The following is a 57,671-nucleotide window of genomic DNA, read 5'->3' as shown; positions in this document are numbered from 1 at the left end:
TCAATATAGGTACACCACCATATCTTTTCACCATTGCAAAATAGCAGTAAGCCCGGATAAAATGAGCCTCTCCCATCCATGCATCAGCAAGAACCGTATTCTGGAAATTGGATTTATAGGCCGGGAAATTTTTCAAAAAGTAATTCACCCGACGAATTTTTCCATAATCCCAACAGCCCCACCAAGTTCCATCACCGATGGTCGAAATATCATCGCTGGAACTACACATAGCCTCACCCGATACATTCGGTAAACGACCTTGCCCTTTACCCGATACATTGAATCCTTGTTGTGTATAGCGAAAGTCCTCTATGGGTAAGTCATAGTAAAGAGTCGTCATATAAGACGTTATACCCGATTCTGAATTAAAAATCGCATCATCTTGTATAATATTAATGGGCGGCACATCTAAGTAATCACACGAATAAAACGATAGGGCCATCACCAATGCCGATACTAATATCTTATTTATTCTCATCGTATTTCAAATTAGAATGATAAATTCAATCCAAAGTTAAAGTTTCTCATAATCGGATACAGGTATCCATAATTCCCTTCCGGATGCTCGGGATCGACGAAATCCAAATTAGATAGCGTAAATAAATTATAGCCATTTGCAAATATCCTCAAACGATCCACTTTGAATTTACGAGTGATATGCTGGGGTATTGTATAGCCAATTTCCACGCTTTTCAACCGTAAATAAGAAGCATCGTATGTCGTCTGTTTACATCTTGCATAATTCACGCTATAAGATCCGGCATCACGGGTCGTAGGCCATTTTCCGGGAATCCAGTTCCCATTTTCGTCCTGACGATATCTGTCATAAAAATGAGCCAAACCGTTTCCACCGAAACACAACGGGTATTGCAATTGCTCGAAATAGATCACATTGAATCCACCACCGCCTTGGAACAACAGGTTCACATCAAACCCTTTCCACTCGGCAGCGATAGTAGCACCGAATGTCATTTTGGGATTTCCGTTATCATTGGTGTGCTCGTACACGTTCGGATAAACATCATTGTCATCGATGATTCCGTCGCCATTCCAGTCTTCATATTTCCAGTCACCCGGCAACTGGGTAGCACCACCCTGACCGTCTTGAATAGGCGACCGCCAAATATCCTCCATCGAAGTAAATTGTCCGTTTGAGCCATAAGCCCACCCCATATCGGAATATCGGTTTGAATATTTATTTCTCCATCTATCATAGGAATTCACTGCATCCCCTTCCTCCAAATGTCTGTTCTGACGACGAGTCAATGCAAAATTCAAACTTACCGAATAGTTGAAATCATTAATCTTATTGCGATGTCCCAATACGATTTCAAAACCTTTATACAAATCTTGATTCAAATTTTCTTCCGGCAATTCAGCACCTATAGTACCGGGAACTTCACCACTTCTCTTTCCTAACAGACCATCTCTGTATCTCCAAAAGAAATCTACCTGTGCAGACAGCATACCATTCCAAAGATCAAGATCGGTTCCCACGTTCAAGGTCTTCGACTTATACCAAGTTATCAGTTCATTCGGTAGACCTCTGAAACCCAATCCTTTATAGACAACATCGCCGAATACATAACTGGCGCCCGGATAATCATATCCCGACAAATATTGATAGGACGAGGAACCATCGTCACCCATAGCTCCATAAGATGCTCTTAACTTCCAATTCGTAATAAAGGACAGCGGAGCAAATTCTTTGATAAAGCTCTCTTCCGAAATTCTATATCCGACAGAGGCCGATGGGAAAAATCCCCAACGATGTCCTTTGGCAAACTTGGAAGAACCGTCATAACGGAAGCTAACTTCTGCCAAATATTTGGATTGATAATCGTAATTGACACGTCCGACTAGACCCATATTCGTTACACGATAAATCTGGCCAGCATCGGCATTACCGATTTGCTCTTCTTCGGAGCCTGCAAAAATCTCGTCTACGGCATCCATCTCGAAGTTTCTTTTTGCCCACAAGTTATCCTCTTCCTTTGCACTTTGTTCGTACAAAAACAAGACTTTCAAGTTATGTTTCTCTGCAAAAAGACGCTCATAGTTCAAAGAAGCCTGTAATTGATTCTGTGCTCCCTCCCATGATTTTCTGTAAATAGAAGAAGGCGATGAATATATCTGAGAATTATAAACATCTTTCTCCCTATCGTATTTATATAATGTATATTGTTTTTGAAATTCTTTCTGTTGATAGTTCTTATAATCATAAGCATACAAAAACTTAGCACTTAATCCTTTCAAAAAAGGAGCTTTATAAGTCAATGTAAATGTAGTATTCAAGGTTCGGTTTATCCTACGCTTATAACCGGATTGATCGGCATCGGTAATCATAAGCGGATTCAAACCATACATCACGTCATTAGGAAAACTCTCATTATTATTGGCATACGGAGTTTCCGTAGGTTTAAGCATCCAAATAGCTTTGAACTGTTCCCAAGTATCTTTATAAGGTTGATTCTTTTCATCGGACATCGCACCGATCAACAATTCGGCTTTCAAATCTTTTGTAACATCGAAACTCAAATTGGAACGGATATTATAACGATGGTAATTTAAATCGCCGGTTTTCCAAATACCGTCTTCGCCATAGTAACCAAAAGAAAGGAAATATTGTGTACGCTTCCCGCTTCCGCTGGCCGTTACATTGTGATGGGTTTGAGGGACCAAATTTTTCATAGCCAAATCATACCAGTCGGTTCCTCCCTCCCGGCGGAAACGAGCTACATCTTCTTCCGTGAAAGTGGTATTAATACCTCTACCCATATTTTTATCAGCTTCACGAACAAGCTCGGCATATTGAGCAGCATCCAAAACATCAGGCAAGCCCGACGGATTCTGGAAACCGAAACTTCCGGTATAATCAATTCGGGTCTTACCGCTCTCACCCTTACGAGTCGTCACCAATAACACGCCATTCGATGCACGCATACCATAAATAGCGGCAGATGCGTCTTTCAATACAGACACGCTCTCGATATCGTTAGCTTCCAACCGCTGGAAATCTGACACCTCTCTTACGACACCATCAATAACGACCAAAGGAGTACCCAATCCACGGATATCCATCTTGGCATCATAACTACCCGGCTCTCCCGTACGTTGTTGAATACGCACACCCGGCAATTTACCGGCCAACATATTTTGGACATTCGAAGTGGGTGTAACGGTCAGTTCATCTGTTCCTATCGTACTGACTGCTCCTGTTAAAGTAGCTTTTTTCTGTGTGCCGTAACCTACGACCACTACTTCATCTAATATCTGATCATCTTCACTTAAAGTCACATTCACTACGGTTTTTCCCTTCAAGGCAACATTTTTCGAAGCAAAGCCGATCAATGAGAATTTCAATTCCGCTTTGTCCAATTTGTCACCGGATACATTCAAATTGAAAATACCGTCTATATTCGACATCGTACCGGTATTAGTTCCCACCACTACGACATTAACCCCGGGTAAAGGTTCCCCGGACTGATCCCTCACTACCCCTGAAATTTTCTGCTGTTGATCATTTTCTGCTAAAACCGTAGCGCAGCCTACCACAACAAAAAATAAAAATAGGAATGAATGAGAATAATGGGAAAGCATTGAAACCGCCTTTTCCATATAAAAGAAATTGTTTTTTTTCATGCGTCCTGTTAGATTATTGTTATTCAACCATTTCCTTAACAAGCAATTGCAATTTTAGAATTTAAAAAAGATAGGAAAGGAGAGGACCGACTAAGCGAATCCTCTCCTATTTGATTTTTTATTTTACAACCTTAAATGCTTGGGAAGCTCCGGTTGAAACGATATTGACTACATAGATACCTTTTCCGGTCAAAGAAATATTCTCTATTGTATTTTCAGCTATTTGTTTAGCCACCAACACACCATTCGTCGTATAGACATAGATCATTTCATTTCCATTCAAACCTTCTGCTCGGATACCGTCGGTAGTCACATAAACGTTATAAGCGGCTTTTTCGACATTTGTAACTCCACTTGTGCTTGTTTGCCATTTAAATACCGGATAAGGAGAGATAGTGGGATCTATTGTCCATATTTCATCAAAATCCCAACCCATATCGTCTGCATAAAACGATTCGGTCAGTTCCTCTACCGTTTCTCCATTATCGGTATCGATTCCCGTTCCCTCTGTTACGGCTTGACCATTCAATAAAACCGAAGAGTGCGCATAATTATCAGAAACATCTCCACCGTTTCTCTTTCCTACAACACGATGTGTCACTTCGACTTCGCCTATAATATCCTTGTTCAAAGACAAACAGGAAATAACCGCGCCACCATCATTAGCACCGACAATACCACCGACATTGGTTTTACCTTCGATAGTAGAAGTCGAATAACAATACATCACTGTGGCATTTCCAGAACTAACGATTCCACCTACGGCATCCCCGGTCTCACCATCAGTAGACTTAGCCATTACATTACAATCGGCCGTATAACAGTCTGTGATTACAGTAGTACCGGCACAAGGCCCAACGAGGCCGCTGGAATTAGAACCTGTTCCAATGTTCGAACAAGAACTGTTGATAACTCCCACTTGCTCAATCGTAGCATTACGAGTTAATCCCGTCAAGATACCTAAACGCCCGCCACCAATGACAGTCACATTATCAAGCAATAAATTTCTAATCGTACCACCGTCAACAACGCCGAAAACACTCATATCATGCGCACCGGTATCATCTCCATGCTTAGCCATCAAATTGGAAATCTTATGCCCATTACCATCAAACGTACCGCTAAAACGTTGGTCCGAACCATCTCCGCTTCCCCATTCTCCTAACGGCCACCAACCGCCTTCTTTTTCATAAGAAGCAAAATCCAAATCGGCCATCAATTTAAAATAGGAGCCCCGATTCTCGCGTACAGCATCGAACTGAGCTTCCGTCTCAATCAAATAGGGATCTGACTTTGACCCAGTACCCCCGGCATACAAATCACTTTCCTGTGCCCAAACACTCGAAACCAGCATCATGCTGCAAAAACAAGATGCTACAATCTTTTTGTAATCATTCTTTTCCATGACATTAAAACTTTAAATTATTAATAACACTTTATTTAATAGCGGATTTCGGACGACAATCCATATTCGCCCCAAAATCCTTATTCGGTTTATTTCCCATTGTAATAACCAATGTTCCCCCATTCACTATATCGGCATGAGAGATGTAAGACTTATCATACGGTCGACCGTTCAACTGAACCGACTGAATATATTTGTTCTCTCTTGAATTATTGACCGTCCTTATTTCAAACACCTTATTTTCTGGCAATTTCAAAGCGACCTTATCAAAAATCGGTCTTCCGAAAACATAGATTCCATTAGAAGGATTGACCGGATAAAAACCTAAGGACGAAAACACATACCACGAAGACATCTGCCCGCAATCCTCGTTACCCTGTAACCCGTCGGGTGAATCATGATACATTTGTGACAATATATAATCGACTTTCTCCGCCGTTTTCCACTGCAACCCAGCATACGAATAAAGATATACGGTATGATGTCCGGGTTCATTGCCATGTGCATATTGCCCTATCAGACCGGAAATATCAGGAGATGCCGCATCGCCCAAATCGGCATTAACCGAAAACAAACTATCTAATTTCGAAACAAAAGCGTCATCACCACCCAACAAAGAAATGAGACCTTCCACATCATGAGGGACTAACCATGTATATTGCCAACCATTTCCTTCGCAATAAGCATCGTTCCGATGAGTTGAATGAACAGGATTAAACGGAGTAAGCCAAGAACCATCTTGATTTTTTCCTCTGAAAAAGCGGGTGTCCTTGTCCCAATATTTTTGATATGCCAAAGCTCTCTTCGAAAAATATTCATAGTCATCTACCTTACCCAGCTTTCGAGCCACTTGTGCCACTCCCCAATCTGCAATGGCATATTCCAATCCCTTAGCTACCGATTCCTTCTCTTTATCTGCCGGAATATATTCAAGTTTTGTCACATACGATAATCCCTTATAATCAGACATCATTGAAGCCTTCATTGCTTGATAAGCCCGTTCGTAATTAAAACCTTTCATATTTTTCAATATAGCATCCGCTATAACAGGAACCGACTGAATACCTATCATTTCATTCGTGTCCGAGCCATACAAATGCCAAACCGGCAAACGTCCTTGTTGCTCATAAATAGCCAACATCGAATTAATAAAATCGGGAACACGCTCCGGCTGCACCAACGTATATAATGGGTGAGCCGCACGATACGTGTCCCACAATGAGAATACGGTATAATTGGTGAAACCCGGATCTCCATACACATTTTTGTCTGTACCTCTATATTCCTTGTTACAATCATTGAACATAGCCGGTTGTATAAACGCATGATATAAAGCTGTATAAAAAATACGTTTGGCTACTGTATCCGTAGTCGATACTTGCAGTTTGGACAATTCGGCATTCCATTTGGCAGTCGTCTCATCTACAACCCGTTCAAAATTCCAATCGGCGATTTCTTGTCGAATATTAGCCGCCGCATTTTCCATACTCACCGGCGATATTCCCACTTTCACATCAAGTTTCTCGACATCAGATGCGACAATTACATTTCCCTTCACGTCGATGCCTTGTAAAACATTTCCTTGTACCGGTATCGAATCGTGAAACAAAGCTAAACGTATCGGTTCGGAGAAAACAGCCGTAAAATAGATTTGCTGTTGCTTCGACCAACCAGAGGAACAACGATAACCACTGACAGTAGTATCGTTCACTTGTTCCAGATATGTATCGGTAGGACGATCGTCACCATTGGCATCCTTTAAATTAATCATCACATACTTTTCGACATTCTTCGGGAAAGTGTATCTGTGAAAGGCAACTCGGTCCGACGCCGTCAATTCTACTTTTGTACGATGAGTTTTCAATACTACTCCATAATATCCGGGTAAAGCCGTTTCATCGCTCTTAGAATAATAAGAAGCATAACCCGATAAGGGATTATCTTGGGTTCCCGGCTGCGTACGCATTTTCCCCGTATATGGCATAAATAACAAATCGCCCGTGTCGCTACAACCGGTTCCATTGAGATGCAAATGTGAAAATCCTATTACAATCGAATCGGAGTAATGATAACCCGAACACCAATCCCACCCTTTATTTATATTGTTAGGACCGATCTGCACGGCTCCGAATGGAGCAGCGACTCCTAAAAACGTATGACCATGTCCGCCGGTTCCTATATACGGGTCCACATAATTTACCGGAGCAAATATCGCCGATTCGATATTTTCGTCTTTTACTCTACACGATACAAGTAAAAATAAAATAGAAATGAATACAATTAAAGGTTCTTTTTTCATTACAGCATTTTATGTGTGTGAGACAAAAGTAAGATTATAATATTAACAAAAACATTAATAATACATTAAGAATCCACGATTCAAGCATACATAAAGTAGATTTTTTACTACCGAAACATTAACAAAACATTAATATTCGAGAGGCATCATTTTTCAATTCACTTTTCCCGTTATTCCTCCGACATTCGTAATTCCTTCTATCCGACAAGTCGAGTAACAATCGATGATTTCGCTATCTTCACTCATGGAACTGGATATACCACCCGCACAATCCTTCGCATAAACATTTCCACCCTTCACAGAACAGTTTTTTACCACCGACCGGTAAAGTGGACCTGTCAAACCTCCGGCATTCGACCCATGATCCGATAATCGGTTTTCGCATTGGCTATCGAGTATATCGACCTGTTCTATCTTTGTAGAAAAGGTAGCGCCTGTCAGAACGCCTAAACGCCCCTCTCCAATGATGCTGCAATTTTCAACTTTCAAGTTGATAATCTCTGCACCTTCTGTCACACCAAAAATACTCAGGTCATGAGCTTTTCGTTCCACCGACAAATTCCTAATCGAATATCCACCTCCATCAAAAAAGCCACGAAAACGCTCCATAGCATTATCTCCACTTCCCCATTCGCCCAAAGGCCACCAACTTTGGCCATCTTCTCTGACATAATCAGAAAAATCGAGGTCGTTAATCAATCGAAAGCATTGGCCTCTATACTCCCTTATATGGTCGAACTGTTGCGGAGTAGAAATAAGAAACGGATCTTCCCTACTCCCCGTACCACCGGCAAAAGGAGCAGTTTCCTTCAAATAAATCCGCAAAAGCTCAAAAAAAGACGGGGCATCCAACAAACAGATACTATCATCTATTTTTTTCAGTTCCTCGACTACCTCTACATACCACGTGGGAGATTTTATTATATTTCTAAACCAATGAAAAGGCAACCCCTCTCTCTCCCTTATTCTATTGACGATAGCCACCGCAGCATCTTTGGGCTCGACATCATTGATATCGTAATCGGCCCTCAACACAGGCATATTTCCAAAAAGCATACTCCACGAAGATAGTTTCTGAGGAACGATTCCATTGGGACTAAACGATCGATAACATTCCATTCCTTCCCAATTCAAACCGGGAGCATAACCGTCGACAATAAAGCCGGTAATGCTCAATCCCCATTTCTCATAATAGGGCTTGCAGTGCTCCGCCCACGATTGTAATCCAGAAGGTAATCCCGAAATAGGTCTGGGTTCTTGTAACATTCCGGGGCTCAAATATCCGGCTCCATTATCCGATGCGACAAAATAATCATTCTTAGTAGCCGTTTTTCTAAAATTATGTAACACATGAGGCACGCGCTCCTGTAATACCGGACTTATGGCCCACATCATCGGGACTTTTCCTCTATTGGGGTCGTCCCAAGTAAGTGAGGTAAATTGGCTCACCCACGATGACGCATCATAATCCCCCACATAAAATATCAGAAAGTTCCTTCCTTTCACGTCGACTTTACCGTCTTCGGTCAACAATCCTCTTTGCTTCAACTCTTCATGAGTAACCCACGGTTGCGAATACCGTTCCTCCAAAGGGAAATGCTGCCAAAAAGAGGCATTTGCCAACGCTCCGATTGCAATTGCATCGGCATCTTTAAAAGCGTTGTAAGCGCTGATAAGACGTAAAAACTCCCACTCCGTAGGAACATCGTCGTGGATACCACCGGCATGCTTCGTGTATTTAAATGCCCATGAGGGGAACCCTCCTATATAGCAGTACTTTTCACCTTTATTCTGTTGGTATGCCAACAATAGCATTTCTTTAAGGGTAGCCAAATCAGTCCCTACCTTTTGAGTCGGTTCGTCTGTTGCCGGTTCGTCTCCCCACGGTGATAAATCGAAAAAGAAAGCTCGCTTGCTAATGAAAAAATCATGATTAGAAAGCGTATGATGATTCCGTACCGTAGCACCGGGATTTTGTTTCCAATATTGATCCAGATAATAAGCGGCATATTCCGTGTTACACTTGCCAGTTTTCATATAATTCTCTATATACCAAATGTACGGATCGTTTTTTATAGAGCCTGTGCTGTTTCGATTCGTCCCCGGAATCACCCCCGATCCCGTAAACATAACACTTCCATCTTCATTGATCAATCTACGCTTTACTTTCAATCGGGGACCACCCAAAACTAAGCGGCTATACAAACTCTCGGAATCAAGATCATAACGGATCGGCAAAAGGTCTTCCGCACCCGCAACGGCAGAAGCGACATTGCTTGTGGACGGAACTCTCTCATCATAAAGTACCACCCCCTTTATGTATCCGGCGTAAGCCGACACCAAGTCTTCAATGGTATTATACGTCACCGTTTCCTTTTGATACAACCACTGACCTTTCCTACGATACTTATTCAACCAATATTTATCAATATCCAATTGATCCCTATCCACAAAAAAGACATATAGTTGCGGAGCATCCCGATTGACGATTCCTTGCAAAGCCGAAACGACATGTACATCGTCCCAAGCGACATTGCGTCCCTTTGGTGTCGACAAGTCGGTTTCCAAAGTATAATGCAGGTCATAAAGCCCTATCGCCTCTTGACTGGCTGCCTTATAGCAACCCAATACCCAAAACAGCACTCCATAGATAAGAACTCTCTTCATCATGCGACTCACCTCTTAAATTTTCAGACTTTTTATACCACGTCATCAAGATCACCTCCACCGATTTTACTTTTCATCAAGCAGTAAAAAGTAGTTTTCATGAGGTCAAAACATGGTCACCTCCGGTTTATTCGAACCGGAACACCTCGAATGTACATGGGATTTATTTGATTCTTACTTATCCTCGTTAGTCAAAGAATACGGGAAATCTTCATCGTTTATTCCGCGCTCTGTATTAGGCGTATGACTCATATCGAAATCAAGAACAGCGCCGTCCATCAATTCCTCGTGTTTCAACCAATTGTGGTTATACTCTTTCCCGTTCATTTTCAGAGAACGTATATATCTATTTTCGTTCGTGTTGTCGGGAGCATTCAAAACGATCTGCTTTCCATTTTCCAACGTAAGAATCGCCTTTTTAAAGAGCGGAGCTCCCATCACATACTCCCCTGAGCCCGGACATACCGGATAAAAGCCCAACGCAGAAAATATATACCATGCAGAAGTCTGACCATTATCTTCATCTCCACAATAGCCATCAGGATAAGGAGTATACAGCTTATCCATCACTTCCCTTAACCAATATTGCGCTTTCCAAGGCTGCCCGGCGTAATTATAAAGATAAATCATATGTTGGATAGGCTGGTTGCCATGTGCATAATTGCCCATATTCATAATCTGCATTTCCTTTATTTCATGAATGCACTGCCCGTAATAACTATCGTCATAAATAGGAGGAACCACAAAAACAGAATCCAACATGGAGACAAAGTTCTCCTTCCCTCCCATCAGATCGATAAGTCCCTGCACATCATGAAACACGCTCCATGTATAATGCCAACTGTTGCCTTCGGTAAAAGCATCGCCCCATTTATACGGACTGAAAGGAGACTGGAATGTACCATCTTCGTTTTTCCCACGCATCAGATTGTTCTCTTTATCGAAAACGAACCGATAGTTCTTACTCCTTTCCCGATAAAGATCGATTTCTTCCTGCGGACGGTTCAATTGTTGCGCCAGTCTCATAATACACCAATCATCATAGGCATATTCCAATGTGCGCGCCACATTCTCGTTAATACCTACATTATAAGGTACATATCCTTTTTGATTGTAATATTCATATCCCAATCTTCCTGTCGAAGGAACTTGGGGATGCACATGATTCGCTCCGTGCAGAACAGCCTCATACAACAGATCGATCTTTTCTGCCTGGCATCCTTTCAAATAAGCATCGGCCACAACAGATGCCGAATTATTACCCACCATACAGTGACGGTGTCCCGGGCTGGCCCATTCGGGTAAAAATCCACTTTCTTCATAACTGTTTGCCAATCCTTCTTGAATTTCTTTGTTGACAGAAGGATACATGAGGTTCAAGAAGGGAAATAAAGCGCGGAACGTGTCCCAAAATCCGGTATCTGTATACATATATCCTCTCCTCACTTCTCCGTTGTAAGGACTATAATGAACAATATTTCCATATTTATCTACTTCATAAAACTTACGGGGAAACAATAAAGAACGATACAAGCAAGAGTAGAAAGTACGTAGTTGTTCATCAGTTCCCTCTTCTACTCTCACTCTATTCATTACATCGTTCCAAGCATTTCGAGCAGACTCTTTTACCTCGTTAAAATTCCTACTGCCCAGTTCTTCTAAATTCAACCATGCCTGCTCTTCACTGATAAAAGAAGAACTTACCTTTACACCAATCTTTTCACCTTTATAAGTCTTGAATCCCAACACAGCACCGACATGATTATCTTCTACCTCTCTTTTACCTTTTATAATTTTATCTCCGCTCCATACTTCTGCCGAGGCAAAAGGCTTATCAAATTTCATCACGAAGTAATTTCTAAAATTATCCGGTACTCCCCCGCTATTTTTAGTCGTATAGCCGGTTACCGTGCCATTTTCCTCATCTATCTGAACAAAAGACCCGTTATCGAATGCATCTACTACGATATACGACTCTTCACTTTCTGGGAAAGTAAACCTAAAATAAGCAGAACGTTCCGTCGGAGTAATTTCTGTTTTCACATCATGGTCAGCCAAATACACACTATAATAATAAGGTCTTGCCGTCTCAGCTTTATGAGAAAACCAGCTTCCTCGTTCATTTTGCAGGAACTTTTTACCACCGGTCACCGGCATCAATGCAAACTGCCCATAATCATTGATCCACGGACTGGGCTGATGTGTCTGCTTAAATCCTTTTATCTTGTCGTCGGTATAACAATAGGCCCAGCCATTTCCCATATCTCCCGTTTGCGGTGTCCAGAAATTCATTCCCCACGGTAATGCGACAGCCGGATAGGTATTACCCGTAGACAAGGTAAACTTAGATTGAGTTCCCACTAACGGATTCACATAGTCAACCGGTGAAAAAGAAGTAAAAAGCACCTCTTTACCTCCGCACGATATAAGTAAAACAGATAAAAATACAAGTAAAGAAACTTTTTTCATGGAATCGTTTTTTTATTTTTTGCGACAAAAGTAAGCCGGGGTAATTAATGAAACCATTAATAGAATATTAATTATCCATATGCAATACTTATTTCCGAATCAAAAACATTAATAAGGCATTAACAATTCTCATAAGAAAGGGGGCGACATAACAAGATTAATAACAAGGGGAACCACTCGACAATCAGTATAAAAACGATTCTTTCAAATAAAGCTATCGAGGTCAACGTTATTGCCTCATATCTTTCCATATATTTTACTGTAAATAGTCACGTGTAGAAAACAACATCACCTCAAACAAGAAAAACAACTCAATGAAAATTTTCTTGTTTGAGGCGGTGATACATTTCTGATACTATTCGCTAATCCGTAAGCCTATTGACACCGACACCGTCGAAAGTCATCTTCACCGGTTTAATAAAACCATTTTCGTCAAAATACATACGGTCGATACAAATCTCTCTATGATTTGGAATCGTATCGCCCAAAGGGTGACGATGATAAACAATATACCACTCGTCTTTCCCCGGTATCTGAATGACCGAATGATGTCCCGCACCTGTACCCACACTCTCGTCTTGTTGCAATATTTTCCCAATACGCTCGAAAGGGCCGAACGGAGAATCGGCAATGGCATAAGCCACGCTATAATCCGAACCTCCCCAACTGCCTTCCGACCACATAAAATAATATTTGTTATTCCGTTTCAACATAAAAGGTCCCTCCACATAGTTCTCTGGTGTAACAGATTTATAATACGAACCATCGTCAAAAGGAACGAGGCTCAATAAATCCGAACTCAATTTTACCATATTACAATGATGCCAGCCTCCATAATACATATAATAACTACCGTCGTCATCTTTAAAAACGAACTGATCGATCGGCTGGGCGCCGTTCACAATCTTATCGATCAAAGGTTTCCCCAAAACATCTTTAAATGGGCCTGCCGGATTATCAGCCACAGCGACACCGATTCCACCATATTGCTCATCATTCTGGATATCATTCCCTCCGAAAAACAGATAATATTTGCCATTCGCCCGAACAATAGACGGAGCCCATAAGGCAAATTCCAACCACTTTATATTCTCAACAGACAGCACTTTGGGATGCTTAGTCCAGTGAACCATATCTTTTGATGAAAAAGCATCCATATAAGTCTGTATATTATAGACCTGATGAATGGCCCGCGTTTCTTTTTGCAATCTGGGAAAATCTGCGCTATCGACTCCGAAAGGAATATCGGACAACGTAGGATATATCCAATATTCATCATCGAAGACAACCCCTTCTGGATCGGCATACCAACCCTCGACAATAGGATTGCCACTATACTCTTTCTCATACTTACACGCCACCAACAGCAGCGCTAAACTCAATACAATAATACTTCTCATCATGTGTCGTTTTTAATTAATGTAACAAAAATAAACGCCGGCCGTTAACGGAAATATTAATAAACCATTAACAAACAAACTTCGGTACACAGTAAAAATACTCTGTCCATTAATAGTCTAATATTTTTATTATCAATTCCATGAAAAGATTCCATAAATATAAAAAATTTTTTTGTAACCCTCCCAAACCATATTATCTTTGCAAAAAACAGTTATAAGTATTCATGCAAAAGACGCTTATATTTCTGCTCTTAATGTTGGCCCTGATACCGGTTGAAGCACAAAATATTTCATCTGGATTATATTTTGCTGCCCATACCTCCATTAAAGAAGAAAGAACATCGCTTATCCTATCTCCCGAGTTCGACGCCTCAAAAGGTCTAACATTAGATTTCGATATTAAATTCAGACCCGAAGAACATAACTACGGATATGTCTTTCGAATCATAATCGACGATGAAAAGAGTTTCGATTTGATAGCGAATATTACACCCGAAAAAAGAGCGTTGAATTTGATAGAAGGGAACAACGTCTATCTGGCTTTCGATGAAGAACTACTGAATCAATACTCATGGAATAAATGGGCGCATATCCAGTGTTCAATCTATCCGGATAGTTTACGGCTCATCTTCGACAACCAAACATTGCAAGGCCAGTATAAATCCATCAATATCAAAAACGTGAAATTCTACTTCGGATACTCCGATCATGAAAAGTTTCATTCTTCCGATGTTCCTCCGATGTCTATACGTAACATAAAAATCACAGACAATAAAAATAAAACAATTGCATATTGGCCTTTAAAAGAACATCTGTCGTATTCCTGTTTGGATAGTCTGTATCAGATTCCGGCGACAGTCACCAATCCTACATGGGAAATAAATAAACACACCAAGTGGGTAAAAGAAAAAACATTAGCATTACCCATATATACACAAATCTGCCATGCCCCGTCAAAAGGGAATATTTATTTTGCCAACAGCTCATTTGTACTCGTTTATTCGACTATCGACAATACATTAGATACGATTTATCCTGCTCATGGAGCTCCATACACAGAAATAAACAACCAACTCATTTATCAGCCTTATTACGATGAATTATGGTCATACGATTTCGATCCCTTGAAACAGATGTCTATATTCAATTTCAACGATAACACATGGACAAAGAATGACCGTGAAATAAAAAATCCGGAATATTCTCAACACAATACGTTTATATCGCCCAATGACTCGTGTCTGTATATTTTTGGCGGATATGGTAATTATCAATATAAGAACTTGATACTTAAAAAAGGACGGACACAGGACGACTGGATTCCGGTATCGTACAACGAAGAAATACCTCCGCGTTATCTAAGCGGATCGGACTACAAAAACAGAGACACGATATTGGTGTTCGGCGGCTGTGGCAACCCGCAAGGGAAACAAGAATTAGGAGTCATAAATTATTACGATCTTTATGCGATAGACATCAACACATTCAAAACAAAGAAATTGTGGACTATCCCCAACGATACGAAAAACTTCGTCGTCGGTAATCATATTGTTACAGACGAAACGAATAACAAGCTATATGCTTTATGTTTTCCGAATGATTGTTCGAACAGCTATATCCTGCTAAAATCGTTCGATTTGACAGATGGGAATAACTGTACGAACTATGCAGATACAATCCCTTTCTCCTTCAATGATGTAAATTCTTTCTGTACACTCTACTACGACTCGTTACAGTCGAGGCTGTATGCCGTAACCAATTATAACTACAACAATAAATCAAATATAAACATATACTCATTAGCTTATCCCCCGTTAAAAATAGAAGATACGCTGCAAACAGTTGCAGGACATAAGGCTCGTGTTACAAAGATAGGGTTCTTCATAGGTATAGGAATTTGCATAATTGCAGGTATGGGCTGTATGTACCTCTGCTACCGAAAAAAGAAAAGAAGAAGAAAAGAAAGCCACATTCCTCACAACCCTCCGGTCGTTACAAATACGGATCGTTCTTCCAAGACAACTACCCAAGACGAAAACTATAAGCCCCAACCGGACATTCACAAAAAATCATCTATTCTTTTCTTAGATGGATTTCAAGTATGGGATAAAAATGGTGCAGATATCACCAAATCATTCACACCTATTTTGAAACAACTGCTCATTCTTATCATATTATATAGCGTAAATAACAAGAAAGGGATTTCAAACGTCACTCTGAGAGAGTTGCTTTGGTTTGATAAAACAGACGAAAGTGCCCAAAATAACCGCCGAGTAAATATCCGAAAACTAAAACTTTTGCTGGAAAAACTAGACGGTGTCGAACTTGTAAAAGAAAGCACCTATTGGGCGTTAAAGTTCACTCACGCTTATTGCGATTATATCGATGTTTGTAATTGGATCGACAAAGTAAAAAACAAAGAATCTATCACAGCCGAAAACATCAATGATTTACCCTTAAACCTGCTATCGGGACAATTATTGCCATATGTCCAAACAGACTGGTTGGATTCTTTCAAGTCCGATTACACGAATTCCGTATTAGATATGGCAATAAATTTATCCAAGCAAGAATATATAAAGGGAAACAACGAATTATTAATTCAGATAGCCAACAGCATGTTCGCACACGACAAAACAGACGAGTATGCATTGATTCTCAAATGCAACACATTGTATAAACAAGGAAGAACCAGCTTGGCCAAAACGACATTCGACACATTCTGCAATGAATATAAAGCAATGCTGAATACGAATTACACAAAAACATTCAATGAAGTAATCAATTGTCAATTGTAATCTCGCAACTACATAGAAGAATAAAAATGAATGCTATCGTTTCGTAAAACGATAGCATTCATTTTTTCAATAGGACATACACCCAAGCACCTTGTACCCACCTATCTCCTTTGGCGAGCTTGTTATAAACAACCTACACCCAGAAAAACTCATTTATAAGTAAGACAGACAAAACCTTCTTGCAAAAATGGACGTTCATCGAGACCGGTCAATAATCGTCCACGTATATATTTATATCGGACTCTCGTTAAAATACAAAAAATATACACCGAAAAAATTTTATATCCTGAATATTTCTCAAAATCGATCTTTACTTTCCCTCGTCAATATTAAATTATTGAACCTTCTGAATAATAATTTGTTATTACAAGAAAGGACAATTCCCACCGCTACGCTACACCTCCATATAGACAAATGACACGAGAAAGAAAATTTATACAAAACTTAACATATTGAATAAAAAGCAATTAGGCAATTAGCCACAGAAAATATACATTTGCATCTGAACTCGTGAGAGAAACAAATTAATTATATGAAACAATTCATTCGATATACTATATTATGCGTCGGATACATTTTAGGCTCCCAAAGTCTTTTGTACGCCGAAACGCCAACCGATAGTATAAATACTATTCCTACCGACTCGATTATCGCAAAAAAAGATACCACCGTAAAAAAACTGAACATATTCCAAAAGGTTCTGAAATACTTCGATGACTCCAATGCCCCACGCCCCGATAAAAAATTCGATTTCGGTATCATCGGAGGACCTCACTATTCTTCCACAACAAAGCTGGGAATAGGCTTGGCCGCCTCGGGGACATACCGGTTACGAAGAGACTCGATCACACAACTCTCCAACGTTTCGCTTTATGGAGATGCCACGACCACAGGCTTTCTTCTGATAGGAGTAAAAGGGAATAATATCTTTCCCAAAAATAAATTCAGGATAGATTACGACTTTTATTTATACACATTCCCGAGTGACTTTTGGGGCATAGGTTACGAAAACGGAAATAACAACGCCAATAAAAGCTCCTACGACAGACTGGAAACTATTTTACGTATCGACTGGCTGGCTCGCTTACATAAGGACCTCTACGGAGGAATTTCTACGGGATTTAACTGGGTGAAAGGATCGGATTTCACAAAAATCGAACTACTCGAAGGAGAAGCCCGAGAAGTAATCAGCACGAGTATAGGAGCCACACTTGTATACGACAGTCGCGATTTTATTACCAACGCAGCAAAAGGAGTTTATATAAAAGTTAACCAACGATTCTTCCCCAAATTCTTGGGCAATAAAAAAGCGTTTACTCGCACCGATTTCATTTTCGATTATTATCACCGCCTATGGGAAGGAGCGATCCTTGCTTTTGACCTACATGGAGAATTCAATTACGGCGATGTACCCTGGAATATGCTTGCAGCTTTGGGAGGGTCGGCCCGTATGCGAGGATACTACGAAGGCAGATACCGAGACAAAAATTTAATCGAAACTCAAATAGAACTCCGTCAACACATTTGGAGGCGAAATGGCATAGCCGTATGGGTAGGAGCAGGAAACGTATTTCCTTCGTTCTCAGGTTTTAAATGGGGACATACACTCCCCAATTACGGAATAGGCTATCGCTGGGAGTTCAAAAACCGAGTCAATGTACGACTCGACTACGGATTCGGAAAAAAAGGACAATCGGGATTTTTATTCAACATCAATGAAGCATTTTAATCAAATATTTACACAGAGGCGCATATTTTGGATTTTTTCGGGAATCATGTTGGTTCCCAACATTTTTCTATGTTTTACAGAACAATTGCCACTCCTGTTCAAAGTCTCCTATATCCTCATTCCGGGAGCTTTATACCTTTTGTTATTAATTCTCTCCCGCAAACCGGGAATCACCTTTTGGGCTCTTTTTCCCCTTCATTTCATAGGCGCGTTTCAATTGGTACTACTCTATCTTTTCGGTAATTCCATTATCGCCTCAGACATGTTCCTGAACATGTTTACGACCAACAGCGGAGAGGCTTTCGAATTACTCGATAAATTGGCTCCGGCGGTAGTAGGCGTATTCTTACTTTATCTTCCGGCATTGGCTCTTGCCGTTTACTCCATACGTCGCACCGAGACCCTCACACCTCTTTTTCAAAAAAGAGTGTTCATGTTGGCTATGCTCATGATCGGTAGTGGAATACTTGTTTACACACCTGCTCACCGAAAATATCCTCATACGGCAAGGCTCGACAACCTTTACCCCATCAACGCGTTCAACAATGCCCGATTCGCCGTGGACAGTTGGGAAGCAGCAAAGAACTATCCACGCACATCGAGAAAATTCGACTACCGGGCCACATCGACAAGAGACACCGAACTCCCCGAAATCTATATCTTCGTAATCGGAGAAACCTCCCGCGCCGGAAACTGGGGGCTATATGGGTACGAACGAAATACGACCCCCAAACTCGATGCCATGCCCGATGTCATTCATTTCGACGATGTACTGACACAAATCAATGCGACTCATAAAAGCGTTCCGTTAATGCTATGCCCCGCCGATGCACTCAATTACAATGAGATATACCGACAAAAGAGTCTTATTTCGGCATTTAAACAAGCTGGGTTCCACACGTCGTTTCTCTCCAACCAACTGCGCAACGGATCATTTACCGAGTTCTTTGCCGACGAAGCAGACTGTACGATCTATTTCGCCGCACCGAAAAATAAACCGCATCTACATGACGATGTACTATTATCCGCAGTCGACTCGTTACTGAACATAGGTAAAACGAAGCAACTCATTATCCTTCACACCTATGGCTCCCACTTCAATTACTGTGAACGATACGATACCGATTGCCGAATATTCACCCCCGACCACATTAAAGAAATCGATCATAAGAACAAGCAAGCCATGATAAATGCCTATGACAACTCGATCGTTGCCACCGACAAATTCTTGGCACAAGTTATCGATAAACTCGACCGAACCGGAGAAACTTCGGCCATGCTGTATCTCTCCGACCACGGGGAAGATTTGCTCGACGATGAACGTAATCGATTTCTGCACGCCTCCCCCATTCCCACCTATTACCAGCTTCACATACCCTTTGTCATTTGGTTCTCGGATAATTACTCTACTCTTTTCCCCGATGACATACGACAAGCCCGGAATCGGCATACCACCCCATTCGACTCGCGAGTCGTATTCCACACCCTACTGGGTATCGGAGGCATCGAAACCGAATATCGCGATGACCGACTCTCCCTCATAAGTCCGTCGTTTCATCTCGAAAAAAGATATTATGTAGGAGAACAAAACATACCTATTCCCGTTCGACGTCTGCCCCTCGAAGAAGAAGACTTACAAGCCTTCGAACGATACGGAATCTCTCCCCGATAATACAATAGCATCCTTGATTCTCTTTACTTCTCCTAAATAAAGGAGAAGCGAATATTCATATTTTTATATTTTATAACTATTATAATAGACCGACAAGGGAAAGCAATAATCAAATATTTATTACACAATAAATATTATATACACTATTATACTTTCAAAAATCAAGAAATTCACTTTAATATAAGACAAAAGCTATTTTTAAAAAATCTATATTTTAAATCAATTTCAGAGAAATCAGCTCCAAATTAGTTAAAATAGCATAAATACAATACAGGTAATACGACAATATCGATGTATTATTTAATATTATAAATATTTTTGCAAATAGAGTTTCACTACAAACCAAAAATATTCATTATCAATTCTTTTTCATTATGAAAAAAAATCTAATCACATTTTGCTTTTTATTGCTATTATTTGTGCCCTTTGGTACAAAAGCGCATCTGATCGCTCCACGGAACGCATCAGAAAAAACGACTGTCATTCCGGCCTCCCGAATCTCCTCTCCAAAGGGACTTACAAAAGTTTTGGAAAACACAGTCGACGGAACGACCCTTTATGGGAACCTTATCTTTGCTCAAAGTTGGGGGAACGATTCCAGTCCTATGGGTATCTACAAATTCAATACGACAAACAACCCTAAGGCAGAATTGGTATATCGTCCCGAAGCCGGACCGATAGGAGCCAATGGAGGAGCGACTCTCGTCGACGCAAAATATTTCTACTGTATTACCTATACAAAATTAAGCGGTACGACGATAAGCAACGAATTGATTTGTTACGACATCGAATCGTGGACAGAGGTAAGCCGTAAAGCTATACCTTTAACGACTATTTCCACCGACATGACTTGGAATCCGGCAGACCAAAAAGTGTACGGAGCCTTCTACAACACGACTAAAAACGGTTATGTATTCGGAACTCTCGACCTTGAAACCGGTGCAGTAAACAAACTATCGGATATCACTCTGCAAGACGACAAGGGATATCCTGCCGGATTCGTAGTCATCGCAGCCAATTCCATCGGTGAAGTATATGGCATTTCCCAAATGGGAGATTTATACAAATTCAATACCGAAGACGGCTCATATAGCCTTATCGGAGCTACCGGATACACACCTCTTTACCAACAAAGCGGATGCTTCGACTTCACGACCAAGCAACTTTATTGGGCAGCCTGCAACGAAAATTCCTCCGGTATTTATCAAGTAAACACCGATACGGGAGAGGCTACACTACTCGGGTCCTTTAACGATTTGGAAGAATTTGTGGGACTATATTCCCTAAGTCCTAACGCAGACCTCGAAGGGCCGGGAAGCGTTACCGACATCGACATCGCATTCGAAGGAGCAGCCCTTTCAGGTACAATAACTTTCAAACTCCCCACTACGACTGTCAGTGGTAACAAACTCTCCGGCGATATAAACTACACCGTTGAAATAGACGATGAAACCCTTTCGTCAGGCACATCAACCGCAGGTTCGCTTGTCGAACTGCCGATAACCCTATCCGAAGGGAACCACACTTTGGAAATCACGACAAATACAATACATGGCACAGGTCCGGCTTACAAGGCCTCATTCTATGTCGGCACAGATACTCCGGCAACGGTCACAGGAATCACGGTCAACCGAGAAAGCGACAATGTAACAGTCGCATGGGAAGCAGTAACGAAGGGTCAACATGGAGGATACGTAGATATAAGCCTATTGACTTATAACGTCATACGCAAACCCGACAACAAGATTATCGCTACCCGAACGACCGAAACGACCGTCACGGATACAGAGCTACCTCTCATTCTGGGTGAATACACATACGAAATTATAGTCTCAGACGGCACTCGACAAAGTGATCCCGCTCTATCCGACGGAATAATGCTCGGTTCATATCTCGAACCACCTTACAACCATTCGTTCAAGTCGATGGATAGTTTCTACCAATATACTATCATCAATGCCAACGAGGACGACAAAGCATGGACGGCAACGGTCAACGGTGCACAACTCAATTATAGCCGCACACTCGCCGCCGACGATTGGATCGTCTCTCCGGCCATGAAGTTGAAAGCGGGTTTCCTATATACCCTCATCTTAAAAGGACGTTCCAGTAGCGCCACTTACAAAGAACGGTTTGAAGTAAAATACGGGACAGAAGCAACAGCCGACGCTTTGACAAACGTCATCATAGAACCTAATTTCTTCACGACCTCAAAAGAAGAGACCTTCCAAGCTGTATTCTCGCCTCAATCCGACGGAACATATTATATAGGTATTCACGGTATCAGCGATAAATACATGGGGTCGTTATATATCTATTCCATCGAAATTACAGAACCGATCAACGCGCTTGCCCCAGCAGCGACAGACGAAATGAACGCTGTTGCCGCTCCCGAAGGAGCGCTCGGAGCGACCATATCGGCGACCGCCCCCTCTAAGCGAGCCGACGGCAGCAACTTGACAACAATCGCCAAAGCCGAAATTTGGAACAAAACAAAAGAAAGACTTGTAGGAAGCATCGACAATCCACAACCCGGTAGCGAAGTATCCATAACCGATACTCAGGCTGCCAACGGATTCAATACCTACTCGATCGCATTCTTTAATGAGGCTGGAAAAGGATACGAAACAGAATGCAATGTATACATCGGGATAGACATTCCCACCGCTGTTATAAACCCACACGTAGTACAAGCCGGAGACAAGGCAGTACTTACATGGGAAGCACCTGTGACAGGTATCAACGGCGGTTACATCGACCCCGAAAAACTGACCTACCAGATTTCGCAGTTGCAGCCGATGTCTGTTTCGACTGCCACCGAAATAACCGGACTTACCTATACCGACGAATCATTGAACGCCGATTCGGGACAAATGCTTCTAAGTTATCAAATAAGCGCAAAAAGTATCGCAGGCGAGGGCGAAGCCACACCTACCAACTCCATACTTTTCGGGACTCCCTATCCGGCTCCATTCACAGAGTCTTGGCCTGAGGGTAAAACCGAAAACGACCCGTGGGCAATCGACATCGTCGAAAAAGGATATGGCGATTGGTCGGTAACACAGACCAGTTTCTCCACAATATTAGGAGCACAAGACGGCGATGACGGTTGGATTTCGTTCAGCGGACCCGGCTCGTACCGACTGGTTTCTCCCAAAATAAACGTCGCTACACTCGAAAATCCGGTGTTGAAAATATGGGTAAATAATCCCGACGGGTTATCCGAGATTCATATTCAGGCAAGTGTCGATTTAGGTACAAATTGGACAACGCTTCTCGAAATCAACAGCGCAGACAATAATATATGGAAATGCCACGCCATCGACCTTAGTAACTATCGCAACGCAGACTTCCTGCAAATAGGTATTCTCGGAGCAACCGAAGATTGGGGCGCCGAAAGCGTCATGATCGATAACCTGCGAATTTTCGACCAACTGGCAAACGATCTTGTTCTGAATGGATTTACAGGTCCCGAATCGGTTATCGGGGCAAAGCCGGCAGACTATTCTGTCAAGATATATAACGATGGAACCAATGAGGCTACCGACTACAAAGTATGTATCTATTCGGGAGACAAACTCATTGCGGAACAAAACGGTAAACCCATACGATCCGATGCCTACGAGACTTTCGATTTCGTCCTTTCGTCACCGGTAAACAGTACGGTCTTCGACCTCACTGCAAAAATAGAATTCGATGGCGATCTCGACACAGACAACAACTCGGCTGCACTGTCGGTCGCAGTCGAACGACCCAAATACCCCACCATCGACAACCTCAGTGCCGAAGATAACGACAACTCGGTATCGCTCACATGGAGCAGACCCGCTTTATCCTGTATCCCCGATCCCGCTACCGACGACATCGAAAGTTACGAAGAGTGGAGTATCGGCGGAATTGACGACAGTAATCGTACCGGAACCATCGGAGACTACACGGTGTACGACAACGATGGTCAAACGACGGCCAAGATAAACGCATGGGCTCCCCAATACCCGAACAGCGAAGCGAAAATGGCATTCCAAGTCATGAGTACGAACTCCGAATCTCTGTCACAACAATTGACTTTCTATGGCCTCACCGCTCACTCGGGCAAACAATTGTTCGCTTGTTGGAGTACTATGGGAGGAGCTGCCAACGACGATTACCTGATATTCCCCGAGCTTAAAGATGGCAATAGAAGTATCAGTTTCTGGGCTCGCTCAATTCCTTTTATGTATGGAGGAGAAGGCTATGACAAGTTCGAGATCGTGTACTCGACCGGCAACAACGACATCGACAACTTCGTAATCCTCGAAGGTAGCGAAACAATCGTCCCCGATGGATTGGAGCGAGATCCTGAAAACGGATACAACAAATACAGCTTCGAACTGCCGGACAATGCCAAATATGTCGCAATCCACTGTATATCTTCGGGTAAAATCGGTTTGCTCATCGACGATATAGAGTTTATTGCAGCCAATATGCCCGATGAAACGCTTGTCCTCAATGGATATAACCTGTATCGCAATGGCGAACTGTACAAACAACTCCCGGCGACCGAAGGCTATACCGACACGGAAATAGAAAAAGGAAACATTTATACCTACAATGTCACGGCCGTATTCGACAAAGGAGAATCGCCATATTCCAACACGGTTACGGTAGATAGGTCTCAGTCGGGTATCGATGAGGCATCTGGAAACCCGATAAAAGTATATGCCGCCGACCACACGATCGTCATTGAAAATGTCGATAACCGGCAAGCCGAAATATTCAAAATAGACGGTAGCAAAATCTTCGACGAGATTATTTCTTACAAAGACCGGATTCACGTCGAAACCGGCATATATATCGTTCGCATCGATGGAAAATCGTTCAAAGTCACAGTCCGATAAATCGTTCGACTGATTGATTATCCTTATTCATAAAGGCTAAACCCTAAAAAGGGTTTAGCCTTTATACTATCGGCGGACAAGCACACGTCAAGTTTTATTACCCTTCATTCACACCTTTTTTGCCTGTTCCGAAAGTCCGAATAAAAAAAGTACTTATATTTGTAGAACATAAAAACAGAGGCGAAGCGACACGACATCATAAATTTATATGTCGTCTGCACAATCTGTTTCGACAAATACACTAACAACACCTATATGGACAGTACAGCGCTTTCGAGATCAGACAGCATAGTTCTCATTCCCACTTACAATGAGAAAGAAAACATTGCCGCAATTATCCATGCCGTATTCGAACTTCCCCGTCAGTTCCATATACTCATCATCGACGACAACTCCCCCGACGGAACAGGAGCGATTGTCAAAGATTTACAAAAACAATTTCCGGGCGCTCTCCACCTCATGGAACGAACCGGGAAACAAGGGCTGGGAACAGCCTATATTGCAGGATTCAAGTGGGCTATCGAACACCGATACGAATACATTTTCGAGATGGATGCCGATTTCTCCCATAACCCCAAAGACCTGATGAATCTGTTGGCCGCTTGCAAAACCGGTGGTGCGGATATGGCTATCGGTTCCCGCTACGTCACGGGAGTGAACGTAGTTAATTGGCCTATGGGAAGAGTCATGATGTCCTATTTCGCATCAAAGTATGTGCGTTTCGTCACCGGTATGAAAATACACGACACGACCGCAGGATTCGTTTGTTACCGACGTCGGGTACTCGAAACGATCGGACTCGATTCAATCCGATTCAAAGGATATGCCTTTCAAATCGAAATGAAATTCACGACCTACAAATACGGATTCACCATTAAAGAAGTACCCATTATATTCATTAACCGAGTATTGGGTGAAAGTAAAATGAACACCAGCATATTCGGTGAAGCTGTATTCGGAGTCATCAGATTAAAAATAAACAGTTGGTTCCGCAAATACCCCAAGAAGAGAAATTAACCGCCGACGCCCCAAAAGACAACCGGTCATGTGCAGAACAATCATTACAAACGGAACGATCGTAAACGATGGAGAGCACTTCATCGGGAGCATCATCGTCAAAGGAGAGTTTATCGAATCCGTCATAAAGGGAAAACTGCCTGAAAATATCGTATACGACACAGACCGTATCATCGACGCCTCGGGCAAATGGATTCTCCCCGGAGTTATCGACGACCAAGTACATTTCAGAGAGCCGGGACTCACTCATAAAGCCGAGATCGCCACCGAATCGGTTGCAGCGGTCGCAGGAGGAATCACCTCCTTTATGGAAATGCCCAATACCGTTCCCCAAACGACGACCCTCGAAGCCCTTGAATGGAAATACTCTCGTGCAGCCGAAGTTTCCCCGGCGAACTATTCTTTTTATATCGGCGCTACCAACGATAATTTCGAGGTACTGAAACAGGTTGACTTCTCACAGGTTTGTGGTGTAAAAATTTTCATGGGATCATCTACCGGAAACATGCTGGTAGACAGCGAAAAAACATTACGACGAATCTTCGCCGAAATTCCTGCGCTCATCGCCGTACATTGCGAACAAGAATCCATCATACAAGCTAACAAAAAGTATTATACCGAACGCTTCGGAGAGGACTTACCCATTTTCTTCCACCCTCTTATCCGCAGTGCCGAGGCCTGCTATACATCTTCGGCCAAAGCCGTGGAATTAGCGACAAGATACGATACCCGATTGCATGTCCTACACCTCTCCACGGCACGGGAAATGTCTCTTTTCGACAATCATAAACCACTCTCGGAGAAACATATCACGGGCGAAGTATGCGTGCACCATCTCTGGTTCGACGACAACGACTACGCCCAATTCGGGAACCGCATAAAATGGAATCCTGCCATCAAAACCTGTGCCGATCGTCGGGCTTTGCTCGATGCGCTTCGATGCGGCAAACTCGATGTCGTGGCGACAGACCACGCCCCTCACCTATGGAGTGAAAAACAAGGTTCCTGTCTGAAAGCGGCATCCGGTGGTCCGCTGATACAGCATTCCTTGCAAACCATGTTGGAACTTTCTCTAAAAGGAGAATTCACGATCGAGCAAGTCGTTGAAAAGATGTGTCACGCTCCGGCGACGCTCTACCGCATCGACCGCCGGGGATACCTGCGCTCCGGGCACTACGCCGATATCGTTGTCGTCGACCCTTGCAAACCCTACACAGTAACAACAGAAAATATTCTGTCGAAATGTAAATGGTCTCCTTTCGAGGGACACACATTCCCAATATCGATCGATCGTACTTTCGTCAACGGAAACGAAGTATTCTCCGAAGGAAAAGTATGCAATCGAACCCGAGGAAAACGACTTACATTTCACGATAATTCAACTCAAAACAAAAATATTTAGAAAGCATTACATCTGTTAATTTTTATATAAAACCCTTTCCCCAATATTTATAAATGTCAATCATATGTTTTTTTTCGAATCGTTTTATTACTTTTATAGTCCCAAAACGAAACTATTTTATAACGAAATGAAACACATTAGACTTATTTTTTCAGCGATACTCTTATCGCTCGTCGTTCCATGCGGATACGCACAAACACGACAAGACTCATTGGCTATCGCCCATGCACAATGGCATACCGATACGTTGAAACACGGAGCAGTATGCATGTACACGAATATACACGTATTCGATTCACCCCAACAAATTTCTATCATAAAATACGATCCTAAAAAGTATAAAACTCAAATCGTACAAGCTCCGCAAATGACGATGACCAGCCATTTGGCAAAGGAAAATCAGGCCGAAGCCGCAATCAACGGCAGCTACTTCAATGTAAAAACAGGAGCCCCCACGACATTCATACGGCTCGACGGTATCGTTCGTGGAGAAACCACCCGTGCCGAAGCCTTTCGCACAGACGGGGCTATCTCCACAGATAAAAACAAAATAAAAATTCATACCTTCGACTCCATTACAAGTAAAAAATTGGGCAAAAAATACAAAAACATTTTGGCCGCAGGACCTCTATTGTTGAAAAACGGAGTACGCCAAATGGCTCCGACCTTCCCAGAAAACACAGGCAAAGCCACCAAAGGAAACGCCCACAGTTCCGACGTTCCACAAGGTTTCTTCAAACGCCACCCTCGTGCTTTTATCGGCATTACCCCAGACAACCAAATCATGATGGTAGTGGTGGACGGCCGTTTTAAAAAACACTCGGTAGGTATGTCTATCGATGAACTATCTTATTTGGCAAAACAATTAGGCATGCGCGACGCACTGAATCTCGATGGTGGAGGGTCTTCCACCTTGTGGAACAATAAAACGGGAATCGTCAATCACCCGTACGATAACAAAAAATTCGACCACGAAGGAGAAAGAGAAGTAAGCAACGCCATACTTGTTATTCCTAATAAATAAAGATTTACCATGAAAACACTGTTGAAAACCATAGGAATCGTAAGTACACTGATTGGCAGCTCATTTTTATTTCAAAACTGTTCCGAAAAAGAGAGTATTCCGGAAGGTATTATCCCCCCTACCGACTCGGTAAGCTCAAAGATAGAAATTAAAAATTTCTCGATCGAAGCCCAAATTCATACCTCACCGGACAGTACGGTTACCATGCAAGGCGAAGGATTTCTGCAATCCGATACAGTCGCTTTGATATCCGAGACCGCTGCCAACAATACCTATGCGTTACCTCTTGCCTCGGTTACGAAACAGAGTGCCGACATTGTCATGCCGAAAAATATCGTCTCCGATACATACCAGTTATGGCTCAAACGGGAAACAGATTCCTGCCGATTGGGAAAAACGACATTGATTATCGAGAATGCCGTAGACTTAAACATTCCCGATATTGCCGGCATGACTCTCAAAGGTGTAGTATATTGCGAAAATAAACCCTTACCCAATGTCGTCGTATCCGACGGATATAACGTAGTACAGACCGACGAGCAAGGACGATATTATATACAATCCGATAAAAAAAGTGGATTTGTATTTATCTCTGTTCCGGGAAATTACGAAGTTGCGATTAAAGACAACAACCAACCCGTTTTTTTCTATCGTTTGGCAAAAGACGATTCCGTAGAACAACACGACTTCGAACTCACCGCAACCGACAACACCAATCATGTTTTATTAGCCTTAGCCGATATGCACTTGGCCAACCGCAACAATGACCTATCTCAGTTTAAACTGAGATTTCTACCAGACTTAAATACCACGGTAGAAAAATATAGGTCAGAAGGCAAAAAAGTATACGGCCTCACGTTGGGCGATATGACTTGGGATCAATATTGGTATTCCAATCGTTATGATTTAAGCAAGTACCTGATCACTATCAAATCGGTCGATCTGCCCATTTTCAACTGTACAGGAAATCACGATAACAACCCTTACTGTGCAGACGACTGGCAAGCCGAGCAGGCTTATAAAGATATCATAGGGCCGACTTACTATTCTTTCAATTTGGGGAATGTACACTACATTGTATTGGACAACATTCAATACATCAATACAGGAGCCAGTCAAGGAACGATCGGCAAACGTAACTACAACAAGAAACTCACGGAAGACCAGCTCAGTTGGTTAAAAAAGGACTTAGCGACCGTTACCGACAAAAATGCGCCACTATTCGTAGCCATGCACGCACAACTATATGCCAACCCCACATCTTTACCACAAAAAAATACTATTTCCATGAGCGGAGGATCGACACTGGTCAATTACCTCAAAGAATTTACCAACGCTCATGTCATCACTGGGCATACCCACATCAATTACACCATCGAACCCTCCGATCAACTTATCGAACATAATATTGCAGCGGTATGCGCGACATGGTGGTGGACCGGTAAAAACGGATATGCAAACAACCATATTTGCAAAGACGGTTCACCCGGTGGGTACAAAATATTCTCAATAAACGACAACGATGTAAAATGGCTCTACAAAGGAATCAAAGAGGAAGAATCGAAACAGTTCCGCAGCTACGACCTGAACCAATGTCATATTACGGCCGAAGCCTTTGCTCCTGAGTCCACAGAAGCGGAAATGGGAGCTTACAGCGATACTTACGGGACAAAAAATAATAAGAACGAGATATTGGTCAATGTTTGGGGATATGACCCGGAATGGAAAGTCGAGATGACCGAAAACGGCAAACCTTTGGAGGTGAAACGAGTCGTTGCCAAAGACCCCTTACATATTATTTCTTACGAAGCCAAAAGGCTAAACGTAGGGGCTACCCCGACAGCCGATTTCGTTTCCTGTGCGACCGCCCATATGTTCAAGGCCACAGCATCGAACGCAACCTCTACCATAGAAATAAAAGTAACAGACCGATTTGGAAATACATACAGTGAAACAATGAATCGGCCCAAATCACTCAGTTGCTCTATGAAATAAAAAAAAGAAAAACAATAACATTAACACACAAAAGCCTATGAAACAATTTGCAAAAAAGTCTTTGGTTCTTTTCATCGCCCTATTCTTTACGGCCGCATTATCCGCAAAAACACCCAAATACATCTTCTATTGTATCGGTGACGGCATGAGTTTTGCCCATGTAATGGCAACCCAACTTTTCTACGAAAACGGGAACTATGAAGATGGAAACGAATCGCTGGTTTTCCTCGATTTCCCTGTCCGTTCCGCCATCAGAACCTATGCCAACAATAGTCTCATCACTTGCTCCGCTGCCGCAGGCACAGCATTGGCTACCGGTCATAAAACCAATTTAGCTCATATCGGAATCGGTCCTGACAAACAACCGTTAACCTCTGTTGCCAAACAACTGAGAGACAAAGGATATGCAATCGGAATTATCACCAGCGGGCAACTCGACGATGCTACCCCTGCGGCCTTTTATGCCGGGCAAATGCGAAACGACACCTACCAAATAGGTAAAAAAGGCGCAGATAGCCAATTCGATTTTTTAGCCGGGAGTACATTAATGAAACCATTTAACAGGAGAGACCCAAGCCAACCTTATATATACGACTACTATCGCCAAAAAGGCTACACGGTATGCCGAGGTCCGGAAGGCTATAACTCCCAAAAAAATGCAGACAAAATACTCCTAGTAGATACCGATACCACACTCAAAAAATGGTTACCCTACGTGATAGAAAGGGAGCCCGGTAAATTAGGTTTGGAGTTTATGGTTCAAGCCGGTATAGAAAAACTATATAAAAAGAAAAATAAAAAAGGATTTTTCATGATGATCGAAGGCGCAAGTATCGATCACGCTTCTCACCCACGTGATATAGCTACGGCAATTAAGGAAACTATCGAATTCGATCGAAGTGTACGCTTGGCATACGAATTCTATAAGAAACACCCCGATGAAACTCTCATCATCGTAACCGCCGACCACGAAACCGGAGGGCTCACCATTGGAGAAACGACTACACACCCTTTCAACTGGGAGTATGTAAACTATCAAAAAATGTCCAAAGAATCCCTCTCCAAATTATTTCAAAAAATGAGAGAGACAGGAGAAATAGATACTTGGGAAAAAACAAAAAAAATATTGGCCGAGAACACCGGATTATGGGATAAAATTCCTGTAAACGCAGGGGAGGAGGCCCAGTTAATGCAATGCTACTACGAGACGATTGTTAAAAAAAGCAGTAAACAGGAAATTACACTATATGCAAAAAGCGAACCGCTCGTTGCCGATGCCATTGCTCTATTGAATAAAAAAATAGGAGTAGGCTGGACCAGCTTTTCACACACGGGTGGATTCGTTCCATTCTACGCCATTGGCTGCCAAGCCCGACAATTCGGAGCTTTGAACGATAACATCGAAATACCCAATACGATTCGGAAAATCATGAAAATAAAATAAGCGGTAAGTTTTAAAAAACCTGAGAAACTGACCGTAAAAAACGGCTATAACACCGGGGTTCTTCAAAAGTTCTCTATCGGCTATTTGAACCATCGAAACCATAGAACTTGAAATACATACCAAACTTCCCGAGGCGCAGGTCATAAAAACACCTGTCGCCGACGGCGGGAAGACTCATGCAAGCATAGATAATTTTATCAATAAACAATAATCTGTAATTTAAGAACATGAAAACAGAATTTCAAAAATGTATGGACGGAGAAATCTTTGATGGGAAAGACAAAGAATTGGCAGAGATGACATTAAAAACCAAACGTCTGCTTGTAAAATTAAATTCTACGGATTATGCCGACACGAAACAAAAAGAAGCCATCTTACGGGAAATGTTCGGGCATTTGGGAGAAAATGTCCATGTAGACATCGACTTTCGCTGCGAATACGGAAAAAATATATTCGTAGGCAATAAAGTCATTATCAACATGAACTGTACATTCGTAGATAATAATCGTATCGAAATAGGCAATAATGTTTTGATTGCCTCCAACGTACAAATATACACAGCCACACACTCGACAAATGTAAAAGAAAGAACCATGCAAAATTGGGACGAAAGTAAAGCCATTTGCAATACATTCGCACTTCCCATAAAAATCGAAGATAATGTATGGATAGGAGGTGGAGCCATTATCTTGCCGGGAGTTACGATCGGGCGTAACAGTGTCATAGGCGCCGGCAGCGTAGTCACCCGTTCCATTCCTGCCGACTGTGTGGCGGTGGGAAATCCTTGTCGGGTAATCAAGCACATGAACAACGAGCCGGACTAAAAATAAAAAGAGCTATCTCTCGCCCGAGAGTAGCTCCAATTCTTTCCTTGTTTAAGTTGCAAATTATTCAGCAACAGCAGCAGAGTCAACTGCAACAGAGTCAGCAGCAACAGTATCAACTACTTCTACTGCAACTTCTTCTACAACAGCAACGCTATCAGTAGCTTCGGTAGATTCAGCGGCTTTATTGCCACAAGAAGCGAAAGACATTGCAAATGCAACAGCGAAGAACAAAACTAACTTTTTCATTTCCTTCAAATTAAAGATAAAACAATATTTTTTTGCTTCAAAAACGCCACAAAGGTATATATTCTTTTTATATGTTGTACTCTTAATCTTACTTTTTTTTCAGAATCTTTCATTTTTTCTGTAAAAAATGATTCAAAAAAAGTTCAATTATCATATAAATATCGTTTTATACTCCTTTTAGGTGTTTTCTCGAATTCATTCGGATAAAGTTGAATGCGAGTAATCTGCTCGTATGGAGCCAACATCTTATTTAAATTATTTCTGACCTCCTCCATAGCCATCGGTAAATCTCTATTAGAGACACCGTAACTATCCATCGCTTCATAGTCGGGACATACCAAAGCGACTAATTTCCCGTCCCGCTCGACAATTAGGCTTTCCATCACAAAAGGCATATTATTCAGTTTAGCCTCTATTTCCTCGGGATAAATATTTTGCCCGTTCGAAGTGAGAATCATTGTCTTAGAGCGACCCTTTATAAAAATAGTACCATCGGCGCTTATGGTTCCCATATCACCGGTATGCAACCACCCGTCCTCATCGAGAACCGCTTTCGTCGCCTCCTCGTTTTTATAATAACCTTTCATCACATGTTCGCCCCGTACACATATTTCACCGGGAATATTTTCCGGGTCAAGAGAATCTATTTTGGTCTCTACATACCCGAACAATGTCCGCCCCGACGATCCCGGTCTAAACTCCCGATGGGGTGTATAACTGATCAACGGAGCGCATTCGGTCATTCCATATCCCACCGTAAAGGGAAATTTTATTTTATGCAAGAAAGTCTCTACCTCCCTATTTATCGGGGCTCCACCCACAATCACCTCCTCGAATCGGCCTCCGAAAGCATCGATCAATTTCTTCCTCACCTGTCCGTAAATCCGACTGTCCAATATAGGAATATTTAACGCCCACCGCATAGGCGTTTTATTGAGCAACGGCTGTATCTGTTTTTTATAAATTTTTTCTAAAATCAGAGGAACACAAATAATCAAATTAGGTCTTATCTCTTCCAACGCTTTCAGCAAAATTTTAGGGGAAGGAATCTTACCCAACAACGTGATATGTGTACCCACGGCCAAAGGAACCAACAAATCGAAGGCACACCCGTAAGCATGTGCCAACGGTAAGAACGAAATACATTTACTCCCCTTATAATGCAAGTGAGAACGAACACCGAACATGACATTTCCCGCCAAATTGTTCCCGGTTAGCATCACTCCCTTACTAAATCCGGTTGTCCCCGATGTATAATTAATCAAAATAACTTTGTCGTTATCCAAATCGGCATACTTGATGTCCTCTCTATTGAAACCGTTCGGATAAGTAGCTTTGAATTTCCGCTTCATCTCCCGCAAACACTTGGCAATCTCCTCGCCATCGCGTTGCACAAGGCAAGAAAAATCTTGTAAAGAAATAGCAGCCCTCACTTCGGGTAACTTCTCCATTTCGATATTTTCCCAAATATGATCGCCGACAAACAGCAACACCGAATCGGAATGATTGATAATATGATGTATATCATGAGGGTTGAACTCTTGAAGGATCGGAACCAAAATAGCACCATACGAAACGGTGGCCATAAAGGCGATACACCAGTTAGACGTATTTTTTCCCACTAATGCGATCTTATCGCCTCTTCTGATTTGACAATGGCGAAAAAGGATATGCAATTTTGCGATTTCTCGCGCCATGTCTTCATACGTGAGCGTACGTTGTTCATTATAATCGGTCAAAGCTGGCAAATCCCAGTTTTCACGAAAACTTGACTCATATAGCTTTATAAAATTTTCGGGAATCATATTCAAGATTTAAATAGTTTGGTAACAAAGATAGTACAAACGGAAACAGAAACAAATGATATTCGGTTGTACCAAATCCTGTTTATTTGTGCATTTGCCGACAAATATACAACATAGTTTGCAAAATAGTTCCCTCATAAACAACTATTAGAAATCTATGGGAAGGTATTTTCAAACGAAATGAGTACCTTTGTTTTTTATTTTGCATCACGACCGGCTGAATATGATAGACGTCCATACATTCGAAAATAAAACAGCGGCCTACTATACATTGGGCTGTAAACTTAATTTTGCCGAGACCTCCACACTTGGAAAAATTCTCGAAGAAAACGGCATTCGCAAAATACGACCGGGAGAGAAAGCAGACATTTGCGTGGTCAATACTTGTTCGGTAACCGAACTGGCCGATAAAAAATGTCGTCAGACAATCCGTAAGATAGCCCGGCAACACCCCGGAGCGTTTATCGTCGTCACCGGCTGCTACGCACAACTCAAACCCGAAGAAATATCCCATATTCCCGATGTCGATTTGATCTTAGGAGCTGAACAAAAACTCGATATCCTGCAATACTTGGGAGACTTGCAGAAAAAACAAAAAGGAAATATCGTCACGACCCCTACCAAAGACATCAAAAAATTCTCTCCCTCTTGTTCCCGAGGTGACCGCACCCGATATTTTTTAAAAGTTCAAGACGGTTGCGACTACTTCTGTACCTATTGTACGATTCCGTTCGCACGGGGCAGAAGCCGAAGCGGAACCATCGAACAACTTACCGAACAAGCTCGGGAAGTAGCCCTGTCCGGAGGAAAAGAAATTGTCATTACCGGAGTCAACATAGGAGACTTCGGCAAACAAACCGGAGAAACCTTTCTCGACCTCATCGAGTCGCTCGATCAAATAGAAGGAATCGAACACTACCGTATATCCTCGATAGAACCCAATCTACTGACCGACGACATCATTTCGTTCGTCGCCCGGTCGAAACGATTCGCCCCTCATTTCCATATACCTCTGCAATCGGGTAGCGACACCGTTTTGAAATTGATGCACCGTCACTACGACACCGATTTATTTGCCCGTAAAATCGAAACCATACGGGAAAAGATACCCGATGCATTCATCGGTGTCGATCTCATTACCGGTGTACGGGGCGAAACCGAAGAACTGTTCGAGGAAAGCCGTCGTTTCGTCGCAAGCCTCGACATTTCACAACTACACGTGTTTACTTACTCCGAAAGACCCGGAACGCAAGCGTTGAAAATCAATCCGGTCGTTCCCGTCCCCGAAAGACACGAGCGTTGCCGTCGCATGCTCGAAATCTCCGAGAAGAAATTGCACGACTTCTATTATAAATTTCAAGGGACAATACGTCCCGTATTGTTCGAGCAACCGCGCAAAGGGGCTCCTATGCATGGATTCACAGACAACTACATACGGGTAGAAATGCCCTATCGTAAAGAGTGGGTAAATACTTGTCGCCCTGTTAAATTAGGAGAATTTAACGAGTCGGGAGATGCTCTGCTCGCAATCGAAATATAAATTCGTGATATGAAAAAAGAGACTCTTCAAAATATCGTCTATTCTCCGCTTTACCTGTGGTTCAAACTGCATGCTATTTTGCCCATGCGGATACTATATATTCTATCCGATATTTTATATTTCCCTCTATATTACATCGTTCATTACAGGAGAAAATTAGTATCCGAAAATCTGCGCAAAGCGTTTCCCGATAAGACCGACAAGGAACTGAAACAACTGGAACAGAAATTTTATCACCACTTCTGCGACTATATCGTCGAAACTATAAAGCTAATGCATATCTCCGACGAGGAAATGCGTCGCCGCATGAAATTCGAACAGGTAGAAATCATAGACCGTCTCTTTGAAGAAAACCGCTCTATCATTATCCTGTTAGGGCATTTCGGTAATTGGGAATGGGTTCCGTCCGTAACGCTGTGGACTCGCACACCCGATGTCATGTTCGCACAAATATATCGCCCCTTGAAAAACAAGTGGTTCGATCGTTTTTTCCTGAAACTTCGTTCCCGATTCGGTTCCGTATGTATTGCCAAACAAGATACGTTAAGAGCCATCTTACAAATGAAACGTTCGGGCAAACCGTCCATTACAGGCTTCATGTCCGATCAAACCCCCTCACCGACAAATATACACCATTGGGCTCGATTCCTTTCGCAAGACTCTCCCGTATTGACCGGCTTCGAAAAAATCGCCCGTAAAACGGATTTCGCCGTTCTTTACTTCGATGTCGAAATCGTTAAGCGCGGATACTACAAAACGACTATACGAGAAATAGCCCTGCGCCCCAACGAACTGCCCGAATTCGAAATCACCGATCGCTACACGGCCATCATGGAAAAAACGATTCTCAGGAATCCGTGGGCATGGTTGTGGACTCACAAACGTTGGAAATACAAACACGAGGATTTTCCCGGTACATGATATGAAAAAAATCGCCGTCATTATACTCAACTGGAATGGAGAGGATTTACTGCGTAAATTTCTTCCTTCGGTATGTGCCCACACCAATGCCAATATAGCCGATGTCATAGTCGTTGACAATGGTTCCGACGATAACTCGGTCGAAGTTCTCAAACAGGAATTTCCACAAGTTAAAACGCTGCTATTCCCTCAAAATTACGGATTCGCCGCAGGCTACAACAAGGCGTTGGAGATGCTGGATTACAAATACGCCGTATTGCTTAACTCCGATGTCGAAACCACTCCACACTGGCTCGAACCTCTGTTGGAATTTGCGGAGGGCAACCTCGATGTAGCGGCTTGTCAACCCAAAATCAAGTCATTAAGGAAGCGTGAAGAATTCGAATACGCAGGTGCGGCCGGCGGATTTATCGATCGTTACGGTTACCCGTTCTGCCGGGGAAGAATTTTCAATACCCTCGAAACCGACCGAGGACAATACGACGATATATGCGACATCTTCTGGGCCAGTGGTGCGGCTCTTTTCGTCCGCTCTGAAATCTATAAAAAAGTCGGAGGATTAGATCCTTCATTCTTCGCGCACATGGAAGAGATTGATCTTTGCTGGCGCATCCATCTCGCAGGATACCGCATCGCTGTCGTACCGCAAAGCACGGTCTATCACTTGGGAGGAGCATCACTCGATGCCGCCAATCCCCGGAAAACCTATCTCAACTTTCGCAACAACCTTTTAATGTTGCACAAGAACCTGCCCTGCAAAGAAGGGAAAAAGACACTGTTTGTCCGCAGGCTTTATGACACGCTGGCTTTTGTGCGGTTCGCCCTTTTAGGACAGTTTTCCCATGCCCGTGCCATACTACGCGCCCACAATGACTTTCGGCAAATGCGCAAACGATACACCGAATTTCCGAATACCGATTTGTTAAAAACATTCCCCGAATCCGGGCGCAACATAACAATAGACTATTTTCTCAAAGGGAAAAAACGATTCCGATAAAAACCGGTTCTACCGAAACATCTGAACGACACGCTTCACAGCCGCAACAAATGCTTCCGCTTCGGCTTTCGTATTATATGCGGCGAACGAGGCTCGCACTGTACCCTCGATACCGAGAGAGGTCATCAACGGTTGTGCACAATGATGCCCCGTGCGAACGGCAACACCCAATTTATCGAGCAACATACCCATATCGTAATGGTGTATCCCGTCCACCAAAAACGAGATAACCGAACTTTTATGTTCCGAAGTACCGAATATGCGCAAACCTTCTATGTCTTGCAATCGATCGGTCGTATAACGCAACAATTCGTTTTCATGAGCGGCAATAGATTCCAATCCTATATGATCGACATAATCCAAAGCCGTCGCAAAAGCGCTCGTCCCCACATAGTCCGGTGTACCGGCCTCGAACTTGAAAGGCAACTCCCCGAAAGTCGTACCCGAAAAATCGACATGAGCGATCATCTCCCCGCCTCCTTGATAAGGAGGCATGGCATCGAGCCACTTTTCTTTACCGTATAACACACCTATCCCCGTAGGTCCATATACTTTATGAGCCGAGAACACATAGAAATCGGCATCGAGCTCCTGTACATTCACCCGCAAATGAGGTACGGCTTGTGCGCCGTCCACCAAGACAGGAACCCCCTGCGCATGAGCGTAAGCGATCATTTCACGCACCGGATTAATCGTCCCCAATACATTCGAGACATGGGCGACACCGACCAAACGAGTATGCTCATTGAAAAGAGACTTATATGTATCGACGTTCAAATCTCCACGTTCGTCGATGGGAACTACCCGGAGTTTGATATTGCGCCGGCGCTGCAAAAGTTGCCACGGCACGATATTGGCATGGTGTTCCATAACGGTGAGAATAACCTCGTCGCCGTCGTGCAGGAACTCATCTCCAAAAGAAGAAGCCACCAAATTGATTGCCTCCGTTGTTCCTCTTGTAAAAATAATTTCCGAAGACGAACCGGCCCCGATGAACTGTTGCACCCGACAGCGGGCAGCTTCGTGGGCATCGGTAGCCTCTTGGCTAAGCGTATGGACTCCACGATGCACGTTTGCATTTACCCGATAGTAAGTATCGGCAATATGATCGACCACACACTTGGGAGTCTGAGACGTAGCGCCGTTATCCAAATAGATTAACGGTCTTCCCGAAATCTCCCGACTCAGAATAGGAAAATCTTCCCTTATTTTTTCGACATCAAACATAACGGCACTCCTTTCTCATAAATCTTAATGACACGCTTGACAACCGGAGCATTTCGCCAACTCCCCACGGAACCTTTTCTCAACCAATTGGCGTAGCCGATCTTTCAAGGCATCGAGCCGTACCAACTCGATGACATCGTTGGTAAACGCAAACATCAACAACATGCGAGCTTCGGGCTCAGGAATACCGCGCGACCGCATATAAAACAAGGCATTTTGGTCGAGCTGACCGACCGTGGCTCCATGACTACACTTCACGTCGTCTGCATAAATTTCGAGTTGAGGTTTCGTGTACATCTTAGCGAGTGGGGATGCACACAAATTCTTATTACTCTGATAGGCTTCGGTTTTCTGCGCCCCGTGTCGGACCAATATACGCCCGCTGAACGAACCTCGCGCCGAATCGTTCAACACGTATTTGAACAACTCGTTACTGTGGCAATGAGGCACGGCATGATCTATATGCGTATACGTATCGACGACCTGTCCTTTATCGGCGATAGCCATACCGCATAGAGACAATTCGGCATGCTCTCCTTCAAAAGCCGAATAGTAATTATTACGGGTTACTCCGTTATGCAATACAATACCATTGACCAATACGTTAGATCGTTCCCCTTGACGCACGAACACCGACGAAACTTTCGACGTATTCTCCGAAGACTCCTCTATATCGTAGTAGTCGAACACTGCGTCGTCGTCCACGAATATCTCGCAAACTTGCGACGACAGGAATTTAACGGCAGCCTCGTCCGAGTGATCGCACACCAGCAATTTGGCCTGCGCCCGTTTTCCTACGACAATCAACAACCGGCGATTCACCATAAAATCGACATTGCCCCGAAGGATATTTACCAACTGTATCGGTTTTTCCACGACGACTCCGTCCGGAATATACAAAAAGAAGCCGTCTTGGGCAAAAGCCGTGTTCAAGGCAACGGTTCCGTCTCGTTTCATATCGGCGACCTTTCCGTAATAACGCGATACCAAATCGGGGTATTGCAAGGACATGTCACAAAGGCTACCCACCAAAACGCCGTCAGGGAGTTTAGATGATACCGGCTGAACCCGTTTGTAAAAAGAGTCATTGACAACGAAATAGAGCAACGTACTCAAATTAGGCACATCGCAACGAAACACTTCATAAGGATTGGTCTCTATATCTATCCGACCCAGATTCAACCCGTAATCGGGAGAATAGACCGACTCTATATCTGTCCGCCGGTGTTCCTCGTCTTTCAAAGAGGGTAATCCCCGACTCTCCAACAAAGACACAGCCTCTTCGCGCAACCCGTTCATCACGGCCGACGAATGGCCATTTATCAAATCTTTTTGAGACCTATATAAATCTATATATTGTTGTACTGCACCCATATCGACTTAAATTTCGCCCAACTCTTTTTTTATCCAGTCATACCCGCGCTCTTCCAATTCAAGAGCCAATTCGGGACCGCCCGATTTCACGATTCTCCCCTTATAGAGCACATGGACAAAATCGGGGGCGATATAGTCCAACAAACGTTGATAGTGTGTGATGACAATCGTCGCGTTCTTCTCGGACTTCAATTTATTCACACCGCCGGCAACAATACGCAGGGCATCGATGTCCAGCCCGCTGTCGGTCTCATCGAGAATGGAAAGACGGGGTTCGAGCATAGCCATCTGGAATATCTCGTTCCGTTTCTTTTCTCCACCCGAAAAGCCCTCGTTTACCGAGCGACCGGCCAGTTTATTATCCAGCTCCACAATCTCCCGCTTTTCCCTCATAAGTTTCAAGAAATCGGTAGCCGACAGTGGTTCGAGGCCTCTGTACTTGCGTTGCTCGTTCACAGCCGTGCGCATGAAATTAACCATACTCACACCCGGTATCTCCACCGGATATTGAAAACTCAAAAATATACCTTCGTGAGAACGATCCTCGGGTGACAAAGCCAAAAGGTCTTTCCCATAAAACTCGACCGAGCCACGAGTCACCTCATAAGCCGGATTACCGGTCAATACGGCGGAAAGCGTACTTTTCCCCGAACCGTTAGGCCCCATAATCGCATGCACCTCGCCCGGTTTCACTTCGAGGTTTATCCCTTTCAATATCTCTTTGCCATTTATGCTGGCATGTAAATCTTCAATCTTCAACATAGATATTTCGTTTTATTCTTTTCTTTATTTATTCCCTGCCGTTACTGCGACTACTTGTCCCGCCACGACATATACACCACAAGGTAAATAGTCGGTATTCAAGCCCTCAACTACATTCATTATCTTCACTATTTGTCCCGTCACTTTGTAAACAGACAACTGCATCGACCGATCGCTTTGTACGAACAAACGTCCGTTTGCAGCGTACACTCGACCCACCGAATGATCTGCCGGCGAATCCACTCCATCGACAATACGGTCGATATGCACCGGATAGCCGTCGTTTTCCCCGGGAAAATATTCCCAATTCCGGCATACGGCATCGCCTTTCACCGCATTGTTCAAGGCATCCAAAAAACCGCTCCCGGCAGACTGCATCTCTGCTGTGCTATACGCAATACCGTTCTCGCCGACTTCTGTACCCTCCACAACAGCATCGCTGTTATAATAGCAAGAATGCACATTCGATTCACTCAACCGGCACACCTTGACACTAGCGACATCGCTGTATACATCACCCGTCGAATAACTATTCCACAATAACTTATAAGCCTTTCCCACCAAGCCTCCGACGCTTCCCTGTGAAGAACCTTCCACATCTATATGTGCGTCGATTAAAGAGATATTTCCTCGATTATAGCTATTGTACACCGGTTCTTCACAATATCCGACCAGTCCACCTGCATAAATAGCATTCCAACGGGACGAAGAGCGGGGAGCCGAACTTTCGATTTTCAAACCTCCACGATTCCAGCAATCTACAACCGGGCAATCTGTATTCTGACCCATCACTCCCCCGACCGATAACATCGAACCATTCGATTTAACCTCGATCTCACCTTCGTTTCCACAGGTGTACAACGAATCGGTTTGCGAACTATTATAAAAGGAATAAGAGCAAACGCCTCCTACCTGTACTTCAAAACCATCGCTTTCACAAATCACGGAGTCCCTATTGAAACTGTACGTTATACCCATGCTCGCCGAGGAAACCCCGCCGACATAAGCACTCCCTTCACGGGCATTCACCTTAACGACCGAATGGTTCTCGCAACTGTCTATACGAAATGTATAATTGCTCGAAAGTCCTCCCACAAATATATCACCTTTGGCATTCGAAACCGAGATGTTCCCTTCGTTGACACTCGAAATAAGACTACCGCCTTTCTCATAAACACTCCGACTACGTCCGACCAAGCCTGACACCCATACATCGGTAAGATCGCTATGCTCACCTATATCCACTATTATTTCCCCATCGTTGGAACAATGGTCTATCGTCGCTCCATCGGCATGGGCGACCAATCCGCTCACAGAACATACCATCTCATGAGAATCGGTCTTTTGAAGCCACGGAGTAAATACGACATCGGCTCGATTGACACAATGAGAAAAACGCACATCGCCAATCGCCGATGCAGCTATCGTCCCTATCTGGAACTCCAAATCTCCGAAAAAGAAATCGTACTCTTTGGCACATGCTATCCGACAAGTTTCGTCCAACTCCAAGTTTCTTATCTCGGAAGTTCCACGAACCGATCCAAACAAACCGGACAAAACATAGAAATAATCGTCGGAATAACCGCCCCCACCCATATGCGGCACTATCGTCAATCCGCTGATCTTATGACCGTCACCATCGAATACACCTCTAAAATAATTTTTAATGGAAGGAGTTTCCCATATATGAGCCGACATATCCATATCGGCCGCCAATCGAACGGTCTTGTTCGGATAATTCCACAGCGACCTTGTCATATATTCACCAAAAGCAGCGAACTCCTCGGGCGTGGAAATAATCATCACATCGTTATCGAAATTCTTGTCAAGCCATTCTTCATCGTAATTCCCTTCATCGAACCACGAGCCCTCTTGCGCCGAAACAGGAAAAACCTCCACAGCCAAAACACTCAATAACACAATGAGAAAAAAACGATACGCAATCCTTTTCATATCATTCTACTATTTTCCTTAACCTACCGAACCTTCCAACGAGATCTGCAATAGCTTTTGCGCTTCAACGGCAAACTCCATAGGCAGTTTATTCATCACCTCTTTGGCATATCCGTTCACGATAAGACCCACGGCATCCTCGGTAGGGATTCCACGCTGGTTACAATAGAATATTTGGTCTTCATTGATTTTCGAAGTAGTCGCTTCATGCTCTACCACGGCCGAATCATTCAGAATCTCCATATACGGGAAAGTATGTGCCCCGCAATCGGAACTCAACAACAAACTGTCACACTGGGTAAAGTTCCTTGCATTCTCGGCACTCGGCAACACTTTCACGAGTCCTCGATAGCTATTCTGGCTACGACCCGCCGAAATACCCTTCGATACGATCGTACTGCGGGTGTTTTTCCCGATATGTATCATCTTCGTTCCTGTGTCGGCTTGTTGATAATTATTGGTAACAGCCACCGAATAAAACTCCCCGACCGAATGATCGCCCGCCAGCACACAACTGGGATATTTCCAAGTAATGGCCGACCCCGTCTCCACCTGCGTCCAAGAGAGCTTAGAGTGATCGCCTTTGCACATGCCTCGCTTCGTCACGAAATTATAGATACCGCCTTTCCCGTCCTTATCGCCCGGATACCAATTCTGCACGGTCGAATATTTCACTTCGGCACGATCATGCACTACAATTTCCACGATAGCTGCGTGCAATTGATTCTCATCACGCATAGGAGCCGTACAACCTTCGAGATAGCTCACATAGCTGTCGTCATCGGCAACAATCAATGTTCGTTCGAACTGTCCCGTATTAGCGGCGTTGATACGGAAATAGGTAGATAATTCCATAGGACACCGGACTCCTTTGGGGATATAAACGAACGAGCCGTCACTGAATACGGCCGAGTTAAGCGCTGCAAAAAAATTGTCCCGATACGAAACAACCGAGCCTAAATAACGTTTCACCAAATCGGGATAATCTTTCACCGCCTCGCTGAACGAGCAGAAAATGACACCCAATTCGGCCAGTTTTTCCCGGAAAGTCGTCCGTACCGACACACTATCCATCACCGCATCGACCGCTATACCCGACAGTTTCATCTGTTCTTCGAGCGAAATTCCCAGCTTGTCGAATGTCTTGCGTAGCTCAGGATCCACTTCATCGAGGCTTTTCGGAGCCTCTTTGGTCTTGGGAGCGGCATAATAACTGATAGCCTGATAGTCTATATCGGGAATATTCAAATGCGCCCAATGCGGCATTTCGAGCGTCTTCCAGTAAGCGTATGCTTTCAGACGGAATTCAAGTAACCATTCCGGCTCCTTTTTCTTCTTCGAAATATGGCGGATAATATCCTCGTTCAATCCGGTAGGAATAATATCTGTCTCTATATCGGTTACAAATCCGTATTTATAATCGTTAGTAGTAACGTCGTTTAATATTTCATTCGAATTATCCTGTTTCATTTTTAATCTGCTTTACAATTTTCACAACAGAGATACGGCTCGTTGCATATCGAATAAGGTATAAACAATCCCCTCGTCGGTTTGGTTTCCGAAACGAACTGCTCTTGTGCCATCGAAAAGAGCAACGGAGCTACACGCAATGTATATCCATAGAACTGTGACGAAGCCGTCTCTTTTTCCGGAATCAGTTTACCCTTAGGATCGATAATATGGACGAGATTAAGCACTATACTCAATATGACCAAATATTTGACGGCGCCGAACAAAGCCCCGGCCAATCTATCGAGCCACCCCAATGCCACATGATGCGTAATGTGATGTATCAGCCTCATCAGTTGAACGCATATAATGTAAACGATAAGGAACAATAACGAATATGCGATAACCCGGCTTACACCCTCAGGCAAATCGAACATCTCCCTCAACAACGCAGAGAACGAACCTCCGAAAAATCGGGCGACGACTATACCTGCGATAAACCCGCCCAACGAACCTACCTGACGGATAACCCCTTTGATAAGTCCGTACAGAAAACCTATAACGGCGATCAATAGGATAGTAAAATCAACATAATTCATCTCTCACACTCCCGATTCTTAACCCTGCAAAATTACTTTTTTATTTTGAATACTCCGTATTTCCGCCTTATTATCCGTCAAAGGCGATAACAAAGGCCGCCCCGTATCTACGAGGCAGCCTCTCTATTCCCGAAAAACGTTTCTTTCTTAAAGCGTCTTTTTCACTTCTACCTCTTCATAGGCCTCTACGAGATCGCCTATCTTAACATCGTTGTAATTCGTGATGTTCAATCCGCATTCAAATCCCGTAGTCACCTCTTTAACATCGTCTTTGAAGCGTTTCAGAGAACCCAAATCTCCGCTATAAATCACGATACCGTCTCGTATCAAACGTATCTTGCTCGACCGTTTCAGCTTACCTTCCTTCACGATACAGCCGGCAACCGTACCGACTTTCGTGATATGATAAGTTTCCAAAACCTCGGCCGTGCCCAATATTTCCTCTTTGATTTCGGGAGACAACATACCTTCCATAGCCGATTTCACCTCCTCGATAGCATCGTAGATGATCGAATAGAGACGTATATCGACTCCTTCTTTCTCGGCCAATCGGCGAGCAGCCACGGAGGGTCTCACTTGGAATCCGATGATAATAGCATTGGATGCGGCGGCCAACGTAATATCCGATTCGGATATTTGTCCTACGGCCTTATGCAATACATTGATTTGTATTTCGGGGGTGGATAGTTTGATAAGCGAATCGCTCAAAGCCTCCACCGATCCGTCCACATCGCCCTTCACAACCAAATTCAACTCTTGGAAATTACCGACAGCTATACGACGACCTATATCGTCGAGGGTCAATAACTTGTGAGTACGCAAGCCCAATTCGCGTTGCAATTGTTCGCGTTTATTGGCAATCTCACGTGCCTCTTGCTCTGTATCCATCACATGGAACACATCACCTGCCTGAGGAGCACCGTTCAAACCGAGAATCTGAACGGGAGCCGACGGACCGGCAACTTCGATACGGGCATTTCTTTCGTTGAACATAGCTTTTACCTTTCCGTGATTGGTTCCCGCCAACACGACATCGCCTTTATGCAAAGTCCCGTTTTGCACCAATACGGTAGCAACATATCCACGCCCTTTATCCAAAGTGGACTCGATAATCGAACCGGTAGCCCTCCGGTTAGGATTCGCTTTTAAGTCGAGCAATTCGGCCTCCAATAAAACCTTTTCCATCAGTTCATGTACTCCGGTTCCTTTTTTAGCCGAAATCTCCTGCGACTGATATTTACCGCCCCAATCTTCTACGAGGTAGTTCATATTAGCCAACTCCTCTTTAATTTTGTCGGGATTGGCATTCGGCTTATCGATCTTATTGATAGCGAACACAATAGGAACACCGGCTGCCGAAGCATGATTGATGGCCTCGACAGTTTGGGGCATTACATTGTCGTCGGCAGCGACGATAATAATGGCGATATCGGTCATCTGGGCTCCGCGGGCACGCATAGCCGTAAATGCCTCGTGACCCGGAGTATCGAGGAAAGTGATACGACGTCCATCTTCCAATTTCACATTATATGCACCGATATGCTGAGTGATACCTCCGGCTTCCCCGGCAATCACATTCGAATTGCGAATATAGTCGAGCAATGAAGTTTTACCATGATCCACGTGCCCCATCACGGTCACGACAGGAGGACGAGATGTCAAATCTTCTTCCCTATCCTCTTCTTCATGAATAGCCTCGACCACCTCGGCACTTACATATTCGGTCTTAAAACCGAATTCTTCCGCAACGATATTGATCGTCTCGGCATCAAGACGCTGATTGATCGACACCATCATGCCGATACTCATACAGGTAGCGATAACCTCGTTCACCTGAACATTCATCATCGAAGCCAAATCGTTTGCCGTAACAAACTCCGTCAGCTTCAACACTTTACTTTCAGCTTCCTCCATTTCGGCGAGCTCACGTTCGCGATTCGAGAAAGCCTCGCGTTTTTCTTTACGCCATTTAGCCGATTTCTTCTGTCCTTTTGTATTATTGGTAAGGCGAGCCAATGTCTCTTTTATCTGCTTTTGTACATCTTCTTCGCTCACCTCGGCCTTTATAGGACGTTGTTTTTGTTTATTCGGTCTATTTCCTCCGTTATTTTTACCATTTCCTCCACGGGAGGGTTGTCCACCCATCGATGAAATGCTTTTCGATATATCTACCTTTTCTTTACTGATTCGTTGACGCTTCCTACGTTCACCACCTTGCTGATTAGCATCGTCACCGCCGGCAGCCTTGTGTGATTCTTGTCTCTGTTTCTCTTTACTCTCCCGTTCTTTACGTTTTTCCTCTTTCGTCTTTTTCTTCGGACGAGTCTGTTGATTCAACGCATCGAGATCTATTTTACCGACGACATTGATATTCGAGGTAAACGCCGGACGATTAATGGTAAACACCTCGTCTTCATGGGATTCCTCAACTCCCTTTTCTTCTTTAACCTCTTGCTCGACAGTCTCCTCTTTTACTTTCGGTTCAACTATTTGAGGTTCTGGTTGCGATTGAGAGCCAACCTCTTGTTTAGGTTCGGCGACCGGCTTATTCTCTTCTTCGGCAGGCTTCACTTCTTCACGGGCCGACACCGCCGGCTCTGGTTTTTCCTCTTTCGTTTTCACTTCGACCTTGTTCTCCTCCGATTTAACCGGCTCTTTTTTCTCTACCGGACTTTCCTTTTTATGTTCGGACGACTTCGGACGATTCAACGCGTCGAGATCTATTTGACCGACCACTTTCGGGCGTTGTGTCTCGGGAATAATTGTTTTCAGCTCCTTCGGTTCTTCCTTTATTGCCGATGAAGAATTCCCCTCCTCCGATTCGGTAGCCGATGTCGCCTTGCTCTTTTCCTTATGACGTTCAAGACTAATGCTCTCCGATTCGAGTTTCAAATTTTTGTCCTTACTGAACTCCTTGACAAGCAGTGCATACTGTTCGTCGGTTATCTTGGTGTTAGGGTTAGCTTCAACCGTAAAACCTTTCTTTTGAAGAAATTCGACCGCCGTCTGAATTCCTACATTCAAGTCTCTTGCTACTTTATTTAACCTTATCGACATACTCAGTTTTAGTTTATAAATAATGGAAGAATTAAAGATGCCTCCGACAAAGGCACAAAGACCGCATTGTATCGGTCCCGAAAACGGATTACTCTTCAAACTCCGCTTTCAAAATAGCGAGAACTTCGTCCACGGTGTTCTCTTCGAGGTCGGCTTTCTCGATCAATGTTTCACGAGGCAACGCAAGCACACTCTTCGCAGTAGCGCATCCGATACCTTTCAAGGCCTCGATCACCCAGTCGTCGATTTCGTCGCTGAATTCGTCGAGATAAATATCCTCCTCTTCTTCCTCGTCTATATCTCTGTAAACATCGATATTGTAACCCGTAAGCATGCAAGCCAGCTTAATATTCAAGCCACCTTTACCGATAGCCAACGAGACCTCTTCGGGTTTAAGAAACACCTCTGCTTTCTTCTCCTCTTCATTCAACCGGATCGAAGAAATCTTGGCCGGACTCAAAGCGCGTTGTATAAACAGAGATGGATTGGCCGTGTAATTAATGACATCGATATTTTCATTGCGCAATTCCCGGACAATACCATGTATACGCGAACCTTTCACACCCACGCAAGCTCCTACCGGATCAATACGATCGTCATACGATTCAACGGCAATTTTAGCACGCTCTCCCGGAATACGGGCAATCGCCCTTATCAAAATCAAACCGTCGTGAATTTCGGGCACTTCGAGCTCGAAAAGACGACGAAGAAATTCATTGGACGTACGGGATACCAAAATTTTAGGATTGTTGTTCTTGTTATCGACTTCCAACACGACAGCCCGCACGGTCTCACCCTTCCGGTAAAAATCCGAAGGTATCTGTTCGGCTTTCGGCAACAGCAACTCATTACCGTCGTCATCGATCAACAACATCTCCTTTTTCCAAATCTGGTAAACTTCGGCACTTACCAACTCGCCTATTTTATCTTTATATCTATTGTAAATGGCATCTTTTTGCAAATCGAGAATCTTCGAAGCCAGCGTTTGGCGCAAGTTCAAGATAGCTCGACGACCGAATTTCTCGAAATGCACCTCGTCGGTCATCTCCTCGCCGACCTCGAAATCGGGGTCGGTTTTCCGAGCCTCCGACAAAGAAACCTGCAAATTACTGTCGGTCACCGCTCCGTCTTCCACAATCTCACGGTTACGCCATATTTCGAAATCCCCCTTCGTCGGATTCACGATTATATCGAAGTTTTCATCGGTCCCGAACATCTTTGCCAATACGTTGCGGAAAGATTCTTCCAGCACACTAATCATCGTAGTTATTTCGATGTTCTTCAACTCTTTGAACTCTGCAAAGGTATCGACCATGCTAACGGGTTCCTCTTTTTTTGCCATATTATTTAAATCTGATTAGATATTTTGTATATTTTACTTCATCATATCCAAAAGCAAGGTCTTCCTCGACCTCCACTTTTCGTTTACTGGTTTCGCTCTTTACTTTCTTGGTTATCGTCACGACAAATTTCTCCGAATCGGCACTTTTCAATATCCCCGAAAGTTTCATGCCGTTTTTGGTCAACAATTCCACTTCCTTGCCTATATTTTTCTTGTACTGCCCGAGGACTTTGAACGGAGAGGTAATCCCTGCCGACCCAACCTCCAATTCATAATCTTCGACATCTCGGTCGAGCTTCGATTCCAAAAAACGATGTAACGCCACGCAGCGATCTATATCCACACCCTCTTCGTTATCTATTTCCACGACAATCACATTATCGGGTTTTACTTGTACATCGACTACGAAACAGTCGCTTCCGATCAACCCTTCTTCAACAAATGCCTCTATTTCTTTTTTATCTATCATAACGACTCTATGCAAAGAAAAAAACGAGGGGACATCATTGCCCCCTCTTCCATTCCAACCGCCACAAAGATAGCACAATATTATATAATACGCAACTCCACAGATTCCCTACGAACCAAAATAGGATAATTCGCACCTAAAATTTAAATATTTTTCAACAAATATATTCTTATTTAATATAATAAAAATGCGAAAGAACGCAATTGTTTCCGCAACAAAAGTTCTCTGCCCCCACAATAACGATTACACAAAGCATGAAATAATGGACTGTGATCCATATATTTTAGATGAGCGAGCTCATGGCAAATAACATAATCGATCAACTCTTCGGGTAGGTACATCAAATAAAACGACAACTGTATCTCTCCCCGACGGGTACAATGCCCCAACTTTCGCCGCCCGCGACCTATCGTTACCGAAACCACTGGCAACCCCAATCTCGACGAGATTTGATTCAGCCTCCGAGGTAAAACCTCTTGCGCTCTTCTGTAAACGAAACGACCCACTCCCCGCGACAACGTTTTCCGTACATTCGTCTCATTCAAATCGATTCCCGGAGGACAAAACACCTGTAAACAATCACCCTCATACCGAAATAAAAACTTATTCGACACACCCGGCAATAAACATATATCTCCTCCATAGCAAGGAATACTATCGCCCGTAGACAAAACTCGATTTTTCCGTATCGTCACGCTTCGAGACACCAACACCCTCAGTTTTTCACGGTTATCGTCCACTGCCGATTTCACCCGGTTTACAGCATATCCTTCCGGGCAAGTAATCTGCAAACCATTATCCTTTACTCTAAATATCAAACGGCACGCCCGACTATCCGAACGAATATAAATCTCCCCGAATTCCTCGTCTCGATAAACAAACATCTACTTTCTCCTTTTCCATTTGCGAAGATAATGGAATTGGAGCACTTGAACAAAATCGGACAAAAATGGCTCGATCGATAATTAGTCGGGATATCGGCTTAAAAAAAAATCGGAGGCGATTCTCCTTTAACTTCTCTCTTGTATTCACAGACAGATATGAAAAAGAATATTTGAAGCAGCATTATAAGTCCTCTTCCCTTCTGCGTCCCGCAGCCTTACGAGGTGTTTTGCAACGACAAAAATCGAAGCAGGGAAGAAAGCGAAATTCATACCAATCTCTCCCACTGTGTTACGCAGAGATATAGCGGGAGTGCTCGAAAAGCGGAAGAGCTAAATCAAGAAAAACACAAAAAGGTGTTAACGACAGAATACTATTATCCTCCTGCCCTGCGCACGCATATGCGATAGGGGAGAAGTGTAAAATCTATCCTTATACCAAAAAAGAGAATATTCCTTTAACCACCCCACCTATACCCTGTGGCATTGCAAAGCACTCACTCCTCCACTGTGTTTTGTAACGCAAAATATAGGGGAGGTGGCACGAAGTGACAGAGGGGTTAAATAAATATCCACAACAGAGGAAACGCATCAAGGTATCAACACTCTCCCTCTGCTCATCGTAGATGAGATAGGGGGAGTGCCCCCAGAGCGAGGGGGTTAAACTCTCAAAAACATAATTTATTATCTTCTCAATCCTTCTCTGAAAAGATCGAAATGTAATTATCGCTAAAATTCATGTCTATCCCATGAATTTTCCATTGAATCCAAAAACGCTCTCCCCCACGAAAAGAATTGTCGGTAAAATCTATTTACCACCGGTTCCCCAAAAATAGTTTCGCTCCACAACAAAACCGAAATAACACCCCATTAGTTAAAAAATCATATTTATTTAGTACTATGCTATACAAACTACCAAATTATACCTATATTTGTGTTGTAAAAGGTACTAAACATGAATACAGACAACGTTAAATCTCAGATGAGAAAAGGGATACTGGAATATTGTACCCTGTTGATCCTTCAAAAAAGAAGAGCCTATGTTTCTGATATTATCCAATCGCTCAAAGAGGCGAAACTCATTGTAGTGGAGGGAACGCTATACCCACTTCTTTCCCGCCTTAAAAACTCCGGATTACTTACTTACGTTTGGGAAGAATCCACGCAAGGCCCCCCGAGGAAGTATTATGAACTTACTCCCGAAGGAACTGTTTTTCTAAACGAACTCGACAGCGCTTGGAAAGAATTGAATCAAGTCATCGACCACATCAAAGAACAATAAACTAAATACACTTTTATATGAAAAAGACCGTAACCGTCAATCTCGACAAAACGATTTTCAATATCGACGACGATGCCTATACCGTCCTCGAATCTTATTTAGAAGCACTACACGACCATTTCAAAAAAGAAGAAGGCGGGCAAGAAATCATGAACGACATCGAAAGCCGCATTTCCGAACTTTTCAAGGAAAGGTTAGGGTTCGGCATGCAAGTAATCACCCTACAAGAGGTCAACGAAGTCATCGCCATAATGGGCCAACCGGACGAAATAGAAAACCCACTCGATTCGGGGACGGCTCCCGACAATAATGCAGATGGTGATAACTCTGGGCAAACGACCGATACTTCGAACAACGAATCTCATAAATCGACCAAACGGCTGTACCGCGACCCCGACAATCGCATATTAGGAGGTGTAGCATCCGGTATGGGCTACTATTTCGGTATAGACACGGTAGCCATTCGCGTCATCATGGTATTGCTGTTACCCTTATGGGCTTCATCGGTATGGATATATCTGTTACTTTGGATATGTATTCCCGAAGCCCGCACGACCTCTCAAAAACTCGAAATGCGAGGTGAAACACCCACTGTCGACAATATCAAAAGAGCCGTAGAAGAAGAAAAAGAAAATGTCTCCCGAAACGGAGGTGTCGCCAATTCGATTTGGCGAAGCATAGGGAGTATATTCCGTGGACTTTTCAAATTCATATTTATTTGTATCGGCGGGCTTATCGCCATATCCATTATCGGAGCCTTAGTTACCTGCATCATCAGTATTCTAGGTTTCTTTTTCTTAGGAACAGCAACCATAACGACCCCTTTCTTCTCGATTTTTCCCGGAGGGATGCACGTTCTTAACGGACATTGGGAACTGGTTGTATTCACACTCTCGCTATTTTTTACTTTCGGTATCCCTCTGTATGCCATACTTCGAGCCGTATTAGGATCTATATTCCACTGGAAAGCCCAATCGTCGGCACTCAACATTTTCCTGCTGGTTCTTTGGATACTTTCTCTGGTCGGGCTATTCGTCTCTACTTTCATTTATATTCCCGAATATCCATTATTAAATCTATAAAGCTCCATAATTAGAAAGAGAACGCCGCAAAACTGCCGGGAAACCGCAGTTTGTGGCGTTCTTGCTTTATAGAAAAATCGGGTCACTCCCGTTTATCGACCCCCCACATCAATTTCGCACGAAGCGTTGCCGAAAAACTATGCTCCAATCGTTTCACTACTTTTATGGAAAACGGAGCCTTTCGCAACACGACTTGCGAATCTGTATCCAACATAACCGAACGACCGTCGAGACTCAACAAATAACTATGGTTGCGGCTATCCACACGCAACGTAATATTCATATCGTCATTCACGACCAACGGTCGAACCGTCAAACTGTGCGGCGCCACAGGCGAAATAACCCAATTGGCAGCCCGAGGCATAATAATAGGGCCTCCTACACTCATCGAATAAGCGGTCGAGCCGGTAGGTGTCGCCACGATTAAACCATCGGCCTGATAGGTATTCAAATAACTATCTCCCACAGTCGTATGAATGGAAATCATCGATGAAGTATCCTGCTTCAAGACAGCGACCTCATTAAGAGCATAAGGCCAAAAATTCTCCGACAAACCGTTAAACTCGACTTGAAGCAACGATCGCTCCTCTATTTTATACTTTCCCTCTAAAATTTCGTTCAATACCGGTTCTACTTCTTCGGCAGGGACATCGGCTAAAAAGCCCAGACGACCGATATTCACACCCAAAACAGGAATACCCCTGTCGCCTATTTTTTCGGCAGCCCGCAGAAAAGTACCGTCCCCGCCGATACTCAATGCCATATCGGCAGTATAATCGCTTCGACAATCGGTCTCCCCGATTCTATAACAAACATCGGGAAATTCTTTCGATAAAAAATCATAAAAATCCCCGTGCGCTACAAGCTCCGCCTCGGTACGGGACAATGTCTGCAACACATGCCGAATTTGTTCCGATCGAGATGGTTGATAAGTATGCCCGAATAATAAGATCCTCATATATTTCTACTTCACATTTCAAGATAATACATCAATTCTTTTATCCTTTGTTCTATCCGCTCGTCCATGACTCCATACAACTGGTAACAACTCACTACCCGATAATCGAACCGCTCCAACGAACGAAGCACAGGGGCGGCATCTTCCCTGTCTATTCGCAAACAAGCCTTCCATATACCTGTTTTCTCATCGGGACGAATCATCAAATTCATCACTCGACAATCGTTATCCTCCACCAATCGAGTCAACTCGGTAGCCGAATAATCTTCTCGCGGAATCTCCAATTCAATAATCGCTCCCGAAGAAGAGGTTTGGCACAAATGAGCGACCGCAACCAAAGCCGAATGAATGGATATCGCGCCCACATAACGGCGATCGGTCGTTACCACCGGAAGTATATCGTCGGAGTATTGAGCAAGTTGATTGACGACATCGAACAAATGGCTCTCTTCCCGAACAGACGGAGTACGCCAGTTTTCGCGCCCGATCTTTCCGGCTACATCGTCCCGAAGCAGCTCTTTCTCATGAACGACTCCGACATACGAGCCCTCGTCCACAATCGGCAAACTCGACAATCCAGACATCTGCATCGTCGCCAACCCTTGTTTGACCGACATTCCCGGGGTTAAAAGAGGTATTTCGGGCAATATCATATCTTTTGCTTTCATTTTTTGCTCATATTTCTGTAATTCGTATTATTTTTGCGGTAAAGATTATACAAAAATAATGAAAGGTGTGTGCAGGATAAAACAAATCCGTTTGCTTTTTACGCCGGACTGCACCTTCTTTTCGCATTTTATGCAAATATAGTGAAAGGTGAGTGCAGAGACAAGAGGGAATTATATTTCCGATTTGACTATGCCGAACCGAATCCTGTATTCGTGTTTACAAATATAGTGAAAGGTGAGTGCAAAGGCAAACGGAAATCATATTTCCGACTTGGCTTTGCCGAAACGAGTCCTACACTATACAAATATAGGTATTTTTTCGGTGGACAAACCCGTCGGATTGTTTGAGTTAAAATTATTACCGACAATACCGAAGGTTTCAACACCAAAGCGAGATAAGGTTAATAAAGAGAAATGACAAAATTAAGTGTAAATGTCAACAAAATAGCCACCTTGCGAAACGCAAGAGGCGGTAATATTCCAAACGTGTTAAAAGTCACTTTGGACTGTGAATCATTCGGAGCAGAAGGTATCACGGTTCACCCCCGTCCCGACGAACGCCACATACGTTATGCCGATGTGTATGAATTGAGACCGGCTGTAAGCACCGAATTCAACATCGAAGGTTATCCCTCCGAAAAATTTCTCGATATGGTTCTCAAAGTGAAACCCACGCAAGTGACACTCGTTCCCGATGCACACGATGTCATTACATCAAATGCAGGTTGGGACACCAAAAACAACTTCGATTTTCTTTCCAAAGTGGTCGACCTTTGTAAATCAGCGAATATACGAACCTCCATTTTCGTAGAACCGGATTTAGAGATAGTCGAATACGCCGCAAAAACCGGAGCCGACCGTATCGAATTATATACCGAGCCCTACGCCGTTCGCTATCCACAAGACAAAGAAGATGCGATAAAACCATTCGTCGAAGCAGCCGAGCATGCACGCGGCTTGGGATTAGGCGTAAACGCCGGGCACGATTTAAGCCTTGAAAACCTCCGGTTCCTGCATGAAAGAATCCCTTTCCTAAGCGAAGTATCCATCGGGCATTGCCTCATCTGCGACGCTCTGTATTTAGGTCTGCGGGAAACCATCAAACAATATAAAGAATGCCTGAAATAATCCATTAAACCGAACGCCATGAATTTATTGACATTGCTTTTGCAGACTACCGACACGCTTGTGACTCCCCCTGTTCTGACACCCACGGTCGAAACCGCAGGTGATTTGAACCTTTGGGAACTCGCCTGCAAGGGAGGAATCATCATGATTCCCCTTTTGTTGCTCTCCTTGTTATCCATCTACATTTTCTTCGAAAGGCTGCAAGTCATCAGACGAGCCGCACGCGAAGACAATACGTTTATGGAACGGATCAAAGACTATATCCACGAAGGCGATATAGATAGTGCATTGAAACTCTGCAAAAAAACCAATACGCCCTATTCCCGACTTATCGCCAAAGGTATCTCTCGCTTGGGTCGTCCCATGAACGATGTTTTAGTAGCCATCGAAAACGTGGGAAACATCGAGATCGCCAAACTCGAAAAAGGATTTCCGTGGTTAGCGACAACCGCCGCGGGAGCACCCATGTTGGGATTCCTCGGGACCGTCACTGGTATGGTGAGGGCTTTCTACAACATGGCATCGGCCGGAAACAATGCCGATATCTCCACGCTGTCGGGAGGTATTTATGAAGCACTGGTAACGACCGTAGCCGGTCTCATCGTCGGAATTATCGCACTCTTTGCCTATAACTATCTCGTATCACGTGTAGACGGGGTGATGAATCAGTTGGAAGCGAAGACTATGGAATTTATGGATTTGCTCAACGAGCCGGCAGAATAATTCGGACATCATGGCACTCAAACGAAGACATAAAATAGACGCGACGTTTAGTATGGCATCGATGACCGATGTCATATTCCTGTTGCTCATATTCTTCATGATCACCTCTACGATCGTCTTTCCCAACTCCATAAAGGTAAACCTTCCGCAAAGCAATCAGCAAGCGGCGGCCAAACCGCTCACACGGGTAACGATCGATGAAAATTTGAACTATTACATCGCTTTCGGAAACGAAGCGGCACAACCTGTCACATACGACCAACTGGTACAGAAATTGGCAGAAACCCCGCAACACGACACCGAGCGATTCGTCGCTCTTTATGCCGACGAAACAGTCCCCTATCGCGAAATTGTCAAAATACTCAATATAGCCAACGACAACCGATTGAAAATGGTACTGGCCGCCAAGCCCGTACACAACCCATAACCCTTTTCCGTTTTCCGTGGAACAACAGAAAAAAGATAAAATACTGGCACTTGTCACGACAATCGTCTTGCACATAGTCGTCCTGTTTGTCTTGTGGCTCACTTTCTTAGGAAA

Annotated in this window: 40 protein-coding genes (2 of these 40 cut by a window edge); 19 read left to right on the top strand and 21 right to left on the bottom strand. The window is 43.5% G+C overall.

The features are described from left to right. From QVD32_RS00430 to QVD32_RS00400, 7 genes are all read right to left on the bottom strand, one after another. Window positions 1-478 carry the start of a RagB/SusD family nutrient uptake outer membrane protein gene (locus QVD32_RS00430; protein WP_118686932.1) on the bottom strand. Its footprint begins 1,322 nt before the window's first position, so 478 of the gene's 1,800 nt are visible here — the first part of the coding sequence; it begins with the start codon at window positions 476-478; its stop codon lies beyond the left edge, outside the window. An 11-nt stretch (window positions 479-489) separates the two neighbouring features. After that, window positions 490-3,618, bottom strand: coding sequence for a SusC/RagA family TonB-linked outer membrane protein (locus tag QVD32_RS00425; protein ID WP_229033606.1), 3,129 nt, complete (start codon window positions 3,616-3,618; stop codon window positions 490-492). Between the two features lie 142 nt (window positions 3,619-3,760). Continuing rightward, entirely contained in the window at window positions 3,761-5,047 is a 1,287-nt protein-coding gene (locus QVD32_RS00420) for a T9SS type A sorting domain-containing protein (RefSeq protein ID WP_008862687.1), read from the bottom strand. Window positions 5,048-5,078: 31 nt separating this feature from the next. Then, on the bottom strand, window positions 5,079-7,346 hold the full coding sequence (locus QVD32_RS00415; RefSeq protein WP_118686933.1) for a GH92 family glycosyl hydrolase: 2,268 nt from the start codon (window positions 7,344-7,346) through the stop codon (window positions 5,079-5,081). Between the two features lie 153 nt (window positions 7,347-7,499). Next, entirely contained in the window at window positions 7,500-10,016 is a 2,517-nt protein-coding gene (locus QVD32_RS00410) for a GxGYxYP domain-containing protein (RefSeq protein WP_118686934.1), read from the bottom strand. A gap of 171 nt (window positions 10,017-10,187) precedes the next feature. Beyond that, the gene (locus QVD32_RS00405) at window positions 10,188-12,482 is read right to left on the bottom strand and encodes a GH92 family glycosyl hydrolase (protein ID WP_118686935.1); all 2,295 of its coding nucleotides are present in this window, start codon (window positions 12,480-12,482) and stop codon (window positions 10,188-10,190) included. A 362-nt stretch (window positions 12,483-12,844) separates the two neighbouring features. Further along, window positions 12,845-13,885, bottom strand: coding sequence for a glycoside hydrolase family 43 protein (locus QVD32_RS00400; protein ID WP_118686936.1), 1,041 nt, complete (start codon window positions 13,883-13,885; stop codon window positions 12,845-12,847). Between the two features lie 221 nt (window positions 13,886-14,106). Between QVD32_RS00400 and QVD32_RS00395 the strand changes: the two genes are divergently transcribed. The 10 genes from QVD32_RS00395 (at window position 14,107) to QVD32_RS00350 (ending at window position 32,664) form a co-directional block, all read left to right on the top strand. Then, window positions 14,107-16,680 carry a hypothetical protein gene (locus QVD32_RS00395; protein WP_118686937.1) on the top strand — a complete coding sequence of 858 codons (2,574 nt, stop codon included), beginning with the start codon at window positions 14,107-14,109 and terminating at the stop codon, window positions 16,678-16,680. A 532-nt stretch (window positions 16,681-17,212) separates the two neighbouring features. Continuing rightward, on the top strand, window positions 17,213-18,409 hold the full coding sequence (locus QVD32_RS00390; RefSeq protein WP_021891486.1) for a BamA/TamA family outer membrane protein: 1,197 nt from the start codon (window positions 17,213-17,215) through the stop codon (window positions 18,407-18,409). Further along, complete coding sequence (locus tag QVD32_RS00385; protein ID WP_021891487.1) at window positions 18,396-20,081, top strand: phosphoethanolamine transferase family protein; 1,686 nt, start codon at window positions 18,396-18,398, stop codon at window positions 20,079-20,081. Before QVD32_RS00390 ends, QVD32_RS00385 begins: the two co-directional genes overlap by 14 nt. Before the next feature lie 374 nt (window positions 20,082-20,455). Continuing rightward, window positions 20,456-24,958 (top strand): choice-of-anchor J domain-containing protein, encoded by a 4,503-nt coding sequence (locus QVD32_RS00380; RefSeq protein WP_021891488.1) that lies wholly within the window; start codon window positions 20,456-20,458, stop codon window positions 24,956-24,958. Window positions 24,959-25,213: 255 nt separating this feature from the next. Further along, window positions 25,214-25,975, top strand: coding sequence for a polyprenol monophosphomannose synthase (locus QVD32_RS00375; RefSeq protein WP_021891489.1), 762 nt, complete (start codon window positions 25,214-25,216; stop codon window positions 25,973-25,975). Window positions 25,976-26,003: 28 nt separating this feature from the next. Next, on the top strand, window positions 26,004-27,377 hold the full coding sequence (locus QVD32_RS00370; RefSeq protein WP_021891490.1) for a dihydroorotase: 1,374 nt from the start codon (window positions 26,004-26,006) through the stop codon (window positions 27,375-27,377). Between the two features lie 127 nt (window positions 27,378-27,504). Further along, window positions 27,505-28,401, top strand: a complete 897-nt coding sequence (locus QVD32_RS00365; protein WP_195242009.1) for a phosphodiester glycosidase family protein — start codon at window positions 27,505-27,507, stop codon at window positions 28,399-28,401. Between the two features lie 9 nt (window positions 28,402-28,410). Continuing rightward, window positions 28,411-30,396 carry a calcineurin-like phosphoesterase C-terminal domain-containing protein gene (locus QVD32_RS00360; protein WP_021891492.1) on the top strand — a complete coding sequence of 662 codons (1,986 nt, stop codon included), beginning with the start codon at window positions 28,411-28,413 and terminating at the stop codon, window positions 30,394-30,396. Between the two features lie 37 nt (window positions 30,397-30,433). Next, window positions 30,434-31,840 carry an alkaline phosphatase gene (locus QVD32_RS00355; RefSeq protein WP_021891493.1) on the top strand — a complete coding sequence of 469 codons (1,407 nt, stop codon included), beginning with the start codon at window positions 30,434-30,436 and terminating at the stop codon, window positions 31,838-31,840. Between the two features lie 227 nt (window positions 31,841-32,067). After that, complete coding sequence (locus tag QVD32_RS00350; protein ID WP_021891494.1) at window positions 32,068-32,664, top strand: sugar O-acetyltransferase; 597 nt, start codon at window positions 32,068-32,070, stop codon at window positions 32,662-32,664. 63 nt (window positions 32,665-32,727) lie between these two features. Here QVD32_RS00350 and QVD32_RS00345 read toward each other — a convergent pair whose 3' ends face one another. Both QVD32_RS00345 and QVD32_RS00340 read right to left on the bottom strand, forming a co-directional pair. Next, window positions 32,728-32,913: a PG1828 family lipoprotein gene (locus QVD32_RS00345; RefSeq protein WP_021891495.1), complete on the bottom strand. Its 186-nt coding sequence runs from the start codon at window positions 32,911-32,913 to the stop codon at window positions 32,728-32,730. 143 nt (window positions 32,914-33,056) lie between these two features. Next, a complete protein-coding gene (locus QVD32_RS00340) occupies window positions 33,057-34,718 on the bottom strand; it encodes an AMP-binding protein (protein WP_008862703.1) in 1,662 nt (553 codons plus the stop codon). 223 nt (window positions 34,719-34,941) lie between these two features. On the opposite strand from QVD32_RS00340, the gene mtaB reads away from it, so the two are divergent. The 3 genes from mtaB to QVD32_RS00325 are packed head-to-tail and all read left to right on the top strand — an operon-like array spanning window position 34,942 to window position 38,176. After that, window positions 34,942-36,258: a tRNA (N(6)-L-threonylcarbamoyladenosine(37)-C(2))-methylthiotransferase MtaB gene (gene mtaB, locus QVD32_RS00335; RefSeq protein ID WP_021891496.1), complete on the top strand. Its 1,317-nt coding sequence runs from the start codon at window positions 34,942-34,944 to the stop codon at window positions 36,256-36,258. A gap of 9 nt (window positions 36,259-36,267) precedes the next feature. Next, window positions 36,268-37,179 (top strand): lysophospholipid acyltransferase family protein, encoded by a 912-nt coding sequence (locus tag QVD32_RS00330; protein WP_021891497.1) that lies wholly within the window; start codon window positions 36,268-36,270, stop codon window positions 37,177-37,179. Between the two features lies 1 nt (window position 37,180). After that, entirely contained in the window at window positions 37,181-38,176 is a 996-nt protein-coding gene (locus QVD32_RS00325; RefSeq protein ID WP_021891498.1) for a glycosyltransferase family 2 protein, read from the top strand. Window positions 38,177-38,185: 9 nt separating this feature from the next. Here the strand turns inward: QVD32_RS00325 and QVD32_RS00320 are convergent, their stop codons facing one another. The 10 genes from QVD32_RS00320 to QVD32_RS00275 form a co-directional block, all read right to left on the bottom strand. Continuing rightward, window positions 38,186-39,403 (bottom strand): aminotransferase class V-fold PLP-dependent enzyme, encoded by a 1,218-nt coding sequence (locus QVD32_RS00320; protein ID WP_021891499.1) that lies wholly within the window; start codon window positions 39,401-39,403, stop codon window positions 38,186-38,188. Between the two features lie 24 nt (window positions 39,404-39,427). Then, window positions 39,428-40,777, bottom strand: coding sequence for a Fe-S cluster assembly protein SufD (gene sufD, locus QVD32_RS00315; RefSeq protein WP_021891500.1), 1,350 nt, complete (start codon window positions 40,775-40,777; stop codon window positions 39,428-39,430). Window positions 40,778-40,783: 6 nt separating this feature from the next. Next, a complete protein-coding gene (gene sufC, locus QVD32_RS00310) occupies window positions 40,784-41,539 on the bottom strand; it encodes a Fe-S cluster assembly ATPase SufC (RefSeq protein WP_008862709.1) in 756 nt (251 codons plus the stop codon). Window positions 41,540-41,563: 24 nt separating this feature from the next. Next, the gene (locus QVD32_RS00305; RefSeq protein WP_021891501.1) at window positions 41,564-43,492 is read right to left on the bottom strand and encodes a hypothetical protein; all 1,929 of its coding nucleotides are present in this window, start codon (window positions 43,490-43,492) and stop codon (window positions 41,564-41,566) included. A gap of 18 nt (window positions 43,493-43,510) precedes the next feature. Then, complete coding sequence (sufB, locus tag QVD32_RS00300; protein ID WP_021891502.1) at window positions 43,511-44,962, bottom strand: Fe-S cluster assembly protein SufB; 1,452 nt, start codon at window positions 44,960-44,962, stop codon at window positions 43,511-43,513. 2 nt (window positions 44,963-44,964) lie between these two features. Next, window positions 44,965-45,540: a CvpA family protein gene (locus QVD32_RS00295; protein WP_021891503.1), complete on the bottom strand. Its 576-nt coding sequence runs from the start codon at window positions 45,538-45,540 to the stop codon at window positions 44,965-44,967. Window positions 45,541-45,687: 147 nt separating this feature from the next. Then, the gene (gene infB / locus QVD32_RS00290; RefSeq protein ID WP_021891504.1) at window positions 45,688-48,597 is read right to left on the bottom strand and encodes a translation initiation factor IF-2; all 2,910 of its coding nucleotides are present in this window, start codon (window positions 48,595-48,597) and stop codon (window positions 45,688-45,690) included. A gap of 88 nt (window positions 48,598-48,685) precedes the next feature. Next, a complete protein-coding gene (nusA, locus tag QVD32_RS00285; RefSeq protein WP_008862714.1) occupies window positions 48,686-49,939 on the bottom strand; it encodes a transcription termination factor NusA in 1,254 nt (417 codons plus the stop codon). A gap of 1 nt (window position 49,940) precedes the next feature. Then, entirely contained in the window at window positions 49,941-50,408 is a 468-nt protein-coding gene (gene rimP / locus QVD32_RS00280; protein WP_287709947.1) for a ribosome assembly cofactor RimP, read from the bottom strand. 173 nt (window positions 50,409-50,581) lie between these two features. Then, window positions 50,582-51,292, bottom strand: a complete 711-nt coding sequence (locus QVD32_RS00275) for a M48 family metallopeptidase (protein WP_021891505.1) — start codon at window positions 51,290-51,292, stop codon at window positions 50,582-50,584. A 952-nt stretch (window positions 51,293-52,244) separates the two neighbouring features. On the opposite strand from QVD32_RS00275, the gene QVD32_RS00270 reads away from it, so the two are divergent. Together QVD32_RS00270 and QVD32_RS00265 are read left to right on the top strand one after the other, a co-directional pair. Continuing rightward, entirely contained in the window at window positions 52,245-52,571 is a 327-nt protein-coding gene (locus QVD32_RS00270; protein WP_021891506.1) for a PadR family transcriptional regulator, read from the top strand. A 17-nt stretch (window positions 52,572-52,588) separates the two neighbouring features. Next, window positions 52,589-53,653: a PspC domain-containing protein gene (locus tag QVD32_RS00265; RefSeq protein WP_008862718.1), complete on the top strand. Its 1,065-nt coding sequence runs from the start codon at window positions 52,589-52,591 to the stop codon at window positions 53,651-53,653. Between the two features lie 82 nt (window positions 53,654-53,735). Here the strand turns inward: QVD32_RS00265 and QVD32_RS00260 are convergent, their stop codons facing one another. Continuing rightward, window positions 53,736-54,611, bottom strand: a complete 876-nt coding sequence (locus tag QVD32_RS00260) for an NAD kinase (protein ID WP_118686939.1) — start codon at window positions 54,609-54,611, stop codon at window positions 53,736-53,738. 11 nt (window positions 54,612-54,622) lie between these two features. Continuing rightward, window positions 54,623-55,279: a CBS domain-containing protein gene (locus QVD32_RS00255; protein ID WP_118686940.1), complete on the bottom strand. Its 657-nt coding sequence runs from the start codon at window positions 55,277-55,279 to the stop codon at window positions 54,623-54,625. Window positions 55,280-55,693: 414 nt separating this feature from the next. Here QVD32_RS00255 and QVD32_RS00250 point away from each other — a divergent pair, with 414 nt between their 5' ends. The 4 genes in view from QVD32_RS00250 to tolA are tightly spaced (at most 18 nt apart) and all read left to right on the top strand, a layout consistent with a single transcriptional unit that may run on beyond the window. Further along, window positions 55,694-56,407, top strand: coding sequence for a pyridoxine 5'-phosphate synthase (locus QVD32_RS00250; protein ID WP_021891509.1), 714 nt, complete (start codon window positions 55,694-55,696; stop codon window positions 56,405-56,407). An 18-nt stretch (window positions 56,408-56,425) separates the two neighbouring features. Continuing rightward, complete coding sequence (locus QVD32_RS00245) at window positions 56,426-57,130, top strand: MotA/TolQ/ExbB proton channel family protein (RefSeq protein WP_008862723.1); 705 nt, start codon at window positions 56,426-56,428, stop codon at window positions 57,128-57,130. A gap of 10 nt (window positions 57,131-57,140) precedes the next feature. Beyond that, on the top strand, window positions 57,141-57,557 hold the full coding sequence (locus QVD32_RS00240) for an ExbD/TolR family protein (RefSeq protein WP_008862724.1): 417 nt from the start codon (window positions 57,141-57,143) through the stop codon (window positions 57,555-57,557). 16 nt (window positions 57,558-57,573) lie between these two features. Beyond that, window positions 57,574-57,671, top strand: the 5' portion of a protein-coding gene (gene tolA, locus QVD32_RS00235) for a cell envelope integrity protein TolA (RefSeq protein ID WP_118686941.1). Its footprint extends 649 nt past the window's final position; the window shows 98 of its 747 coding nt (coding positions 1-98); its start codon is at window positions 57,574-57,576; its stop codon lies beyond the right edge, outside the window.

Source organism: Barnesiella sp. (assembly GCF_022723415.1).
In the GTDB taxonomy this organism is placed as follows: domain Bacteria; phylum Bacteroidota; class Bacteroidia; order Bacteroidales; family Barnesiellaceae; genus Barnesiella; species Barnesiella intestinihominis.
The sequence above is the reverse complement of the archived record's forward strand: the minus strand, read 5'-3'. Positions and strand labels throughout refer to the sequence as shown.

What these genes read in the sequence shown, in the direction of transcription:
- QVD32_RS00425 (WP_229033606.1), bottom strand. Translation starts at nt 3,618, where the DNA reads ATGGAAAAGGCGGTTTCAATGCTTTCCCATTATTCTCATTCATTCCTA.
- QVD32_RS00420 (WP_008862687.1), bottom strand. Translation starts at nt 5,047, where the DNA reads ATGGAAAAGAATGATTACAAAAAGATTGTAGCATCTTGTTTTTGCAGC.
- QVD32_RS00415 (WP_118686933.1), bottom strand. Translation starts at nt 7,346, where the DNA reads ATGAAAAAAGAACCTTTAATTGTATTCATTTCTATTTTATTTTTACTT.
- QVD32_RS00410 (WP_118686934.1), bottom strand. Translation starts at nt 10,016, where the DNA reads ATGATGAAGAGAGTTCTTATCTATGGAGTGCTGTTTTGGGTATTGGGT.
- QVD32_RS00405 (WP_118686935.1), bottom strand. Translation starts at nt 12,482, where the DNA reads ATGAAAAAAGTTTCTTTACTTGTATTTTTATCTGTTTTACTTATATCG.
- QVD32_RS00400 (WP_118686936.1), bottom strand. Translation starts at nt 13,885, where the DNA reads ATGATGAGAAGTATTATTGTATTGAGTTTAGCGCTGCTGTTGGTGGCG.
- QVD32_RS00395 (WP_118686937.1), top strand. Translation starts at nt 14,107, where the DNA reads ATGCAAAAGACGCTTATATTTCTGCTCTTAATGTTGGCCCTGATACCG.
- QVD32_RS00390 (WP_021891486.1), top strand. Translation starts at nt 17,213, where the DNA reads ATGAAACAATTCATTCGATATACTATATTATGCGTCGGATACATTTTA.
- QVD32_RS00385 (WP_021891487.1), top strand. Translation starts at nt 18,396, where the DNA reads ATGAAGCATTTTAATCAAATATTTACACAGAGGCGCATATTTTGGATT.
- QVD32_RS00380 (WP_021891488.1), top strand. Translation starts at nt 20,456, where the DNA reads ATGAAAAAAAATCTAATCACATTTTGCTTTTTATTGCTATTATTTGTG.
- QVD32_RS00375 (WP_021891489.1), top strand. Translation starts at nt 25,214, where the DNA reads ATGGACAGTACAGCGCTTTCGAGATCAGACAGCATAGTTCTCATTCCC.
- QVD32_RS00370 (WP_021891490.1), top strand. Translation starts at nt 26,004, where the DNA reads ATGTGCAGAACAATCATTACAAACGGAACGATCGTAAACGATGGAGAG.
- QVD32_RS00365 (WP_195242009.1), top strand. Translation starts at nt 27,505, where the DNA reads ATGAAACACATTAGACTTATTTTTTCAGCGATACTCTTATCGCTCGTC.
- QVD32_RS00360 (WP_021891492.1), top strand. Translation starts at nt 28,411, where the DNA reads ATGAAAACACTGTTGAAAACCATAGGAATCGTAAGTACACTGATTGGC.
- QVD32_RS00355 (WP_021891493.1), top strand. Translation starts at nt 30,434, where the DNA reads ATGAAACAATTTGCAAAAAAGTCTTTGGTTCTTTTCATCGCCCTATTC.
- QVD32_RS00350 (WP_021891494.1), top strand. Translation starts at nt 32,068, where the DNA reads ATGAAAACAGAATTTCAAAAATGTATGGACGGAGAAATCTTTGATGGG.
- QVD32_RS00345 (WP_021891495.1), bottom strand. Translation starts at nt 32,913, where the DNA reads ATGAAAAAGTTAGTTTTGTTCTTCGCTGTTGCATTTGCAATGTCTTTC.
- QVD32_RS00340 (WP_008862703.1), bottom strand. Translation starts at nt 34,718, where the DNA reads ATGATTCCCGAAAATTTTATAAAGCTATATGAGTCAAGTTTTCGTGAA.
- mtaB (WP_021891496.1), top strand. Translation starts at nt 34,942, where the DNA reads ATGATAGACGTCCATACATTCGAAAATAAAACAGCGGCCTACTATACA.
- QVD32_RS00330 (WP_021891497.1), top strand. Translation starts at nt 36,268, where the DNA reads ATGAAAAAAGAGACTCTTCAAAATATCGTCTATTCTCCGCTTTACCTG.
- QVD32_RS00325 (WP_021891498.1), top strand. Translation starts at nt 37,181, where the DNA reads ATGAAAAAAATCGCCGTCATTATACTCAACTGGAATGGAGAGGATTTA.
- QVD32_RS00320 (WP_021891499.1), bottom strand. Translation starts at nt 39,403, where the DNA reads ATGTTTGATGTCGAAAAAATAAGGGAAGATTTTCCTATTCTGAGTCGG.
- sufD (WP_021891500.1), bottom strand. Translation starts at nt 40,777, where the DNA reads ATGGGTGCAGTACAACAATATATAGATTTATATAGGTCTCAAAAAGAT.
- sufC (WP_008862709.1), bottom strand. Translation starts at nt 41,539, where the DNA reads ATGTTGAAGATTGAAGATTTACATGCCAGCATAAATGGCAAAGAGATA.
- QVD32_RS00305 (WP_021891501.1), bottom strand. Translation starts at nt 43,492, where the DNA reads ATGAAAAGGATTGCGTATCGTTTTTTTCTCATTGTGTTATTGAGTGTT.
- sufB (WP_021891502.1), bottom strand. Translation starts at nt 44,962, where the DNA reads ATGAAACAGGATAATTCGAATGAAATATTAAACGACGTTACTACTAAC.
- QVD32_RS00295 (WP_021891503.1), bottom strand. Translation starts at nt 45,540, where the DNA reads ATGAATTATGTTGATTTTACTATCCTATTGATCGCCGTTATAGGTTTT.
- infB (WP_021891504.1), bottom strand. Translation starts at nt 48,597, where the DNA reads ATGTCGATAAGGTTAAATAAAGTAGCAAGAGACTTGAATGTAGGAATT.
- nusA (WP_008862714.1), bottom strand. Translation starts at nt 49,939, where the DNA reads ATGGCAAAAAAAGAGGAACCCGTTAGCATGGTCGATACCTTTGCAGAG.
- rimP (WP_287709947.1), bottom strand. Translation starts at nt 50,408, where the DNA reads ATGATAGATAAAAAAGAAATAGAGGCATTTGTTGAAGAAGGGTTGATC.
- QVD32_RS00275 (WP_021891505.1), bottom strand. Translation starts at nt 51,292, where the DNA reads ATGTTTGTTTATCGAGACGAGGAATTCGGGGAGATTTATATTCGTTCG.
- QVD32_RS00270 (WP_021891506.1), top strand. Translation starts at nt 52,245, where the DNA reads ATGAATACAGACAACGTTAAATCTCAGATGAGAAAAGGGATACTGGAA.
- QVD32_RS00265 (WP_008862718.1), top strand. Translation starts at nt 52,589, where the DNA reads ATGAAAAAGACCGTAACCGTCAATCTCGACAAAACGATTTTCAATATC.
- QVD32_RS00260 (WP_118686939.1), bottom strand. Translation starts at nt 54,611, where the DNA reads ATGAGGATCTTATTATTCGGGCATACTTATCAACCATCTCGATCGGAA.
- QVD32_RS00255 (WP_118686940.1), bottom strand. Translation starts at nt 55,279, where the DNA reads ATGAAAGCAAAAGATATGATATTGCCCGAAATACCTCTTTTAACCCCG.
- QVD32_RS00250 (WP_021891509.1), top strand. Translation starts at nt 55,694, where the DNA reads ATGACAAAATTAAGTGTAAATGTCAACAAAATAGCCACCTTGCGAAAC.
- QVD32_RS00245 (WP_008862723.1), top strand. Translation starts at nt 56,426, where the DNA reads ATGAATTTATTGACATTGCTTTTGCAGACTACCGACACGCTTGTGACT.
- QVD32_RS00240 (WP_008862724.1), top strand. Translation starts at nt 57,141, where the DNA reads ATGGCACTCAAACGAAGACATAAAATAGACGCGACGTTTAGTATGGCA.